The organism is Streptomyces sp. NPDC089919 (genome assembly GCF_040684615.1).
In the GTDB taxonomy this organism is placed as follows: domain Bacteria; phylum Actinomycetota; class Actinomycetes; order Streptomycetales; family Streptomycetaceae; genus Streptomyces.
Genome location: NZ_JBFBGK010000037.1, coordinates 1 through 57,671 on the forward strand (window position 1 = coordinate 1; position 57,671 = coordinate 57,671).

General features: G+C 73.0%; 42 protein-coding genes and 1 pseudogene (1 of these 43 running past the window's edge). 22 read left to right on the forward strand and 21 right to left on the reverse strand.

Going from position 1 to position 57,671, the window contains the following annotated elements; all coding sequences use genetic code 11:
• Positions 1 to 207: 207 nt before the first annotated feature.
• The 6 genes from AB0O40_RS17160 to AB0O40_RS17185 all read right to left on the reverse strand — a co-directional run bounded on the left by AB0O40_RS17160 (position 208) and on the right by AB0O40_RS17185 (position 9,823).
• Positions 208 to 2,736, reverse strand: coding sequence for an acyl-CoA reductase (locus AB0O40_RS17160; RefSeq protein ID WP_365041552.1), 2,529 nt, complete (start codon positions 2,734 to 2,736; stop codon positions 208 to 210).
• A complete protein-coding gene (locus AB0O40_RS17165) occupies positions 2,733 to 3,905 on the reverse strand; it encodes an acyl-protein synthase (RefSeq protein ID WP_365041555.1) in 1,173 nt (390 codons plus the stop codon). The genes AB0O40_RS17160 and AB0O40_RS17165 overlap by 4 nt, the downstream gene beginning before the upstream one ends.
• Positions 3,902 to 5,038 (reverse strand): GNAT family N-acetyltransferase, encoded by a 1,137-nt coding sequence (locus AB0O40_RS17170; RefSeq protein WP_365041558.1) that lies wholly within the window; start codon positions 5,036 to 5,038, stop codon positions 3,902 to 3,904. The genes AB0O40_RS17165 and AB0O40_RS17170 overlap by 4 nt, the downstream gene beginning before the upstream one ends.
• Positions 5,038 to 6,432: an MFS transporter gene (locus AB0O40_RS17175; RefSeq protein WP_365041560.1), complete on the reverse strand. Its 1,395-nt coding sequence runs from the start codon at positions 6,430 to 6,432 to the stop codon at positions 5,038 to 5,040. Before AB0O40_RS17175 ends, AB0O40_RS17170 begins: the two co-directional genes overlap by 1 nt.
• A complete protein-coding gene (locus AB0O40_RS17180; RefSeq protein ID WP_365041563.1) occupies positions 6,429 to 7,697 on the reverse strand; it encodes an AMP-binding protein in 1,269 nt (422 codons plus the stop codon). The genes AB0O40_RS17175 and AB0O40_RS17180 overlap by 4 nt, the downstream gene beginning before the upstream one ends.
• Positions 7,698 to 8,095: 398 nt before the next feature.
• A complete protein-coding gene (locus AB0O40_RS17185) occupies positions 8,096 to 9,823 on the reverse strand; it encodes a hypothetical protein (RefSeq protein WP_365041566.1) in 1,728 nt (575 codons plus the stop codon).
• A 565-nt stretch (positions 9,824 to 10,388) separates the two neighbouring features.
• On the opposite strand from AB0O40_RS17185, the gene AB0O40_RS17190 reads away from it, so the two are divergent.
• A complete protein-coding gene (locus tag AB0O40_RS17190) occupies positions 10,389 to 13,094 on the forward strand; it encodes a SpoIIE family protein phosphatase (protein WP_365041569.1) in 2,706 nt (901 codons plus the stop codon).
• Between the two features lie 82 nt (positions 13,095 to 13,176).
• Here AB0O40_RS17190 and AB0O40_RS17195 read toward each other — a convergent pair whose 3' ends face one another.
• Entirely contained in the window at positions 13,177 to 14,595 is a 1,419-nt protein-coding gene (locus AB0O40_RS17195) for a cation:dicarboxylase symporter family transporter (protein WP_365041571.1), read from the reverse strand.
• A 170-nt stretch (positions 14,596 to 14,765) separates the two neighbouring features.
• On the opposite strand from AB0O40_RS17195, the gene AB0O40_RS17200 reads away from it, so the two are divergent.
• The 3 genes from AB0O40_RS17200 (at position 14,766) to AB0O40_RS17210 (ending at position 18,647) form a co-directional block, all read left to right on the forward strand.
• The gene (locus tag AB0O40_RS17200) at positions 14,766 to 16,403 is read left to right on the forward strand and encodes a sensor histidine kinase (RefSeq protein WP_365041574.1); all 1,638 of its coding nucleotides are present in this window, start codon (positions 14,766 to 14,768) and stop codon (positions 16,401 to 16,403) included.
• Positions 16,400 to 17,086: a response regulator gene (locus AB0O40_RS17205; protein WP_365041576.1), complete on the forward strand. Its 687-nt coding sequence runs from the start codon at positions 16,400 to 16,402 to the stop codon at positions 17,084 to 17,086. Before AB0O40_RS17200 ends, AB0O40_RS17205 begins: the two co-directional genes overlap by 4 nt.
• A 256-nt stretch (positions 17,087 to 17,342) precedes the next feature.
• Positions 17,343 to 18,647: a globin domain-containing protein gene (locus AB0O40_RS17210; RefSeq protein ID WP_365041579.1), complete on the forward strand. Its 1,305-nt coding sequence runs from the start codon at positions 17,343 to 17,345 to the stop codon at positions 18,645 to 18,647.
• A gap of 16 nt (positions 18,648 to 18,663) precedes the next feature.
• Here AB0O40_RS17210 and AB0O40_RS17215 read toward each other — a convergent pair whose 3' ends face one another.
• Both AB0O40_RS17215 and AB0O40_RS17220 read right to left on the reverse strand, forming a co-directional pair.
• Positions 18,664 to 19,362 (reverse strand): response regulator, encoded by a 699-nt coding sequence (locus tag AB0O40_RS17215; protein ID WP_365041582.1) that lies wholly within the window; start codon positions 19,360 to 19,362, stop codon positions 18,664 to 18,666.
• On the reverse strand, positions 19,359 to 20,990 hold the full coding sequence (locus AB0O40_RS17220) for a sensor histidine kinase (protein ID WP_365041585.1): 1,632 nt from the start codon (positions 20,988 to 20,990) through the stop codon (positions 19,359 to 19,361). The genes AB0O40_RS17215 and AB0O40_RS17220 overlap by 4 nt, the downstream gene beginning before the upstream one ends.
• A gap of 339 nt (positions 20,991 to 21,329) precedes the next feature.
• Here AB0O40_RS17220 and AB0O40_RS17225 point away from each other — a divergent pair, with 339 nt between their 5' ends.
• Positions 21,330 to 21,587: a hypothetical protein gene (locus AB0O40_RS17225; protein ID WP_365041588.1), complete on the forward strand. Its 258-nt coding sequence runs from the start codon at positions 21,330 to 21,332 to the stop codon at positions 21,585 to 21,587.
• Positions 21,588 to 21,799: 212 nt separating this feature from the next.
• Here the strand turns inward: AB0O40_RS17225 and AB0O40_RS17230 are convergent.
• The 3 genes and pseudogenes from AB0O40_RS17230 to AB0O40_RS17240 all read right to left on the reverse strand — a co-directional run.
• Positions 21,800 to 22,009, reverse strand: a pseudogene (locus tag AB0O40_RS17230) (helix-turn-helix transcriptional regulator); the annotation flags it as partial.
• Positions 22,010 to 22,258: 249 nt separating this feature from the next.
• Positions 22,259 to 22,516: a hypothetical protein gene (locus AB0O40_RS17235; RefSeq protein ID WP_365041591.1), complete on the reverse strand. Its 258-nt coding sequence runs from the start codon at positions 22,514 to 22,516 to the stop codon at positions 22,259 to 22,261.
• Between the two features lie 196 nt (positions 22,517 to 22,712).
• The gene (locus tag AB0O40_RS17240) at positions 22,713 to 24,038 is read right to left on the reverse strand and encodes a DNA-binding protein (RefSeq protein ID WP_365041594.1); all 1,326 of its coding nucleotides are present in this window, start codon (positions 24,036 to 24,038) and stop codon (positions 22,713 to 22,715) included.
• Between the two features lie 278 nt (positions 24,039 to 24,316).
• On the opposite strand from AB0O40_RS17240, the gene AB0O40_RS17245 reads away from it, so the two are divergent.
• The gene (locus tag AB0O40_RS17245; protein ID WP_365041597.1) at positions 24,317 to 25,288 is read left to right on the forward strand and encodes a hypothetical protein; all 972 of its coding nucleotides are present in this window, start codon (positions 24,317 to 24,319) and stop codon (positions 25,286 to 25,288) included.
• A 106-nt stretch (positions 25,289 to 25,394) separates the two neighbouring features.
• Positions 25,395 to 26,804 carry an amino acid permease gene (locus tag AB0O40_RS17250; protein WP_365041599.1) on the forward strand — a complete coding sequence of 470 codons (1,410 nt, stop codon included), beginning with the start codon at positions 25,395 to 25,397 and terminating at the stop codon, positions 26,802 to 26,804.
• A 47-nt stretch (positions 26,805 to 26,851) separates the two neighbouring features.
• On the opposite strand, the gene AB0O40_RS17255 is transcribed toward AB0O40_RS17250, so the two are convergent.
• A complete protein-coding gene (locus AB0O40_RS17255; protein WP_365041602.1) occupies positions 26,852 to 27,451 on the reverse strand; it encodes a WhiB family transcriptional regulator in 600 nt (199 codons plus the stop codon).
• 492 nt (positions 27,452 to 27,943) lie between these two features.
• On the opposite strand from AB0O40_RS17255, the gene AB0O40_RS17260 reads away from it, so the two are divergent.
• The 10 genes from AB0O40_RS17260 (at position 27,944) to AB0O40_RS17305 (ending at position 42,220) form a co-directional block, all read left to right on the forward strand.
• Entirely contained in the window at positions 27,944 to 29,446 is a 1,503-nt protein-coding gene (locus tag AB0O40_RS17260; protein ID WP_365041605.1) for a hypothetical protein, read from the forward strand.
• A 44-nt stretch (positions 29,447 to 29,490) separates the two neighbouring features.
• Positions 29,491 to 30,630, forward strand: coding sequence for a hypothetical protein (locus AB0O40_RS17265; protein WP_365041608.1), 1,140 nt, complete (start codon positions 29,491 to 29,493; stop codon positions 30,628 to 30,630).
• Positions 30,631 to 30,662: 32 nt separating this feature from the next.
• Complete coding sequence (locus AB0O40_RS17270) at positions 30,663 to 32,216, forward strand: hypothetical protein (RefSeq protein ID WP_365041610.1); 1,554 nt, start codon at positions 30,663 to 30,665, stop codon at positions 32,214 to 32,216.
• A gap of 169 nt (positions 32,217 to 32,385) precedes the next feature.
• On the forward strand, positions 32,386 to 34,005 hold the full coding sequence (locus tag AB0O40_RS17275; protein WP_365041613.1) for a carboxylesterase family protein: 1,620 nt from the start codon (positions 32,386 to 32,388) through the stop codon (positions 34,003 to 34,005).
• Positions 34,006 to 34,260: 255 nt separating this feature from the next.
• Positions 34,261 to 36,645: an MMPL family transporter gene (locus AB0O40_RS17280; RefSeq protein WP_365041616.1), complete on the forward strand. Its 2,385-nt coding sequence runs from the start codon at positions 34,261 to 34,263 to the stop codon at positions 36,643 to 36,645.
• Between the two features lie 102 nt (positions 36,646 to 36,747).
• The gene (locus tag AB0O40_RS17285) at positions 36,748 to 38,094 is read left to right on the forward strand and encodes a GDSL-type esterase/lipase family protein (RefSeq protein ID WP_365041619.1); all 1,347 of its coding nucleotides are present in this window, start codon (positions 36,748 to 36,750) and stop codon (positions 38,092 to 38,094) included.
• 241 nt (positions 38,095 to 38,335) lie between these two features.
• Complete coding sequence (locus AB0O40_RS17290; RefSeq protein WP_365041622.1) at positions 38,336 to 38,641, forward strand: hypothetical protein; 306 nt, start codon at positions 38,336 to 38,338, stop codon at positions 38,639 to 38,641.
• Positions 38,641 to 39,579, forward strand: a complete 939-nt coding sequence (locus tag AB0O40_RS17295; RefSeq protein ID WP_365041625.1) for a hypothetical protein — start codon at positions 38,641 to 38,643, stop codon at positions 39,577 to 39,579. Before AB0O40_RS17290 ends, AB0O40_RS17295 begins: the two co-directional genes overlap by 1 nt.
• 75 nt (positions 39,580 to 39,654) lie before the next feature.
• Entirely contained in the window at positions 39,655 to 40,353 is a 699-nt protein-coding gene (locus AB0O40_RS17300) for a response regulator transcription factor (protein ID WP_365041628.1), read from the forward strand.
• Positions 40,354 to 40,435: 82 nt separating this feature from the next.
• Positions 40,436 to 42,220, forward strand: coding sequence for a histidine kinase (locus AB0O40_RS17305; protein ID WP_365041631.1), 1,785 nt, complete (start codon positions 40,436 to 40,438; stop codon positions 42,218 to 42,220).
• On the opposite strand, the gene AB0O40_RS17310 is transcribed toward AB0O40_RS17305, so the two are convergent.
• Positions 42,189 to 42,845, reverse strand: a complete 657-nt coding sequence (locus tag AB0O40_RS17310; RefSeq protein WP_365041634.1) for a hypothetical protein — start codon at positions 42,843 to 42,845, stop codon at positions 42,189 to 42,191. The genes AB0O40_RS17305 and AB0O40_RS17310 overlap by 32 nt on opposite strands.
• A 166-nt stretch (positions 42,846 to 43,011) precedes the next feature.
• Positions 43,012 to 45,021, reverse strand: coding sequence for an RICIN domain-containing protein (locus AB0O40_RS17315; RefSeq protein ID WP_365041637.1), 2,010 nt, complete (start codon positions 45,019 to 45,021; stop codon positions 43,012 to 43,014).
• Positions 45,022 to 45,566: 545 nt separating this feature from the next.
• Between AB0O40_RS17315 and AB0O40_RS17320 the strand changes: the two genes are divergently transcribed.
• The 3 genes from AB0O40_RS17320 (at position 45,567) to AB0O40_RS17330 (ending at position 49,740) form a co-directional block, all read left to right on the forward strand.
• The gene (locus AB0O40_RS17320; RefSeq protein ID WP_365041640.1) at positions 45,567 to 47,201 is read left to right on the forward strand and encodes a M4 family metallopeptidase; all 1,635 of its coding nucleotides are present in this window, start codon (positions 45,567 to 45,569) and stop codon (positions 47,199 to 47,201) included.
• Positions 47,202 to 47,461: 260 nt separating this feature from the next.
• Complete coding sequence (locus AB0O40_RS17325; RefSeq protein WP_365041643.1) at positions 47,462 to 47,926, forward strand: hypothetical protein; 465 nt, start codon at positions 47,462 to 47,464, stop codon at positions 47,924 to 47,926.
• 71 nt (positions 47,927 to 47,997) lie between these two features.
• Entirely contained in the window at positions 47,998 to 49,740 is a 1,743-nt protein-coding gene (locus AB0O40_RS17330) for a fibronectin type III domain-containing protein (protein WP_365041646.1), read from the forward strand.
• A 27-nt stretch (positions 49,741 to 49,767) separates the two neighbouring features.
• On the opposite strand, the gene AB0O40_RS17335 is transcribed toward AB0O40_RS17330, so the two are convergent.
• Entirely contained in the window at positions 49,768 to 50,100 is a 333-nt protein-coding gene (locus AB0O40_RS17335; protein WP_365041697.1) for a WhiB family transcriptional regulator, read from the reverse strand.
• Positions 50,101 to 50,310: 210 nt separating this feature from the next.
• Here AB0O40_RS17335 and AB0O40_RS17340 point away from each other — a divergent pair, with 210 nt between their 5' ends.
• Entirely contained in the window at positions 50,311 to 50,745 is a 435-nt protein-coding gene (locus AB0O40_RS17340; protein ID WP_365041649.1) for an ASCH domain-containing protein, read from the forward strand.
• On the opposite strand, the gene AB0O40_RS17345 is transcribed toward AB0O40_RS17340, so the two are convergent.
• The 5 genes from AB0O40_RS17345 to AB0O40_RS17365 form a co-directional block, all read right to left on the reverse strand.
• On the reverse strand, positions 50,738 to 51,640 hold the full coding sequence (locus AB0O40_RS17345; RefSeq protein WP_365041652.1) for a carbohydrate ABC transporter permease: 903 nt from the start codon (positions 51,638 to 51,640) through the stop codon (positions 50,738 to 50,740). The genes AB0O40_RS17340 and AB0O40_RS17345 overlap by 8 nt on opposite strands.
• On the reverse strand, positions 51,637 to 52,974 hold the full coding sequence (locus AB0O40_RS17350) for an ABC transporter permease subunit (RefSeq protein WP_365041655.1): 1,338 nt from the start codon (positions 52,972 to 52,974) through the stop codon (positions 51,637 to 51,639). The genes AB0O40_RS17345 and AB0O40_RS17350 overlap by 4 nt, the downstream gene beginning before the upstream one ends.
• 8 nt (positions 52,975 to 52,982) lie before the next feature.
• Positions 52,983 to 54,320: an ABC transporter substrate-binding protein gene (locus AB0O40_RS17355; protein WP_365041658.1), complete on the reverse strand. Its 1,338-nt coding sequence runs from the start codon at positions 54,318 to 54,320 to the stop codon at positions 52,983 to 52,985.
• A 57-nt stretch (positions 54,321 to 54,377) separates the two neighbouring features.
• Positions 54,378 to 56,057 (reverse strand): alpha-amylase family glycosyl hydrolase, encoded by a 1,680-nt coding sequence (locus AB0O40_RS17360; RefSeq protein ID WP_365041660.1) that lies wholly within the window; start codon positions 56,055 to 56,057, stop codon positions 54,378 to 54,380.
• Between the two features lie 258 nt (positions 56,058 to 56,315).
• Positions 56,316 to 57,293, reverse strand: a complete 978-nt coding sequence (locus AB0O40_RS17365; protein WP_365041663.1) for a thiopeptide-type bacteriocin biosynthesis protein — start codon at positions 57,291 to 57,293, stop codon at positions 56,316 to 56,318.
• 217 nt (positions 57,294 to 57,510) lie between these two features.
• Here AB0O40_RS17365 and AB0O40_RS17370 point away from each other — a divergent pair, with 217 nt between their 5' ends.
• Positions 57,511 to 57,671: the beginning of a nitric oxide synthase oxygenase gene (locus AB0O40_RS17370; protein WP_365041665.1), read on the forward strand. The gene runs 1,117 nt beyond the window's last position; the window shows 161 of its 1,278 coding nt (coding positions 1-161); it begins with the start codon at positions 57,511 to 57,513; its stop codon lies off the right edge, out of view.

The following is a 57,671-nucleotide window of genomic DNA, read 5'->3' on the forward strand; positions in this document are numbered from 1 at the left end:
GGAGCAGCAAGCCCATCCCCACGCCCCGGGACCCTAGCCTCGTGGGCGCGGAGGACCAGCCGTGGGTTTCGGCTGCGCTGGACCAGCCACTGCCGCCTGCCCTGCGCGGGCTCCCTGACGGTCGCCCCCGCACCGCTCCGGGCCCCGGGGGCCCTCCACTGGGCAGTTGCCCCTGGATGCGGGCTCCTCGCGGTGCGGCGGCAGGGCTCAGGCGGTCAGGTCGGGGGCACGCCGGCCGCGCCGGCGGTCCACGACCGCGGGCAGTTTGCCGCTGGTGGCCGTGCGGAGCATCGCGGAGCCGTCGACCGCCTCGACGGTGAAGTCCAGCAGCTTCTCCTCGACCGCCGAGCGCACTTCCGGGTAGGCGGCGAGGAAGGCCCCGCGGGCCGCGGCCGGGTCGGGTGCGTGGGACCGCTCCAACAGGACGGTGAGCGCTTCGCGTTCGGGTCCGCTGGTCAGGACGGCCTGCATCTCGCCGCGGTAGTCGAGGTGTTCCTGTGCGATGGCGACCAGGCGACGCTGGTTGACGAAGTACGTCGCCACCCGCATCACCTCGCCGAGCCGGCCCAGGAGTTCGAAGCGCGGGGCGTGACTGCCGCAGGGGCAGCGGCCCGGCAGGGTGCGGCCCAGGTCGCCGATGACGTACCGGTCGAGGCGCTGGCCGCGGCGGGCCCGGGTGGTGAAGACGAGCCGCCCGGTGGCGCCCGGCTCGACCGGACGGTCCGCCCCGGTCTCGACGATCTCCAGGGTGTGCAGGTCGGCGTGCAGGTGGTGGACGCCGCCGGTGCTGTGGGCGCACTGGTAGCCGAGCGGGCCCAGGTCGGTGCTGCCGTAGGTGACGGAGTGCACCACCTCGATGCCGAACGTCTCGGTGAGGGTGCGCCGTTGCCGCTCGGTGAAGTGCTCGCCGCCGTAGTAGACCTTGCGGAGTCCGCCGTAGGAGCGCAGCAGGTCGGCCTCGGCGTGCAGCAACTGCCAGAGGTAGGAGGGCATTCCGAAGAGGGTGTCCACCTCGTGGGCGACGATGATCTCGGCCACGGCCCGGTGGTCGGGGCCGGCTGCGATCGGCAACTGCACGCCGCCCAGCCGTTCCAGCACGGAGAAGAAGCTGATGAAGCCGCCGTACATGCCGCCGCTGTAGAAGAGGTTGGCGGTGCGGTCCTGCGCGGGGTCGTAGCCGGCCGCGAGCAGGCCCCGGGCGGCGGCCCGCATCTGCGTGTCGTAGTCCTCGTACGTGAAGAGCGACAGGGCGGGGGTGCCGGTGCTGCCGCCGCTGCGGAAGTACAGCTCGGCGTCGCGCCGGTCGACGCCCGCGTTGAGCTCCTGGACGGCGGCCTTGTCGAGGAGCGGACCGGTGGGGCGGGGGACGGCCGGCGGCTGGCCGAGGTCGTCGAGGCAGGCGGTGGTGGCGAAGCGGTCGTCGGCCCGGACGGCCACCCGGCGGCTGTAGCGCTGGAGGGCGTAGACCCCGTCGTGGGGCTCCCCGGCGTAGCCCTCGGTCATGCCCCCGAGGGGCGTGACGCGGGTCGCGCCGGCGGCCAGCACCAGCGCGGCCAGCTCGGCGGTGTCGGTGCGGCCGGCGGCCAGGCCGGCCGTCTGGAGGTAGCGGCGCATCGGGCGCAGCGTCGCCATCAGGCGGTGGCGGGGGAGCGGCTTGACCCAGACGGTGCGGTGCAGCGGGGAGGCGGTGAGGGCGGGACGGATGTCGGCGATGACCCGCCAGCTGCGGTCCGGGGCGGCGAGGACCCGGGTGAGGCCGAGGTGTTCCTCGAGTCGGGCGAGGTGTTCGGTGGTGGTGAGTTCGGCGTACTCAGCCGGGTCGAGATCCTGCGCCGCGGGTGCCGGGCGGGCGGCCAGGGCGGCGGCCAACCGGTCGCAGAAGGCGTGGAGTTCGCCGGTTTCCTCGGTGTCCAGGTAGACCACCTGCGGGTTCGAGCAGGCCTGTTGCTCCAGCACGCAGATGTCGTGGGCCAGGGCTTCGAGGACCGCCGCGTCGGACCAGGCGTCCCGGGTCAGGTACCCGAAGGAGATCTTGTGCCCCCAGGCGACGAGCCGGCAGCCGTCCGGGACGTGTGCGGCGACCCCGGCCACGGCCGACTCGCCGCCCCAGACGGCAACCGCGTCGGCGGGGGCGCACATCAGGCGCAGCCACTCCTGCCGGGCGGAGGGGAAGCGGAGCACGATGATGCGCCGGGCCAGGGCGCCGGTCGGGTCCTGCGCGGCGAGTTCGGCGAGCAGGTGGGCGCCGAACGCGGTGTCGTCGCTGCTGGTCTTGAGGATGTTGACGTTGCCGGTGAGCAGCCCTTCGAGGAGGCTGAGCGGGGCGACGGCGGGTGCGTTGCCGGGGGCGATGTGGGCGACCAGTCCCACCGGCGCCCAGGCCTCGAAGACCGTTTCCCGGGCGTCGGGGCGCTCCAGCCGCTGCGGGGTGGCGCCGCCCAGCTCGCGGCGGAGCTTGCGGGTGAGGGCGCCCCGGTCGAGGAAGTCGGCCAGTTCGGCGTAGAGTTCCGGCCCGCCGTCGGCGGGCAGGTGCGGGTCCAGCCGGTCCCGGACGGGGCCGGCCGGGTCTCGCAGGGCGCGGGCCAGGGAGTCGCAGGCGGCCAGCACGGTCTCGGTGTCCAAGGATTCGGCCAGCACGGCCTCGACCGTGGCGGGCAGCTCGGCGAGTCGCCGGGCCGCCTCCTCGTCGGCGATGAACGCGCCCTGCCAGTAGTGGTGTTCGGCGGTGGCGGTCATGACAGGCCCTTCATCAGTTCGGCGGCGGCCACGGCGCAGCTGCGGTTGCGGCTGACTCCGGCGCGGCCGTGGACGGTGAACCACGGGGTGGCCAGGCCGCAGCCGCACTCCTCCCCGGGGTGGAGGGAGGCGAGGTCGCCCATGAGGACGCTCTGCGCCGGTACGGAGGTGATGTACGGCGACACCAGGTGCAGGTAGCCGGGCTCGCCGTACGGGAGGGGTGCCAGGGTGCGGGTGGAGCGGACGAACACCCGTGACCAGACCGGTGCGTGGAGGCGGTGGCGGGCGCACTCGACGTACGGCACGCAGTGCTCCACGGACCCGAAGGTGTCGCGGATCCGGTCGTCGGGCAGGCCCAGTTGCTCGGTGACGCGGCCGTACAGCTCGTGCTTGCCGATCCGGCGGTCCGCGTACCCCTTCCAGCCGCCGCCCAGGATGATCAGTGAGCCCTCGGGCAGGGTCAGGGGCGGCAGGCCCATGGCCCGTATGCGTTCCAGGGTGAACCAGAGGAAGGCGGGGAAGCCGAGGATGCGGACCGGCAGGCCCTCCTCGGCGTACCGCTGGAGGGCGGCGACCGCGCCGAAGACGTCGAACTCGTGCCCGTTGCCGGTGTTGCGCAGGGCGTACGCGACCTGCCGGGCCGGGGCGAAGTCGCACAGGTAGTTGTCGGTGAACGAGGTGCCCAGCTTGAGGTCCGGCGCGGGCTCGTAGCTGTACAGCAGGTAGTTGACCGGCTGGTCGGGGGTGATCCAGCCGTGGTGGTCGAAGATCCGGGCGACCATGCGCTGGGCGGCCCGGATGGTCCAGGCGTCGAAGAACATCTGGGACTTCTGGCCGGTGGTGCCGGAAGAGGTCAGGTGCAGGTGGACCTGGTCCTCGGGGATGGACAGGGCCGTGTGGCGTTTGAAGAAGTTCGCGTGCACGGGCGGTGCTTGGTACGGGGTGTCGGCGAGGGTGCCGTCCCGGCGGGCGGCGTCCTGGAGGTCGCGGAAGAACGGCGACCGCCGGCGGTGCCAGGCGTTCGTCTCGGCCATGGCCGCGACGAACAGCTCCTCCTGGGCGGGACCCGACGCATAGGGGTCGGTGAGGTCGCACAGCTGCTGGAGCCGGGCGAGGGCGGCGGCGTCGGGGACGTCGACCGGGGCGAGGTGGGGGTTGCTGCTGGTCATGGGGCGGGCTCCGGTGCGGGCAGGTGTGCCGACGCCCAGGCCGACACGTAGGAATCGAGGAAGGGTTGCAGCGGCGGCTCCACGACCAGGCTGCGGAAGTCGACGTGCTCGGCGGCGCGGGACATGACCACGTAGTCGTGGAAGCCGTCCGCCTCCCGGCGCATGGCCGGGTAGACGGCGCCGGCGACGAAGCCCTGGGCGGCGAAGGCAGCCAGCGCGGCGTGGTGGCCGAGGGGCACCAGGGCTTCGACGTAGCCGGCGCCGGCCCGGCCGAGGGCCTTGGTGACCTGCTCCAGGCATCCCTTGGCCGCCGCCGGTTCGGGGTGGGCGGTGACCAACGCGCAGTAGCCGCCGGTGTGGTTGAGGTAGGCGTAGACCTCGAAGGCGCCGTCGGTGGGGGAGAGGAGCACGTTCGGCGCGTGCAGCGGGTAGAACCAGCCGCCGCCGTCGGGGAACCGGGCCTGGAAGCGGCGGCGTACGAAGGCGGGTGCCTCGATCAGTTCGAGGGGCGGCCCCTCGGGCGTCTCCGGGGGCGGTGGCGGAGCCGTCGCCCGGGCGGCCTCGTAGCCGATGCCCAGGCTCGCACCGGTCGTGCGCAGCAGCGGGACGAGGAAGCCGGGTACCTCGGTGACGGGGACCCGGCGCTCCAGCACCCCCGGCGCGTGGCGGGCGTACAGCGCGAGGCTTTCCCGGCTGCCGAGGTCGACGGCGTTGGGCAGGATGCCCAGCGGCCGGAATCCGTGCCGGGCGACGACCCGCTGCGGTCCGGCGCTGACGGTCCGCACGGTGGCGTACACGGAGTCGGTGGTACCGGCGTCCAGCGTGGCGGCGCACAGCGCCTCGGTCAGCCGGCCGGCCAGGCCGGAGCCGCGCTGCTCCGGGTGGACGGCGAGCCCTTCCAGGCGGCCGATGCGGGTGCCGGCCTCGCCGTGCACCGCGGCGGAGCCGACCAGCACGCCGGTGCGCGGGCAGCGGGCGACGAGCCAGCGAGTGTGCGGGTCGCGGATGAGCCGGGCCATCTCGGCGGGGTCGGTGCCCAGCGCGCTGGGGTAACGCGTCCCGTAGACGGCGTAGTAGAGCTGGCGCAGCTCGGCGATGTCACCGAGCCGCGCCTCTTCGATCGGAGTGGTCATCAGGGCCTTCCGGCGGTGGGGAAGTACCCGGGCTCGGCGCCGGGCAGGTGAGCGGGCTCCGCGGCGGGGTGGGACGAGGGCTGGGCCGCGGGGGCGGGGACCTCCGGCGGCTCGGTGACGGGCGCGGGGCCGGTGGGCGCGGGTGCGGTCCCGCCGCGGGCTCGGCGGGAGCCGACGGGCAGCAGGAAGAGGGCGAGGGCGGCGGGTGCCAGGCCCGCCGCCTGGATCAGGCACAGGGTCCGGGCGCTGAGGTGGTCGCCGAGCAGGCCGAAGAGCAGGGAGGCGACCGGGAAGGTCGCGCCGAGGACGGCCTGCATCACGGCGAAGAAGGCGGGTTTGTCGGCGGCCGGGACCAGGCGTTGGAAGAGGGCGACGAAACGCACGCCGATCGCACCGACGCACCAGCCGGTCACCAGCAGCGCGCCCGCGATGGCGGGCAGCGCGGCGACGAAGCCGGGCAGGGCGAGCGCCGCGCCCATGACGCCCAGACAGGCGGCGCCCGCCACCGTGGGCCGGCCGAGCACCCGGGCACCGGTGAAGGAGCCGACGAGGGTGCCCGCCCCGAGGGAGGCCTCCAGGAGGGAGACGGTGGCGCCGTCGCCGTGCAGGACCGTGGCGGTGTACAGCGGCATCACGACGAAGACGGCGGTGGTGAAGAGGTTCGCCGCGGCGAAGCAGAGCAGGATGGCGCGTACCCGGGGCAGCGCGGCCAGGGTCTGGCGCAGGGTCCGCCGGGCTCCGGCGTCGAGCCCGTCCGCCGCCGGGCCGTCCGCCGCGGTGGTGCGGAAGCGGACGGTCGTCAGGAGCGTGGCGGCCGTGCCGTAGGCGGTCATGCAGACGGCGGCGAGGCCGGCCAGGCCCGCGAGGTCCACGACGAGGGCGCCGAGCAGGGCGCCGCCCAGACCGGCGAGGGACTGGGTGGAGAGTTCGAAGCCGGTGGCGGCCTCGACGTCCGCGTCGTCGACGAGCACGGGCACCGAGGTCGTCAGGCAGGGGTCGAAGAAGGCCTGGCAGGTCGTCAGCGCCAGGGCGGCCGCGTAGAGGGCGCCGAGCGGCAGGTCGCCGGTGGCGGCCCAGACGGTGAGGAGCGCCGCCGTGGCCGTGGCGCCGGCGGCCGCCGCGCGCAGCAGCGAGCGCGGCGAACTGCGGGCCACGGCCCGGGCGATGAGCGGGGCCAGGGCCACGGCGGGCACGGTGCTGACGGCCATGAGCAGCCCGGCGGACAGGCTCCCGTCGCCCCCGGCCGCGTGCCCGACGAGCTGCCAGGAGGCGCCCACCTGGAACATCCGGGCGCCGGCCTGGGTGAGCACCTGGCTCGCCCAGGCCTTCCCGAAGTCGTGGTTGCGCAGGACCAGCGGGCGCCGGCGGTCGGGAACCGCCGCCGCGGCGCTCACGCCGTCGGCCGCTCGTCGAGCACGCGGACGAGCTTGCCGGAGCGGTCGTTGACGACGAGGTCGCGGTGCCGGGTCCACTCGACGACCAGCGGGTGGATGTGCCCGGCGTCGGCGTTCTCGGGGTAGAAGGGCCGGGCGGCGTTCAGCGCGGCGACCACGGACCGGGTGAGGGCGTCGAGCACGTCCGGACCGTGCCCGGGGCCCGTCGCCAGGCGCAGCACCAGGCCGTCCCGGCCCGCCCAGCGGCGGACGACCAGCTGGGTGCCCGTGACGAGCCCGTCGGCGTCCGCCGCCGCGACCGCGTTCGTGGCGTCGTCCCAGTACACCGTGACGGGCCCGATGCGGGCGCCCTCCTCGGTGCGGCCCAGGATGCGGAACGGCCCGCCTTCGGTCTCCGTCCACTCGGCCCGGTCGCCCGCGGGGTAGCGGATGACGGGCATCAGGGTGCGGAAGAGCTGGGTGACGACGACCCGGCCGGGGCGGCCCGGCTCGCGGAGAGGTTCGCCGGTGGTCTCGTCCAGGATCTCGACGACGGTGTGCGGGGTGAACGGCCGGTGGGTGCGGGTGTCCGGGCCCGCGACGGGCCGGCCGAGCAGGCCGCCGTCCACGCTGGCGTACCCGAGCGACCGCGGGACGGCGTTCGGGAAGGCCCGCGCCAGCAGGCGGCGCTGGTCGGCGTACAGGGCCTCGCCCCCGAAGAACAGCAGCTTGATCCGGGGGAGCGCGCGGTCCTGGGTCGCCAGGTGCTCGGCGAGCCGGCACAGCGTGGTCGGCGTACCGGCGAGGACGTCGGCCGTGAAGTCCTGGACGGCGGACACCGTCGACTCCAACGGCGCCCCGCCGCCCATCGGCAGGCGTACGTTGGCCACCGGAGCGTGCGCGAGGGCGTCCAGGACGAAGAGGAAGCTCGCGTACAGCTCGCCGGCGTAGAAGAGGTCGACCACCCGGTGTCCGGGCTCCAGGCCCGCGTCCACGAGACCGGCGCCGAAGGCCGTGACGAACTCGCGCCACTCCTCCCGGGTGTAGCAGGAGAAGCGAGGGGTGCCGGTGGTCCCGCCGGTCTTGAACACCACGCCTTCGGCCAGCGGTGCCGTCAGGACCCGGTTGTCGTGCAGGGTGTTGGCGGCCCAGAAGGCCTGGTGGTCCACCACGGGCAGGTCGGCGAGGTCGTTCACCTCGGCTGGCAGGTCCGCGTAGAGCTCGGCGTAGTAGGGGGAGTGCGTGCGGGCGAACTGCACCAGATCGGAGAGCCGTTGAACGGGCATGCGTCTTCACCTCGGGCTTGACGGGTACGGGCGGACGGCCGGAAGGCCGGGCGACGCCCACGGGGGTGGCACCCGGCCTTCCGTCCGGCGTCGCGCTTCCTGCGCGCCGGCCCGGTGGCCCGTCAAGGATTCGACTACACCCATAGGTGAATCGATGGGGAAGTGGCTGAATCGCTTGATGGATTCATCTCTTGATTGGCGCATACGCCTTCGAAAGGCAGGTCGCGTGCGCCATTCTTGCGGAGGTGGAGGGAGTTCTCAAGGCCGTCGGAAACCACCTCTGTGGGCTTTCCGCAGGGGAATTGAAAAGCCGTCATCGTCCTTGTGGGCACGGCCGTGAGGGCTGAAGTTCCGACGGATTTCCGGTGTGCTGGAGATCTCGGATTCCGGGCATCCGGTCACGCGGACGCCTCGTCGCCCGCGAAGTCGGCGCCGGAGTCGTCGACGTACCCGTCGGCGGGAGCGTCATCGGCCACCGCGACCTCGTCCTGGACCGGCTCCTGGTACTCCTGAGCCGGCTCCGACTCCTGGTACTCCGGCGTCGGCTCCGGCTCCTGGTACTCCTGAGCCGGCTCGGACTCCTGGTACTCGGGCTCTGCGGGTGCGGAGTCCTGGTACTCGGCCGTCGCTTCGGCCGAGGGCTCCTCGGCGGGCCTCTCCTCGACGGGCGTTGCCTCGGCCGGGGCCTGCTCGAGCTCGGCGTCGGCCGCGGGCTCCTCGGCCGGAGCCGGCTCGTTGTCTGCCTCGGCACCTTCGGCGGACGGCTGCCCGGTCTCGGCGGCGGTCTGATCGGCCTCGGTTCGGGCCTGCTCGTCGTCGGCCGGGTCGGACCCGGTCTCGCGCTTGGCCCGCCCGCCGTCCGACTCGGTGACGCCGGTCCAGCTGCCGTCCGCACTCTGGTGCAGGGTCTCCCCGGTGTCCCGGTTCCGGAAGGTGGTGTCGTCGAGCCGGTCGTAGTTGCCCAGCCAGCTGTTGAGCCGCCGGTTCCCGTCGGACAGGGAGTAGGAGCGCTGCTCGCTCCCGGAGCTCGCGGCACCCCCGGACTCCGCTGCCCCCGCGGAGTTCCAGGAACTCCCGGACGCACCGGTACTCCCCGATCCGCCGGAACTCCCCGCACTGCCGGAATCCGCGGGTTCCGTGGAACCCGGCGGCTTGACCTGCTCGTACCCGGTCTCACTCATGCGCAGGACCTGACCGGTCCTCGGGTTGGTGAAGTCGTTGCCGCGCCGCTCCCAGCCGGCGGTCAGCCGGGTCCCGTCGGTGAACGACCAGTGCTGCGCCGACCCCTGAGTTCCCTGCGCGCCCAGGGTGCTCTGTGACGACTGGGTCGACTGCGGTCCCTGGGGCCACTGCGATCCCTCAGCCCTCGGAGGTGTCTGGGGCGACGCGGCGGTGGCCCCCTGGGACGACTGCGCGCTGGACCCCTGCCCGCTGCTACCGGCCCCGCCCTGTGGCTGGGGGTAGGTCCGACGCATCAACTCCAGTTCGGCCTCCGAGGGCCCGGTCACCTCCGCAAGGCCGTGGGGGAGGTGCTCGGTGTGCGACTCCGGGGCGCCCGCCATGACGTCGTTGGCTGCCGGCCACTTCGGATGTTCCTGTCCGCCGGCATGCCCCTGCTCGTGTGCCGCCTCGTGCACGGCCTTGGTGCCCCAGTGCCAGTCGGCGTACTCCTCCGCGGTCTTGAGGACCCGCATGGGAACGATCTCGCCGGTGGTCTTCTCGACGTACGTGTTGGGTACCCCGCCGCTGACGATCTGCCCGTAGACCTGCTGTCCGGTCTGCATGTCCGTGCCGACCGCATAGGACTGCCAGGGCCCGGGCCCGCGGAAGGTCGCGCCGAGGTTGATCAGGCCGCTCGTACCGCCGTTGGAGTTCCCGGTTCCGACGTAGTGGACCCGCTCCGTGGAGTCCTCCTGGGTGCCCTCGACGAATATGGGCGTCCCATCGGCCCACGTCCACTGGCTGACCCCCTTGTTGAACGCCTCCCGCGCCTGGGCGCTGATCGCGTTGTCGAAGTAGTAGTGCACCCGCCCGTCCGCTCCGGCCGGCACATGCGCCCCGCCCGGATAGGGCGTGGGCGTGGCCCAACTCGACGCCGCCCCGGCCAGTTGGATGCCACCGGTCACGGCGGCCACGGTGGCCACCGCCGACAGGGCACGCTTCCTGCCCGGGTTCTCCGCGGCACTCTTCACCCGACGGTGCCGCCCGCTCGATTTCACCATCACTCTCCCCTTCACGATCGATGCGCTGGGGACGGGTTGCGCGTGCCGGGGCCCGCCGTACCCGAGCCGGACACGGCGCCCGGGGCGACCCGCCCGGACCAATGGAAGGAGCCTGGCAGCCGGCCGCCGGGGAAGAATCAGCCGAACGGCGGGAGCGGCCCGCTCCGTCCGGTCCTCGGACCGGGCGCGCGCTACGCCTTCGAGATGACGGCGGCCGCCCCGAGTTCACCGCCGCCCCCTCGAACGCCGGCCGGGGTGCGGCCCGGGCGCCGGCCCGGGGACCCGCCCCACCAGGCCGGACGCAGCACCCGTCCGCCAGGCGGAGGACCAGCCGCTCCAAAGGTCGTCGGCCCGGCGCGCCCCACCCGGTCCCGGAGGGGCGGTGGGCGGGCACCGCCGAGCCGCCGGAGCCGTGCGGTGTTAGAACTGGTTCGTGATCCTTAACGGCCGACCCGGGCCGGGCTCGTCGGTGCGGTCCCCCCTGGGCGGCCGCAGCGTCGCCCGGCAGGTCTTCGTGCTCCAGCTGGCGATCGTGGTGCTGCTCGTGGGCGGCGCGCTGCTGGCGCTGGTCCTCCAGTCCCGGCACGACGTCGAGCGGGAGGCGCGCAACCGGTCGGTGGCCGTGGCGCAGACCTTCGCCCACTCCCTGGGCCTCCAGGCGGCGCTGAGGGCACCCGACCCGACCGCGATCCTCCAGCCACTCGCGGAGAAGACCCGCAAGGACGCCGGGGTCGACTTCATCGTGGTCATGGACACAGAGGGCATCCGCTACACCCATCCGTGGCCGGACCGCATCGGGCAGCGGTTCGTCGGCACGATCGGGCCGTCCCTCGCCGGGCGGACGTACACCGAGAGCGCCCACGGGCCCCTCGGGGAGGAGATCCAGGCCGTCGTCCCCGTCACCGCGGTGGACGGCAAGGTCGTGGCCCTGGTCTCGGCCGGGCTGACGGTGGGGAGCATGGCGAGTCTGGTGAACCGGCAGTTCCCGGTCTTCCTGCTGGCGACGGTGTCCGGGCTGGCCGTGGCCACCGCCGGCGCGGCCCTCATCAGCCGCCGGCTGCGCCGCCAGACCCACGGCCTCGGGCCGCAGGAGATGACCCGGATGTACGAGCACCATGACGCGGTGCTGCACTCCGTGCGCGAAGGGGTGCTCATCACCGACGGCGAGCACCGGCTGGTGCTCGCCAACGACGAGGCCAAACGCCTGCTCGGCCTCCCCGAGGACGCCGACGGCCACCACATCGCCGACGTGCCCGGTCTGGACCGGCGGATGGCCGACCTGATGCTGTCCGGCCGGACCGCCACCGACGAGGTGCTGGAGACCGGCGACCGGCTGCTCGTCGTCAACCAGCGGCCCACCAGCCCCGGCGGCCGGGCCGACGGCAGCGTCGCCGTCACCATCCGCGACTCGACGGAGATGCAGGTCCTCAACGGCCGGGCGGAGTCGGCCCGCAAGCGCCTGAAGCTGCTCTACGACGCGGGCGGCGAGATCGGCACCACCCTGGACGTGGTGCGCACCGCCGAGGAGCTGGCCGCCGTGGTGGTCCCCCGCTTCGCCGACTTCGTCACCGTCGACCTGGCCGATCCGGTGCTCGACGGCGGTGAGCCCGGGCCGGAGGACGACATGCGGCGCACCGCGGTCGGCGGCATCCGCCCCTCGCCGCCGTTCTACCCCCGCGGCCGCCTGATCGACTTCCTGCCCTCCACTCCCCAGGCCCGCGGGTACGGCTCCGGAGAGGCGGAGCTGGTGCCCGATCTGACCGCGGCGCCCGGTTGGCACGCCCAGGACCCGCCGCGGGCCGCCGCCATCGTCGAGTACGGCATCCACTCCCTGATCGCGGCCCCGCTGACCGCCCGGGGCGCCGTCCTGGGCGTCGTGAACTTCTGGCGCTCGGAGGAGCCGGCGCCCTTCGACGAGGACGACCGGTCACTGGCCGTCGAACTGGTCGCCCGGGCCGCCGTCAGCATGGACAACGCCCGCCGCTACACCCGCGAGCACACCCTGGCCGTCACGCTCCAGCACAGCCTGCTGCCGCGGGCGCTGCCCGAGCAGAGCGCGGTGGACGTGGCGCACTTCTACCTCCCGGCCCAGTCCGGGGTCGGCGGGGACTGGTTCGACGTCATCCCGCTCTCCGGCAGCCGGGTCGCCCTCGTGGTGGGCGACGTGGTCGGACACGGGCTGCACGCCGCCGCCACGATGGGCCGGCTGCGCACCGCCGTCCACAACTTCGCCTCCCTCGACCTGCCCCCGGACGAGATCCTGGCCCGCCTGGACGACCTGGTGGAGCGGATCGACCACGAGCGCGACGGCAGCGGCGCGGACGGGGACGGCGACCGCAGCCAGGCGGCGATGCTGGGCGCCACCTGCCTGTACGCCGTCTACGACCCGGTCTCGCGGCGCTGCACCATGGCGCGCGCCGGACACCTGCCGCCCCTGGTGGTGGCGCCCGACGGCACTGCGGAGATCGTGGAACTGCCCGCCGGGCCCCCGCTCGGTCTGGGCGGCATGCCCTTCGACAGCGCTGAACTGACCCTCGCCGAGGGCAGCCAGCTCGTCCTCTACACGGACGGGCTGATCGAGCGGCGCAGCCGGGACATCGGCGACGGCCTGGAACTGCTGCGCACGGCGCTGGGCCACCCCGGCCGCGAGCCGGAGGAGAGCTGCCGCGCCGTCCTCGACACCGTCCTGCCCGACAAGCCCGACGACGACGTGGCCCTGCTCGTCGCCCGCACCCGGACCCTGGGTCCGGACCGGGTCGCCGAATGGGAGGTGCCCGACGAGCTGAGCGCCGTCGGGGAGATCCGCAACGACGCGGTGCGCCGGCTGGAGGCCTGGGGGCTGCCGGAGCTGGTCTTCCCGGCGGAGCTGATCCTCAGCGAGCTGATCACCAACGCGCTGCGCTACGGCAGCGCCCCGGTACGGGTCCGGCTGCTGAACGACCAGGGCCTGACCTGCGAGGTGTGGGACGGCAGCAGCACGGCACCGCACCTGCGCTACGCCGCCACCACCGACGAGGGAGGCCGCGGCCTGTTCCTGGTCGCGCGGATGAGCAGCCGCTGGGGCACCCGCTACACCCGCGAGGGCAAGGTGATCTGGGCCCTGCTGGCCCCGCCCGACGCGGAGGGCGCCGCGGACGACGCCGAACCGGACCTCTCGGCCTTCCCCGACCTGTAGGTACCTGCCCCGAGTTGTAGACCGTGCGGCGCGGCGCCCCGGCCCGCGGGGGAGCGGGGCCGGGGCGCCGGACGGCCGCGGGTCAGGAAGGCACCCGGACCGGTTCGGGGGCGGGTCCGGCCCCGGTGGGCGGGAGTTCGGGGCCGGCTGTCGTCCGCTGAGGCTCGCCGTGCCCGTCGTCCTGGAGCGTGGTCTCGTCGAAGGGCAGCCGGCCGCCGAGGACTTCGGCCGCCTTGACCCGGTCGAACTCCTTGGTCCAGGTACCGATCAGTACGGTCGCCACGGCGTTGCCCGCGAAGTTCGTCAGGGCCCGGGCCTCGCTCATGAAGCGGTCGATGCCGACGATCAGGCCGACACCGTCGACCAACTCCGGCCGGTGCGACTGGAGTCCGCCCGCCAGGGTGGCCATGCCCGCGCCGGTGACGCCGGCCGCGCCCTTGGAGGCGATGACCATGAAGGCGAGCAGCGAGATCTGTTCGCCCAGCTTCAGCGGGGTGCCCATGGCCTCGGCCACGAACAGGGAGGCCATGGTCAGGTAGATGGCCGTGCCGTCCAGGTTGAAGGAGTAGCCGGTCGGGACGGTGATGCCGGCCACCGGCTTGGAGACGCCGAGGTGTTCCATCTTCGCGATCAGCCGCGGCAGGGCCGATTCGGAGGAGGAGGTGGACAGGATCAGCAGCAGCTCGCGCCCCAGGTACCTCAGCAGGCTGAAGATGCTGATGCCCGCGACCGTCCGCAGCAGGGTGCCCAGCACCAGGAACACGAAGAGCGCACAGGTCGTGTAGAAGCCGATCATGAGGATGGCGAGGGACTTGAGGGCGTCCAGGCCGGTCGCGCCGACCACGGCCGCCATGGCGCCGAAGGCGCCCACCGGAGCCAGCCACATGATCATCGAGAGCACCCGGAAGACCAGCTTCTGCACGTGTCCGATCCCGCGCAGCAGGGGTTCGCCGGTACGTCCCATGGCCTGGATCGCGAATCCGCACAGCAGCGCCACCAGCAGTGTCTGCAGCACCTCGCCGCTGGTGAAGGCGGACACCAGGGTGGTCGGGATGATGCCCAGCAGGAAGTCCTGGGTCGTCTCCGCCCCGCCGGTCTTCGCCTGTGCCTCGCCGGCGCTGCGGACCGCCTCCGTCAGGTGCAGTCCGCTGCCCGGCTCCAGGAGGTTGCCCACCAGCAGGCCGATGGCCAGCGCCACCGTCGACATGACCAGGAAGTAGCCCAGCGCCAGCCCGCCCACGGCCCCGACCTTGGCGGCCTTGCGGACCGAGCCGACCCCCAGCACGATCGTGCAGAAGATGATCGGCGAGATCATCATCTTGATCAGGCTCACGAAGCCCGTCCCGATCGGCTTCAGCTCGACCGCCACGCCGGGGGCGGCGAGCCCGACCGTGATGCCCAGCACCACCGCGACGATCACGGCCAGGTACAGGTAGTGGGTCCGGTCCTTCCGGGCCTTGGCCGGCCCGGTGGTTTCAGTGGTCTCCCGCTCGACGGCCACGGTGACTCCTTCGGTCGCGTCGCCCACCCGGACGGTCCCGGGGGCTGGAAGTTCCGGCCGACGGGAGGTGTGGAGCCCGTGCTGCCGGGGTAGGGCGACTATCCGCCAGTCGTGTGAGCGCAGTCACGCTTGAGTTCATATCGTTCATTCGCCGGGGCACACTCATCAACGTGGTCCGCATCCCCCGTCTGCGTCCCCGCAGCCTTGCCGGGCAGCTCTTCGCGGTCCAGGCCGTGTTGATCGCCCTGGTCGTGGTGGGGTGCGCGGCGTTCGCGTATGCCACCGCGCGGACCCAGACGGAGGAGGCCGCCCGGCTGCAGGCCTGGGCCGTGGCCCGCTCGGTGGCCGATTCCCCCTCGGTGGTCGCCGCCGCCCGCGGCTCCGACCCCTCGCCCGTGCTCCAGCCCTACGCGGAGCGGGTACGGGTCGACTCCGGGGTCGACTTCGTCACGATCATGAATCCGGCGGGGGTGCGCTGGACCCACCGCGACCCGCAGCAGATCGGCAAGCAGTTCCTCGGCAACACCGGACGGGCCCTGCAGGGCCACACCTTCAGCGAGACCTACACCGGCACCCTCGGCCCCTCGATCCGGGTGGTCACGCCCATCCGGGACGGCAGCCGGATCACCGGACTGGTCGCCGCCGGCGTCACCGTCTCCTCGATCGGCGGCCGGCTCGGCCGCCAACTCGCCGTCCTGGGCTGGGTCGCGGCGGGCGCCCTGCTGCTGGGCGCCGTCGGCACCTACGTGGTCAACACCCGGCTGCGGCGCCACACCCACGGCATGAACTCCGCCGAACTCAGCGGGATGTACGACTACCACGAGGCCACCCTGCACGCCGTCCGCGAGGGCCTGCTCATGCTCGACGGCCGGCGCCGGGTGTCCCTGGTCAACGACGGGGCCCGGGAACTGCTCGGCCTCGGCGACACCGACGTCCAGGGGCTGGAGGTCGCCGAGCTCGGCCTGCCCGACCGATTGACGGAGGTGCTGGAATCGGCCGAACTCCGGGTCGACGAGGTCCACCTCACCGGCGACCGGGTCCTGGTCGTCAACGTCTCGCCGGTGACCAGCGGCGGTCGCCGCGGCTCCGTCGTGACCCTGCGGGACCACACCGAGCTCCAGGCCCTGGCCGGCGAACTCGACCACGAGCGCGGCTTCACGCAGGCGCTGCGCTCCCAGGCCCACGAGGCGGCCAACCGGCTGCACACCGTCGTCTCCCTGGTCGAACTGGGGAGGACCCGGGAGGCGGTGGAGTTCGCCACCGCCGAGCTGCAACTCGCCCAGTCCCTCACCGACCAGGTGGTCACGGCGATGGGCGAGCCGGTGCTGGCCGCACTGCTGCTGGGCAAGACCTCCCAGGCGCACGAACGCGGCGTGGAACTGGTGGTCGCGCCCGGGCCCACCGCCCCGGAGTCCCCCGGCCCGGCCGGGGGCGGCAGCCTGACCGCGGGCCTGCCACCGGCCGCCCTGCCCGTCCGCGACCTGGTCACGGTGCTCGGCAACCTGGTGGACAACGCCGTCGAGGCCGTCGTCGGCATCCCCGGCGCCCGCGTCACCGTCAGCGCCGGCACCGGCGGCGAACCCGCCGAGATGGTGCTCGTGGTGGCCGACAACGGCCCCGGCGTGCCCGAGGGCGCCGACGTCTTCCGGGCCGGCTGGTCGGGCAAGGGGCCCGGGCGCGGGCTGGGCCTGGCCCTGGTCCGGCAGACCGTGCACCGGCACGGCGGGACCGTGACGGTACGCCGCTCCGCCGCGGGCGGCGCCGAGTTCACCGTACGGCTGCCGCTGCGGGAAGGGGCGCCCGCATGAACGAGCCGGACATCCGCGTGCTGGTGGTGGAGGACGACCCGGTCGCGGCCGACGCGCACGCCCTCTACGTCGGCCGGGTACCGGGCTTCACCGTGGCGGGGATCTGCCACACGGTCGCCGAGGCCCGCCAGGAGCTGGAGAACGCCCCGGTCGACCTGCTGCTGCTCGACCTCCACCTGCCCGACGGCCACGGTCTGCGGCTGGCGCGCGGACTGCGGGCGGCCGGGCGCCCCGTGGACGTCATCGTGGTCACCTCAGCCCGCGACCTGACCGTCGTCCGCGAGGGCGTCTCGCTGGGCGTGGTGCAGTACATCCTCAAGCCCTTCGCCTTCCCCGTGCTGCGCGAGCGGCTGCTGAAGTACGCGGAGTACCGCACGGCCGTCGTCGGCGAGGCCGACGGCCAGGAGCAGGTCGACCGCCTCCTGTCCGCCCTGCGGGCACCCCAGCCGCCGGCGCCCCCCAAAGGCCTCAGCGCGCCGACCCTCGAGCGGGTCACCACCCTGCTGCGCGACGCCCCCGACGGGCTCACCGCCACCGTCCTGGCCGAATGCGCCGGTATCTCCCGCATCACGGCCCGGCGGTACCTCGAACACCTCGTCGACAGCGGGCGGGCCGGCCGCCGGCCGCAGTACGGCCACGTCGGCCGCCCCGAGCTGAACTACCAGTGGCTGCCGCAGCGCTGAGCGGGCCAGGCGGCGCCCGGCGCCGTCCGATCGTTATCTGACCGTGCGGGCCGAGCGGACACCAGGATTCCCGAAAAGGCGTCGGGAGAACCCGATAAACCGTCCGGAGAATTGAGGCGTGCACGGAATCGTGAAACTCCGGCTTTCCTTTCCAGGTGGCTGGGATGGCATTAGGGTGAGGCGAAATTCTGCGCCGTCTCGTCGGTTTCCGGCCGCGAATTCATGAGTATCGGGTGACCGATCGGCAGGGGATGCCGTGAACAGTGAAGACATGCGGCTGGTGCGCGCGAACTTCGAGTTGGTCCGCCGCCGCGCGGACCATACGGTGAAGTTCTTCTACGCCACGCTCTTCCGGGACAACCCCGGCGTCCGCACCATGTTCCCCGCGGACCTGGAGGAGCAGCGGGACCGGCTGTTCGCCGCCCTGGGATACGTCGTGACCCACCTCGACGACCCGGCGCTGCCCGCCGTCCTCACCCAGCTCGGGCGCGACCACCGCAAGTTCGAGGTCAGCCGCGGGCAGTACGACGCCGTGGGCGCGAGCCTGATAGCCGCCCTGAAGTTCGCCAGCGGCCACAGCTGGGACGAGCGCACCGAAGCCGCCTGGGCGGCCGCCTACGCCGTGGTCGCCGAGGCCATGCAGCAGGGCGGCGCCCAGTCCGAGACCGCCGGCGAACCGGCCTACTGGGACGCCCTCGTCCTCGACCGCCGCCTGCACGAGGGCCACACGGCCGTCCTCACCGTCCGCCCCGACCGGCCCTACCCCTACGCGGCCGGCCAGTACGCGACGCTGAGCACGCTGCGCCGGCCCCGGGTGTGGCGCCCCTACTCGCTCGGGTGCGCCCCGCGCCGGGACGGCATCGTCGAGTTCCACGTCGCCCGTGCCCCGGGCGGCCTGCTCAGCCCCGTGCTGTGCGACGAGATCAGACCCGGCGACCGGCTGCGGCTGGGGGCGGCCTCCGGGACCACGACACTGGCCGGCCCCGCCGCGCCCGCCGTCACCCTGGTCGCGGCCGGCACCGGCTGGTCCTCGGTCAAGGCACTGCTGGGCGACCTCGTCCGCGCGCAGCCACGCCCCCGGGTCCGCCTGGAGCTGCTGGCCCGGGCCCGGAACCAGTACTACGACCTGGCCTGGATCACCGCGCTGAGCAACCGGCACCCGTGGATCGAGGTCGGCTGGTGGTACCCGCAGCCGTACGAGAGCCAGACCCAGGCCCTGTGGCGGTTCCGCACCGCGATGGCCGCCCGCGGCGACTGGGGCGACCAGCAGGCCTACCTGAGCGGCCCGCCGGCCTTCATCGCGGAGCTGGCCGACCTGCTGCCCCGCTGCGGGCTGCACCCCGATCGCCTGCGGTACGACCCGGTACCCCCGCCGGTGGCGGCCGAACGCACCCCGGTGACCCATGCCGAGCGCCTGCTCGCGCCCCGGCCGGTGGCCTGGATCGACCCGGCGGCCCGGACCGGCCGCAGCCTGCCGGGCCCCGAGCCGGCCCGGCAGGACGCGGCGCCGGCCGGCCGGCCGACGCGTCCAGCGGGCCGGCACCGCTTCTTCGGCCGCTGACCGGGGGAGCCGTGGTTCAGGACGGCCCGCCCCAGGAGTACCGGTGCTCGGGCCGCCCCGCCTCGCCGTACTTCAGGGTGAGCCGCAGCCGCCCGGACTCCTCGAGGAGCTTGAGGTAGCGCTGGGCGGTGGACCGGCTCAGCCCGGCCCGGGTCGCGACCTCCTGGGCCGACAGCGGCTCGGCGGACTCCCGCAGCACCGTGTCGATCAGGTCGGCGGTGGGCGACGAGTGCCCCTTGGGCAGCCTCGCCGGCGTGGCCGACCGGGAGGTCCGCAGCTCGCCGAAGATCCGGTCCACCTGCTCCTGACCGGCCTCGTCGATCCCCTGCAGGCTGCGCCGCAGCGAGGTGTAGGCGTCGAGCTTGGCCTTGAGGCCGGCGAAGGTGAAGGGCTTGATCAGGTACTGGAGCGCGCCGGAGCGCAGCGCGGCCTGCACGGTCGCCGCGTCCCGGGCCGCGGTCACCATGATCACGTCGGCGTGGTGGCCGTGCTGGCGCATCTGGTTGAGGAAGGCCAGGCCGTTCTCGTCGGGCAGGTAGAAGTCCAGCAGCACGAGGTGGACCTCGTGGTCCTCGAGGAAGGCGAGCGCCTGGGCGCAGGTGTGCGCCCGGCCGGCCACCCGGAAGCCGGGCATCTTGCCCACGTACGTGGCGTTGATCTCGGCGACCCGGAAGTCGTCGTCGACCACCAGCACCTCGACGGGGGACGGGCTCATGGTGCCTCCGTGGGACGGTCGGGCCCGAAGGCCCCTGCGCTGAGCGCTTCGGGCAGTACGACGGTGAACTGCGCCCCGCCCCCGGGCCCGGGGGTGACCTCGGCGGTGCCGCCGTGGCGCTCGGCGAGCTGGCGCACGAACGTGAGCCCCAGCCCCTGCCGGTGCGGCCGTCCGGGTGCCTCCCCGGTGGTCCAGCCGGGTGCGAAGACGCGTTCGGAGAGTTCGGGCGGCACGCCGGGGCCGTTGTCCGACACCCGCAGGACCACGGTCGAGGGCTGCTCCACCGCGAGGTCGACCTCGACGAACGGCTGCTCCGGCAGCCGGCGGGCCAGCGCCTCGAAGGCGTTGTCGACGAGGTTGCCGAGGATCGTGACGAGGTCGCTCGGGTCCACCACGCGGTCCGGCAGCCGGCTGTCGGGGGAGAGCCGCAGCTCGATCCGGCGCTCGGCCGCGATGGAGGCCATGCCGACCAGCTGGGCGGCCACCAGCGGGTCCTGGATCTGCCCGGTCACCTGCTCGATGGTCGCGCGCCGGGCGCCGGTGAGCTCGGTGAGGAAGGCCGCCGCCTGGTCGGGGCGGTCGATCTCCAGCAGCCCGAGCAGGGTGTGCATCCGGTTGGCGTGCTCGTGCTCCTGGGCGCGCAGCGCGTCGGTCAGGCCGTGGATGGCGTCGAGCTCGCGCCCCAACTGCTCCACCTCCGTACGGTCCCGCAGGGTGACCACCGCGCCGCCGTCGCGGGTGGGCATCCGGTTGGCGACCAGGATCCGGGCGCCGGTGGGGGCGAGGAGGTCCGCACCGCCGGCCGCCCCGGTGAGGACGCTCCGCAGCCGCCCCGGACCGACGACCTCCTCGAGCGGCCGTCCGGCCGCCTCCGGGCCCAGCCCCAGCAGCCGCTGGGCCTCGTCGTTGACCAGGCGGACGCGGCCGGCGGCGTCGACGGCGAGCACGCCCTCCCGCAGGCCGCCCAGCATCGCCTCCCGCTCGTTCAGCAGGCGGGAGATGTCTTTGAAGGCCAGGTCGTGGGCCCGGCGCAGGATGCGGCGGGAGATCGGCAGCGCGGCCAGGGCGCCGGCGCCGAGGGCGGCGCCCGCGCAGGCCAGCAGGCCGGGGACGGCGGACAGCAGCCGGCTGCGGACGGTGTCGTAGGCGAAGCCCACGCTGACGGCCCCCACGATCCGGCCGTAGGCGTCGAAGACCGGCGCCTTGGCCATGACGGAGGGGCCGAGCGAACTGGTGCCGATCTGCGTCACCTCCTGGCCCGCCAGGACCCGGCTCGCGTCCGTGGCCACCCCCAGGCCGACGTACGAGGGGCTGGGGTGCGACCAGCGGATGCCACTGGTGTCCATGACCACCACGTACAGCGCTCCGGTGGCCTGCCGGATCTGCTCCGCCTCCCGCTGGACCGGGCCGGTACCGCTCGGCACGGAGGTGCGCAGCGTCCGCTCGACCGCCGGGTCCACCGCCACGGCCTTCGCGATGGCCAGTGCCTTGCCCATGGCCTGCTCGTCCAGCTCGCGGCTGAAGGCGGCGATGAACAGCGCGGTGGCGACGCCGACGACGCACGCCGCCAGCGCCAGCTGGATGGCCAGGACCTGGGCGAAGACGCGTCGCGGCCACGGCATGCGCATGAGGCCTCCTTGCCGGGCGGGCGACGTCGTCTCCATTTCGCCACGCCCCGGGCCGGGCCGCCTGCGTGAAGACCCGATCGCGTGAGGCGGCCGGGCCGTGAGCAGAATGAGCAGAATGGCGTTTTGCGGGCACAATCCGGGGCTGTGCGCACAAGGGTTCCGCCGGCCGTGGAATCTTCTAATCTGATGTTCGTGACAGTCAGGTGAATTGCAGCCGCTCCCGTGGCTGCCGGCCCTGTCACCGGCGGCACCTCCGCCGCCATTCCCGCCCTTCGCGAAGCCGAGGGCCGAGGGAATCCCAGTCCCGTGCGCCGTGAGCGCAGGTGAAGGGAGTGCGTCATGCTTTCGTATTACGAGGTCGACGTCCCCATTCGGAGCGCGAGCGGTGCCATCGGCTGGCACGTCTTCGCCGGACGGGCCTCCTGCCGGAGGGACGCGATGCTGCTCGCGAGCCACGCCTACCACCAGGCCGTGGCGGCCAGCCAGGCGGGGCTGAACCTCCCGCAACGCGGCCCGGACGGCTGGGGCGCCCGCGGCTACCGCGCCGGCTGGACGCCGGACTGGTTCGCCGCCCGGACCAGACGGGTGCACCTCTGAACACACGGAAAGTCCCGACAGGCCCGGATCCCGCAGTCGGCGGGCCGGGCCTTTCGGCATTCTCCGTACGGTAGTTGTGGGAAAACGAAGCGGTGGGACATGCCGGAGCCCCGGACCTCCGCCGGTCGGAGGTCGCAGGGCTTCGAGGGTCCGTTCGCAGGTACCGGGGATCAGGGCGCCTGTTCCAGGGACGAGGACGCGAATCCGTCCAGCTCCGCGATGAGCAGGTCACCCACCTCGCACTGCAGCGTGGTGCAGATGATCTCCAGATCGACCAGCTTGATCGAGATGGGCTGACCCGACCACAGACCGGACATCTTGCCCGTCGACATGATCAGGCCGTTCTCCGCGAGACTCTGGTGCAGCTCGGACGCCTTCCAGATTCCGCGCTTCGCGGCGGTCATCCTCAGATTCCACTTCATCGCACCATCCCCAGTGTGTAGAAAATCCACTGTCTTCCATAATTAACGTCGCGATGGCTCATTCATGCAAGCGGTTCCTTTTTCCGAAACGAAAACGCGACGTACTGACGGGTCAACGAATGCCGGACGTGATGCATGTGGCAGGCCGGTGGGATTGACTTTCGGCCGTCCGGTATTCCCGTCGGGCGCCATGAAATCGCCCCGGAGGTCCTGAGACCTCCGGGGCGGCGGCAGGGGCGGCCGCGGCGGTCAGCCGCGCAGGCACCTCGACCTCGCGGCGGGCCAGTCCGGCAGCCAGCCGGCCCGGTAACCGCGAGCACCCCAGCCGTCAGGCCGCCGCGCCGGCACGGGAGTTCCGGCCGCGTGGGCCGCGGCGGCCTGCTCGTAGACCGTGCACACGATCAGCAGGGCCTCGAGGTGGCTGGCGGCCCGGCCGGCGAAGACGTGCCACCCGCCGGCGCCGTCCAGGCTCCGGATGGGCACGTCGATCTCGTAGTACGACAGCATGGCGCACACTCCCTGCACAGGCGCTGGCACAGGAGAAAGAAAGAGAGACGGTCAATCTCTGCGAATGAGGATAGTGCGCGATGTGGGGGAAGACCCTCAAAGGGGGCTCAAATCTTCCTTCGCGGAAATCCTGAAGGTTCTCGCATTTTCGGGAAAGGGCGTAAGGCGCGGCAGGTAGCAATGCGGGAAAAGGAGCTCAGGTCCCGACGGCCACGGCCAGGGAGGCGCGGCCCGGTCCACCGGGGACCGCCTCGCTGACGAAGGCCTCCAGCGCCCGGTCCAGGCCGACGGCCAGGGCCGCCCGGCGCGGCGGGCCGGCCGCCAGCAGGGCGCGCACCGCCGAGACCCGGCTCACCAGACCGGCCACCCGCCGGTCCGGTGCGCACGTCAGCACCGGCTCCAGGACCTCGGCCGCCTCCTCCAGCCGGGCCCCGAGCAGCAGGGCGGCGGCGAGATCGGCCCGGGCCTCCGCCTCGAACCGCGGCACCCGCTGCTCCGGCGGCAGGGCCGCCTGGAGGTCGAGGACGAGCCGGGCGTACGCCATCGACCGGGCGCCGGCGCCGAGGAGGAGGAACGTGGTCCCGTGCGAGCGCGCCAGACGCATCTCGTCGTGCCGGAACTCGCCCGCCGCCCCGTCGTGGAGGTCGTCGCGCAGCACCGGCCCGGCCGCGAGCTCGTCGCAACGGGCCACCGCAGCCAGGGCCCCCGCCTCGTCCCCGAGGCGGGCGCAGGCCCGGGCCTCGACCGAGGCGAGCCGCCGCAGCCCGGCCGTACCGACGCCGGCCAGCCCCGCCCCCGTACGGGCCAGGCGCACCGCCTCCGCGGCGCGGCCCTCCCAGGAGGCCGCCGTCGCCATCGTGCCCAGGGCGAAGGCCTGCAACGGCGTGCAGCGGGCGGCCTCCCCGTACATCGCGGTCGAGCGGGCCAGCCGCGCCGCGGTCTCGACGTGCCCGAGGTCGAAGGCGCTCATGGACAGCAGTGCGGTCGCCTCGCCCACCGCGGTCAGCAGCCGCTCCTTCTGCTGCGCCACGTGGGTGCGGTCCAGCAGGCCCACGGCCCTGGCCCGCAGCTCCCCGGCGCGGGCGCAGGCATCGGCCGGGGCCAGGCCGTTGTAGGTGGCGGCGAGCCGGGCGATGTCGAGGCGGACCTGGTCCAGCGGCTGCTCGGACAGGAGGAGCGAGGCCACCGCGGTCGCGTGGTCCGCCGCCTCGTCCGCGGCCGTGGCGAGCCCGCGCGCCAGGCCCGCCGCCGCCCGCTCCCGTACGTCCGATCCCCCCGCGCCGGTCAGGAGTTCGGCCGTGGGACGCCCGAACATGTGCTCCACGACCTGGGCGAACTTGGCGTTCCCCGGCTTCCCCGAGAGCAGCCTGCGGTACGAGGACTCCGAGATGCTCAGCCCCCGGAACCGCGCGTCCTGGACGTCCTCGGCCAGCCGGTCCGCCGCCCGCGTGAACTCGCGCGCGAAGTCCGGGAAGGTCCATCTCTTCTCGTTGACCAACACCCACAGCAGTGTCCTGGACACGATGCGGTCCCTTCGACGCCCTGCCGACACCGGCCGTCCCGCCCCCACCGCCGCCCCGGCCACCGGGCTCTGCCGTCCCCGGAACCGGGGCGCACCGGCCGCGGGCCGACGGGATGACAGGGGGCTGACACGTGAGTGCCGTGGATGCCGTGAAATGACATGCCGATGATATGGCAGTGACGCGTTGCGGGCTGTGACAGTGAACACCTGGTCATCGCCGTGGAACCGGGTGCGCGAACCGCCCGGTCCGGCCCGCTCGGGGGCCCGAGGAGGTACATGTGACGCGCATCGGTGACACGACCCGCCAGGTGGTCCACCCCGCCGGACACGACGAACCGCTCCGGGCCGCCGCCGAGGACCTGCAACTCGGCAGATGGGCCGCGACCCGCGCCCTGTTGGCCGACACCTGGCGCCGCTGGCCGCTGTGGACCGTGCGCACCCAGGTGCTCGCGTCGGTCGCCGCGCACAACGACGCCCTCGCGCACTGGGCATCCGAGGACCCCGCCAACGCCGGACTCGTCACCCTGCGCGCCCGGGCCGCGGTCGAACGGGCCCTGGCCGGCGGCTCGCACGCCGCCGGTGCTCCGGCGGCCGGGAAACTCGAACTCGAGGCCCGCAGGCTGTGCCTGCGGTCGGCGGACGCCTTCACCACCGACCCCGTGCCCTGGATCGGCCTGCTCGCGCTCGCCCAACTCGACCTGACCGGCATCCGGGAGGAACACCGGGTACCCGCCCCGGACCGGATGCTCGGGTCCGGCCCGTGGGGCCTCTTCGCGCAGGCCCGGCGCCGGGACCGGTGGAACCGGGAGGCCTTCCACCGGATGATCCGCTTCTGGCTGGCCCGGGGCGACGGCGCGGCGGCCACCCTCTTCCTCGAGCGCTACCTGCCGCGCGCCCCGCAGGGCTCCCCCCTCCACGCCATTCCGCTGTACCTCCAGGTCGAGCGGTACGGCAGGGCCGACCACAAGGAAGCGATCTTCCTGCAGTGGACGGACGACTCGCGGGTGCGCACCGCGGTCCTCAACGCCTACGAGCACTGGCTCAAGGCGCCCGGCACGAAGGGCCGTTGGCCACTGGTGGACGAGAGTCACCTCGCCTACGGGCTCTGGGTCACCCGGCGTCCCCGGCAGGCGGCGGAGGTGTTCGAGGCCATGCGCCCCTTCGTCTCCTCGCAGCCCTGGGCCAGCGTCTCCGACCAGCCGGGCGAACTTCTCAGACGGGCCGTCAGGCAGTCCTACGCCCTGGGCTGAGCACTGCTGACGGCTGGTCGCGGCCCCGGTGCCCGGTCCGCCGCCCGCACTCCGTCCGCCCGGGTGCGGCCGGCTTCCCCCTCCCTCCGTCCCCGTGGAGGTGCCGATGTCCCGGCCCCAGCCCTTCACCCGCAGCTTCTCGGCCGTCGCGGTGCTCGGCGGATGCCTGACCATGTTCGGATGCGGACTGACCGGCGGCGGTCCGGCCGTCATGATGTGGGGCTGGGCCCTCACCGGGGCGGCCGTGCTGCTCATCGGGATGTCCCTGGCCGAGGTCACCAGCGCCGGTCCGACCTCCGGCGGCCTGTACTTCACGGCCCAGCGGCTGGGCGGGCCGCGCTGGGGCTGGGCGACCGGCTGGCTCAACCTCCTGGGCGTGATCGGGGGCCTCGCCGCCATCGACTACGGCGCCGCCTCCTTCATCACGGCACTCCTCGAACTCGAACGGGGCGTCCGGACCTCGCCGGGCACCACGCTCGCCGTCTTCGCCGCGGTGCTCGGCTTCCACCTCCTGGCCCATGAGTTCACCGGCAGGGGAAGGGGCAGGTTCAGCCGGATCGCGTTCTGGTGGCAGGTCCTCGGCATCGGGGCCGTCGTCGCGACCCTGGCCGTCATCCCGGTGCACCACCAGTCCGCCGCCTTCGTGTTCGGATACCTCTCGAACGGCACCGGCTGGTCGAACCCGGTCCACGTCAGCGCGGTCGGCCTGCTCCTGGCCGGCAGCACCTACTGCGGCTTCGACACGGGCGCGCACGTCGCGGAGGAGACCAGGAACGCACGGCTGCAGGCGCCGCGGGGCATCGTCCGGGCCGTCTGGGCCTCGCTGCTCGCCGGCCTCGCGGTGACGGGCAGTCTGCTGTTCGCCGTCCAGGACTACGACGCCACGACGGCGGCGGCGGTCCCCGCGGTGCAGGTCTTCCTGGACGCCCTCGGCCCCACCGGCGCGAAGCTGCTGCTGCTCGCCGTGGTCCTCGCCCAGCTGTGCTGCGGGTCGGTCCAGATGTCCGCCGCCGGCCGCATGATCCACACGTTCTCGCGCGACGGTTCACTGCCGGGTTCCACCCGCTGGCGCCGCCTGTCACCGGCCGGGGTGCCCCGGGCCGCCGGGCGGCTCGCCGCCGCGGGAGCCTTCCTGCTGGCCGTGCCCCTGCTCTGGTCGCGGGCCGGACTCGGCGCGATCGTCGCGGTCAACGTCATCGGGATGATCCCCAGCTGCGTCATCCCGGTGTACCTGCGCCTGCGGATGGGGGACCGGTTCGTGCCGGGGCCCTGGAGCCTGGGCCGCGCCGGCCGGCCGGTCGCCCTCGCCGCCGTCGTGTCCGGGACGGCCCTGGCGGCGCTGTCCTGCCTGCCCCAGCGGCATCCGGTCACCCTCGGGACGTTCAACTACGCGCCGGTCGCCCTGACGGGCGTCCTGGTGCTCGCGGCCGTGTGGTGGTGGGTCGCGGGCTCGAAGTTCTCCGTGCCGGTGGTCGAGGACCCGCAGCTGATCCGGATCGAGTCGCAGATCGTGTGAGCGGACCCGGCCCGTGAGGGCCGCGCCGGTGAGCACGGCAGCCGGCGTCAGGAATGCACGCCCCGGGGCCACGGCCCCGGGGCTTCCTCGAAGAGGCCCGCGCTGACGGCGGCCGCCACGATGCCGTTCTCGTCGGTGTGCAGTTTGGTGGCGAGGCTGTTGATCGCCCGGGTGATGGACCGGTTGCTCTTGCCCAGCTCCACTCCGGCGGAGAGGCGGTTGTGGCCCATCCGCAGGACCTCCAGCACCAGCTCCTCGTGGGCGGTCAGGAAGACCTCCGAGCCGTCCGGCCGGCGCGGGGCCCGGTACCCGGACTGCCGACCGGCCTGACTGCGCCGCGGCTGCGACCCGCGGACCCGGACGGGGAAGCCCGCGGCCTCCCGCTCGTCGTCGGTCTCCCCGCCCCAGATCCCGAACTCGCCGTTCTCGCGCGCCCATTGCCGGCACTCGAAGCGGACCGGGCAGTCACCGCAGGCCGCTATCGCCTGCTCGTGCGAGGTGTCCGGCCGGCGCGGGGCGTCCGGGTCCCGCAGGCCCCGCCGATGCGTCCCCGCCGGGTGGAACAGCTTCGGCAGCCTGGCGCACGGAGTCGCCTCGGCGAGGTTCGAAAGGAAAGCCGGAGCGTACTTCTCGGTGGAAAAAGCCACGATGTAACCCCTCGAGCCGATTCGCGTGCGGGTGCATTCCCTGGCCCCTCCACCCGTGACCGGGGTCGGCCGGAATCCATCCCATGATGGTAGTGGCGCGGTCTCCACGGAAGGCTCAGGAGAACCTCAGTTTTACTTCGTCAGAAACCGCATCGAGAACTGGAGATGCCTCGGGGAAATTCCGAGAGTATTCGAAGGAGGCGCAGGAATTCAGAATTCCTGGACGGGCCGTCGGGGGAGGTGAAGCGGAGGCCGGCCGATCCGGGGCTGCGCACCGGGGAGACGGCCCGGTCCCCAAACGTCCGGACGGACAGGTCATCCGGATGTCAGAACGTGCGCTGCTGCACGAGTGACTTTCCCGGCGCGCCCCTGGCGGGACGGTTTCAAGAAGCCGGGCTCCGGGACAGACATGCGATTCACGAACGGCGTTTCGAGTGCATTCGGCGTGTCGCGTCGCAGCACCGGAACCCACCTGGCGACCTGGAGGATGTTGTGGCGTTTCGTTCGGCCCGTGTCCCGCTCCCGTACCTCCTCGGCAGCGCCATGGCGCTGTCGCTCGGGATCACGACCTGCGGCTCGTACGCACCCGCTCACGCGGCAGGAGAGGACTGGGTCCCGATCACGATCCGGAACGGGAACTTCTCCAAGGAAGCCGCCGGCACGGCAGTGAGCAAGATCGCCCCGGAGTTCTGGGTCAACGAGTTCGACGACGGAACCGTCTCCGCCAATCCCACCTGGCTGGTGCCCGCCACGAAGGCGAAGCATCCCAAATGGCTCCAAGCCGTGGGACTGAACGGCGACACCGGGGCGCAGACCGTCCAGACGAGGCTCTGGGGCGTGCGCGACAAGACCACGGTCGAGCTGAAGTTCGACGCCGCCCCGTCCACCTCCGACGTGGATCCCAGTTGTACGGGCGCTGCCGCCCCGTACAAGGTCGGTCCCACCGGGACCGCCTTCACCACCCCCGCCTCGGGCTGGCGGACGGAGACGGTCACCTTCACCGCGGTCGGTGACCACCCGAAGATCTCCTTCACCTCCACCGGAGGCGCCAACAAGTGCGGCGCGCTCATCACCAACGTGACGGCCCGGGTCGACCGGAACACCTTCACCAAGCCCAACCAGTTCATCAAGCGCAACGACCTGCCCTGGACCGCGTACAAGGCACTCGTCCTGACGCCGGTCGACTGGAACACGGCGAATTCCCCCAACCAGTTCTGTTCAGGCAGTGCGGTGGGCGACTGCTATTTCGTGGTGGACCCGTCCCGCACGTACAAGTACTTCGCGGAGAACCGGATCCTGGGCAACGCGTATCTGAACTGCACGCGCAACGCCATCACGGACAAGCGGACCGTGTCCTGGACCGAGGAGGGGTTCGACCCCTTCAACCAGGAGGCCAACCGGGTCAAGACCTCCATCGCCCAGAGCAAGGAGAACAAGGGCGGCGACGACTACGACCTCGGCAGGGAGACCACCAGCTCCACGACGGTCGACTACCTGGTGCGGTTCAAGGCGGTCGAAGCCGGCTACCAGCGGAACGACCTGAACCCCAATCAGGCGAACACCGAGACCCCGCTCACCTCGCCGCGCACCACGAGCCAGGACATCACGGTCACGGTGCAGCCGGGTGAGGCGAGCTGGATCGAGGTGCAGCCGGCGCGCGAGCGCATCGCCGGTGTCTACTCGGGCAACCTGGGCGCCAAGGCCGGCGCCGGTCAGGTGCGCTCCTGGATCTCCATCGACACCATGCTCGACTTCCCCTCCTCGAAGGCGCCCGACCGCGCCTACCAGCGGACCGGCCCGCTCACCGAGACCGAGCGCAAGCACTGCATGACGGAACGGCCGCTGCTGGTCACTCCGGACAACGACGGCACCCCCGCGACGCCCGGCGTCAGGAACGCCCCGGCCCCGGCCGGCAACGCCAACCTGGTCACCGCCCAGGTCACCCCCGCCGGGCGGGAGACCCGGAGCGTCCCCGTCGCCCCGCAGGCCAAGTGAGATCCGCTCCCCGCTGCGCACGAACACTGAACAGGAGAGTGTCCATGTCGATTCGAAAGCTGCGTTCGGCCCAGGTGGCGGCCGGTGTGGTGGCACTGGTTGCGGCGGTGCCCGCGGCTTCCGCGTCCGCCGCCGCGTCGCCCGCGGACAAGCCGGTGGCCACGGCGTTCATCAACGGCAAGAGCGCCGCCGTCCGGGACGCGCTCAAGAAGTGCACCGGTGACAACTGCACCTTCAGCGTCACGGCGGGCCCGCAGGAGTTCATGACGGCCGTGACCACCGTGGGCAGCGCGGTGATCAACTGCGGCAACACGGACATGACGGTGACCCGGACCGTCACCCTCACCTCGCAGACCTCGGACAACGTGGGCGGTGAGATCTCGGGCAGTTCGGCCAAGGAAGGCACGGTCACCAACACCATCGGCACCAGCGGCACCGCGACCCTCCAGCAGGCCACTTCCCAGGCGACGACCGTGAGCACCACGGACACCACGAGCGGCACGGTGACGGGCTCGGGTACCACCAGCGGTACCAAGGAGAGCACGGACAACACCAAGTTCAACTCGTTCCCGAAGGACAAGGGCCCCAACACCGAGACCCTGAGCGAGTCGAAGACCTCGAACACGACCTCCGGGACCCTGACCAACTCCGACACGCACTCGGTGTCCAACACGGCGACCAACCAGCTGACCAACACCACCACGGCCACCGGATCGGTCACCGGCTCGGAGTCGCTGTCGACCGCGGCGAAGGCGGCCTTCCAGTCGGCCTTCAAGAGCAGCGCCGGCACCACCCTGACCCAGAGCGCCCTCGAGACGATGACCTACACCACGGTCCTCAAGCCCAAGGACGTCCTCGCGCTCTCCGCGCAGAACGCCATGGTCCGCACCACGGGCACCCTGAACGTCAACGAGCCCGGCGGGAAGGCCAGCGTCGAGAACATCACCGTCGACAGCCCGTCCACGGTGAACTCCAGCAACCTCGTCGCGCAGACCTTCACCGACGCCAAGCGCTGCGACGCCCTGCGTCCCACGGCCAGCGCGGTCGACCCCGAGCCCTCGCGTGGCATGTCCGCGGGCCTGCGGCACATCGAGCCCGCCTCCGGTCTCCACGAGATCGCCCGTCCCGACGGCAAGCCGAACAAGACCACCCGCTTGTTCCCGCACCGCACGACGACCAAGTGATCAGGCGTAGTTCCCCCACAGCGAAGGACGACATGAAGACTCACGCCTCCAGGCCGGCCCTCGGGACGGTCGCGGTGCTCTCGATCGCCGTACTGATCGCCGCGGCGACCCCCGGCTACGCCGCGGACGCCCCGGGCATCCAGAACGGGACCTTCTCCAACCCGGCGATCATCGGTAACAAGACGGTCCCCAACCAGACGTCGCTGGCGTCCTGGGCCGCCCTCGGGACCCTGCGCACCAGCGGTGACGGCATCAACGGGAACCCGATCTTCGAGATCCACACGGACACGAAGAGCGGCTACCTCCGGCAGACCATCACCTCGGTGAACGTCGGCGACACGATCCTGGTGAAGTGGCGCGACCGCCCGGCGAACCAGGGTGACGACAGCCACAGCAACGACTACACGGTCTCGGCCTCGGGCAGCTCCACCAATTACTACTCGACGGCGAAGCGCAGTACAGGCCTGTGGACGGACCGGTCGTACACCTTCACCGCGACGCAGGCCAACCCGACGCTCTCGATCACGTCGACCGATCCGGACACCGTGAAGAACGGCGCCTTCATCGACGACGTGACCGTCAGCCTGGTGTCCGCCGGCCAGCCCACCCCGCCGCCCACCAACAACCCGCCGGCATCGGGCACCCAGTGGCCGCTGCTGGCCTCCGAGCCCTTCCGGCTGGCGGGCAAGAGCAGCGGGCTGTGCGTGGACACCGCGGGCGCCAAGGTCGTACAGGCGACCTGCACCCCCGAAGACGACCCCTGGGCGCAGGAGTTCAGCTTCCGGCCCACCGACGGCCTGTACGGCAAGCTGGTCAACCGGGCCACCGGCATGGCGGTGTCGTTCGTCGACGGGGCCAACGGCACCGCGGCGACGCAGGCCCCGGTGGACCCCAAGGACGAGAACCACCAGAACGCCACCACCAACTTCACCATCGAGTGGCAGCCCACCCAGTACGTCGACGGCTGGCAGCTCAAGAACCGGGCCACGTTGAAGTGCCTGACGATCGCTGACACCGCCAGCGGCAGCCAGCTGACGCAGACGGCCTGCTCGACACCGGCCACCGCCTCCCAGCTGTTCCAGATCCTGCCCTCGTCGGCGATCTCGACCTCCGCCGGCGACCCGGTCGTGCCGAGCCGTCCCCCGGCCAGCGCCCCCACCATGCCGCCCACCCCCGGCAAGCCGGCCAAGGACCCGGTCGGCAACTCCAGCCCGTGCGTGCCCTTCTCGGACGGCAAGCTGCCCAGCGGCTGCTCCGACAAGGACAACCGCCAGCAGCGCATCGACAACTGCCTGCCGAGCCAGGCCGCCTGTGTGAACAAGTACGGGACGGACGGCACGGAGACCAAGGGCGACACCGACAAGGTGAAGGGGTACGTCGAGTCGGTCGCGAACAAGGACCACTTCGCCAGCCCCGCCGTGGCCGCGAGCCGACTGTGCTCGATCTACGGCAAGTTCACCGAGGGGTACAACGAGCACCAGTACGAGCACGACCCGAAGACGACCAACTGCACCTCCCAGCTGTCCACCGCGGACGGCGAGGGCACCATCGCGGTCCCGAACGGGAAGCTCAGCGTCCTCCCGTAACGGTCTGACGGGGTGACGGGGCCCCCACCCGTCACCCGCGGCGCGACCCCTGCCCGCTCCCGGCGTCCCACGCCGACCGGGCAGGGGCCGCGCCGCGTTGTGCCGCCCACACGGCACCCGGCGGCCCGGACCCGGTTCCGCCGCTCCGACGACAGGGAAGCCTCGCTCCATGACCATCAGCCCGAAGTCCCTCCGGGGAGCGCGCGGGGTCGCACCCCTGCTGCTGTCCACGCTGTTGATCTCCGCCGCCCTGACCGGTGTCGCCGCCGCCGACCACCGGCCGGGAGGCCCGACCGACCTCGTCGCCACCGAGAACGGCACCGTCCGCGGCAGGTCCACCACGAACGGCCGCGAGTTCCTGGGCATCCCCTACGCGAAAGCGCCCCGGGGGGACCTGCGCTGGGAGCCGCCGAAGCCGGCCGACGACTGGCGCGGGGTGCGCGACGCCCGGCACCACGGCGACGCGTGCCCGCAGGTCAAGAACCCCTTCTCGTCGCCGAACTACGACCGCGAGACCAGGTCCGAGGCCTGTCTGGTGCTGAACGTCCACACCCCGCCGGTGGGCCGTGGGGCAGGTGCGCCCCTGCCGGTGATGGTGTTCATGCACGGGGGAGGGAACACCGGCGGCTCGGCTCCCGACGTCGTGCCCGACGAGTTCGCCCGCCGGACCCGCTCCGTGGTGGTGACCATCAACTACCGGCTGGGCGCCCTGGGCTTCCTGCACCTGCCCGGCACCCGGGGCAACTCCGCCCTGCTCGACCAGCGCAAGGCCCTGACCTGGGTCCGGGACAACATCACGGGCTTCGGCGGCGACCGGAACCGGGTCACCCTCGCCGGGCAGTCCGCGGGCGGCATCGCCGTGTGCGCGCACCTGGCCTCACCCGGCAGCCGGGGCCTCTTCCACGCCGCCATCATGGAGAGCGGGTCGATCTGGGACTGCCAGGGCGCCACGCGGGCGGAGGCCGACAGCCAGTCGCGCACCTTCACGACCGCCCTGGGCTGCACGGGACCGGACAGCGCCGTCACCGCGTGCATGCGCGCCATGCCGCTGGACCGGATCCTCGCCGCGCAGTCGGGGCCGAGCGCGCCCGTCTGGTGGCGGTACGCCGCCGGCACGGCGGACCTCCCGGAGCAGCCCGCCGAGGCCTTCGCGTCCGGACACGCCTCCCGGGTGCCCGTCATGAACGGCTCCACCAGCCGTGAAGGCCTCCTCGGCGCCTACATCTCGTACGACGCGCAGGGCCGCGAACTGACCGCTGCGGAGTACCCGGGGGCCCTGGTGGCCGCCTTCGGTGCGGAGCGGGGTGCGCAGGCCCTGGCCCGGTACCCGCTCACCGCCTACGAGCGGCCCGTGTACGCGTACGCGGCCGCCACCGGGGACGAGTTCTTCAGCTGCCCGACCTTCCGCATCGACCGGGCACTCGGGCGGCGGGGCACGGTCTACGCCTACGAGTTCGCCGACGAGACCTCGCCCTTCATCCTCCCGCCCGCGCAGCCGGTCGACTTCCGCTTCGGGGCGGCACACAGCGCCGAGCTGCTCTACCTCTACAAGGCCTTCGGCCGCCCGGCCGACCTCGACGCCCGGCAGCGGCAGCTCGCCGCGCAGATGACCGAGTACTGGGGCGCCTTCCTCCACGGGCAGGTCCCGCAGGCGGCCGGCCAGCCGGACATGCCGGAGTACCGGAACGGCCGGGTCCTGCAGCTCCGGACCCGGCCCGCGGGCGGGAACGCCGTGTCCACCACGCTCTCCGACGACCACCGCTGCGACCTGTGGAACGCCCCGGGCTGAACCGGACCCGAGGAAATTGCACCGAATTTATCGCAGTGAAACGGAGTGATGCGCGGAATCTTTTCCCCTGCCTCAGGAAGCCTGAAATACCAGGCTGTTCGCGGCGATGTTCCGCATTGATTCAAGGAGCGACAACATCCTTGACCGTGCGATATGTTGACGCCCGGCATTCCCGGTCGGGAGCTATTCCCCGTAGTCGCCCGCCCGGGATTGCCGCATGAAATGAATTCCTGAGGCACAGCAGGACGGCATGCAGTGAGAACGCGAGGGCGGCACGTCAGGACGGGCGGCCGGCACGTCAGGGCGGCCCTGCCTGCCGGCCGTTCCCTGCTGAACCGCTGGGGCGTGGCCGTCGCCCGGCACCGGTCCGTGGTCCTGTGCACCTGGCTGCTCGTCCTGCTCGGTTCCGCGGCGGTCTACCCGTCGCTCGAGTCCAGACTGGGCGCCCCCGACAACGCGGTGCACGGCTCCGGCTCCGCGGCGGCCGAGAAGCTGGTGGCGGCGCACTTCCCCGCGCTCGGTACGGAACAGGACGCCGTGGTGTTCCGGTCCCGGCAACTGCGGGCGGACTCGGAGCCCTACCGGCGACAGGTCACCGCCGTGCTCGAACGCCTCGGCCGGGAGCCGGGCGTGACCGGCATCGCCAGCCCGTACGACAGCCGGCAGGGCGGGCGGACCTCCCGCGACGGCCGGGCGGCCGTCGCCGTCCTCGGCGTGACGGGGAACCCCGCGGCCCGCGCCCGGCTCGCCGACCGGCTCCGCGAGGTCGCCGCCGACGCCTCCCGGGAGGTGTGGCTGGAGACCCACATCGTCGGCCCGTCCCCGCTCAACAACGACCTCGCCCGCGTCCAACTGCGCGACCAGCGCGTCTCGGAGGCCATCGGGATCCCGATCGCCCTGCTGATCCTGCTGCTCGCGCTGCGCTCGGTGCTCGCCGCGGTCCTGCCGGTGGCGATCGCCCTGGGGTCGATCCTGTTCTGCCTGGGGCTCCTGACCGCCCTGGCCGAGCCGCTGCGGCTGGACACCTTCGCCATGGTGATCACCACCATGATCGGCGCGGGGGTGGGCATCGACTACTCCCTGTTCGTCGTCAGCCGCTTCCGGGAGGAGGCGGCGCACCGGATCCGCCGGGACGGCGGCCGGCTCCGGCCCGAGGCGGTCCAGGAGGCGGTCGGCGTGGCCGTGCAGACCTCCGGGGGCACCGTCGTCGCCTCCGGACTGATCGTGATCGTCTCGCTGGGGTCGATGGCCGTCGTCGACAGCCACGTCTTCGTCGAAGTCGCGGCCGCCGCCGGCCTCGTCGTGACCTGCTGCATCGTGACCGGCCTGACCCTGCTGCCCGCGGCCCTGGCCGCGCTCGCACCCCGGCTGGTCGTGGTACGCGCGCGCCGGCGCAGGTCCGCCGACGGCCCGGCGGCGCCGCACGGCAGCGGACGGTGGGCGGCCTGGGCCGGGTTCGTGATCCGCCGGCCCCTGCGGGTGGGCCTGCCGGTCTTCCTGCTCCTGGGCCTGCTCGCGATTCCGGTGACCGCGATCCGGCTCGGCTCCGACATGGGCCTGGACGCGCTGGACGAGGGGTCCTCGCGCCGCGGACAGCAGATCGTGGCCCAGTCCTTCGCGCCGGGCCTGGTGGCCCCCGTGACCATCGTGGGCTGCGCCCCGCGCGGCCGCCTGAACGGCGCCGACCTGGGGGCCTTCGAAGGCCTCACGGCTTCGCTGCGCGGCGCCGACGGGGTCGCGGACGTGCTCGCGCCGGAGCGGCGCCCCGGGGAGCCGACCGCCACCGTGAACACCAGCGCCGACGGGCGCTGCGCCCAGATCCGCGTGGTCACGGCCCGCCCGGTCGACTCGCCGGCCGCCCGGACCCTCGTCACCACCATCCGCGAGGAATCGGTTCCGCGGTTCTTCGCGGACTCGCCCGTCCCCGTGAAGGTGGGCGGCTTCACCGCCGAGCACATCGACCTGTCGGCCGAGACCGGCTCCAAGCTCCCGGTGGTCGTCCTCATCATCTGCGGCCTGTCGCTGTGCTACCTCGCGGTCATCTTCCGCAGCCTCTTCCTGCCGCTCAAGGCCGTCCTGCTCAACCTGCTGGCCACCACGGCCGCACTCGGACTGACCGTGGTCGTCTTCCAGCTCGGTCACGGCGCCCGCCTCGTGGGCTTCACCCCGGTCGGAACCCTGCAATCCCTGCTGCCCGTCGTGCTGTTCACCCTCCTGTTCGGGCTGTCCATGGACTACGAGGTCTTCCTGATCCGCCGGGTCCGCGAGGAGTGGCTGAGCACCGGCGACAACGACCGGGCCATCGTGGTCGGGCTGAGCCGCACCGCCCGGGAGATCACCGCCGGCGCGATGATCATGGCGGCGGTCTTCGGCAGCTTCCTGTCGGCGCAGTCCCCGCCGCTCAAGCAGTTCGGCTTCTCGCTCGCGGTGGCGGTGCTCCTCGACTCGACCATCGTCCGGATGGTGCTGGTACCGGCCCTGCTGAGCGTGGGCGCCGCCGTCAACTGGTGGCTGCCCTTCACCGGCCGCCGCCGCACCGTGCGCCCCCGGCCGGTCCCGGCCCGAGCCCGTGCGACCGGGCTCCCGCGGCCCAGGCCGGCGCCGGCCATGGAGCCGTCCGGCGCCGCAGGACGGTACTGAATGCCCCGCCACCCCGCGCCGACCGCCACCACCCCCGCCCGCGACACCGAGGCCGCGGCACCGACCCGCACAGGCCGTCGGGGAGTACGAAGGAGAGCCGTCATGTCCCATCGAAAGCGCAGAGGCCTCTACTGCGGTGCGGGCTTCCTGCTCGTGGCGGCCGTGGTCGGCGCCCTCACGTTCAGGTTCCAGCCCTCCTCGGCCGCGACGCCGTCCCCCGGCCGCCCGTACCCGCCCGCGAACGGCGTGGCCGTCTCGCTCGGGGACTCCTACATAGCCGGCGAGGGGGCCCGCTGGATCGGCAACGCCGACAACGGCCCGCTGCGCGGCGACGTCGAGGGCGACGAGGTCACCGTGCGCGAGTCCCCGCTGACCCTCCCCGGCTGGCTCCCCGGCCGGTCCTTCGCCGGCAAGAAGACCGCGAGCCTCTTCCCGGGCGGCAGCTTCACCTCCAAGGCCTCGGGCGAGCAGGAGGACCCCGGCTGCCACCGGTCGGACGCGGCCGAGATCCTGGTCGCCTCCCGGACCGAGGAGAGCGCCGGCCGGATAGCGAGCCGGGGGGTCAACCTCGCGTGCTCCGGGGCCGAGACCCGGCACCTGCTGACCGAGGGCTACAAGGGCGAGCGCCCGCAGATCGACCAGCTCGCGGCCCTGGTCGCCCGGGGCACCCCGGTCACGCTGGTCGTCGTGTCCATCGGGGGGAACGACCTCGACGTCTCGGGCCTGGCCCGCGACTGCGCGGCCGGCTACTTCCTCACCGCCCTCCGGGACACCTGCGTCGCCGACTCGCCGCTCGCCCGGGCCGACGCCCCGGCGTACGTGCAGGTCGGCGAACGCATCCGGACCGTACTCGGCGCGGTCAAGGGCGTCTTCACGCAGCGGCGGCTGCCGCTCCCGCAGATCATCCTCCAGTCCTACCCCCGCCCGCTCGCGTCGTTGACGGACCTGCGCCCCACCACCAGCCTGCTCAACGCCCGCTACGCCGACCTCGGGTATCCCTTCGACGACGAGGGCGCCACCCTCATCCAGCAGGTGGTCACCCACCTCAACGCCGCCGTGCGCGCGGCGGCCCTGGACTCGGGAGTGAGCTTCCTGGACGCGGCCGGTGCCACGCGGGGCCACGAGCTGGGCCACAAGGACGCCCGGCTCCAGGAGCGCAACCCCGAGGGCGGCGCGTCCCAGGGCCGGTACGGGCCCGGCGAGCTGGAGTGGGTCCGCTGGGTCGACAACCTCGACCTCGCCGGACGCACCGAGGACGCCCAGCGCCAGCAGGAGTCCCTGCACCCCAACTACCTGGGGACGCAGTCGCAGGCCGCCTGCCTCAAGTCGTTCGTCAGCCGCATGACGGAGCCGGCCCGGGTCTACGACGGCACCTGCGTGGTCGCGCCGGGCGGAGCGCCGAGCCTCACCACCGCCACCACCCGGGTCCGGGCCGCCGCGGCGAGGTGACGGGTCGTGAAAGACGGCCGGGGATCGGGAAGTCGGCGCACGCGGCCGGTATCCGGCGGTGCGCTGCCGAATTCCGGGAAATCCGTCAATTCCGAGGCTCCCGGATCTCCCGAGCGTCAAATGTGTTTCTGAGAAACGGGCGTTGCGGCCTTCGCGCCCGGTGAGGCAGGGTGTCGTAGCACCGGAAACGGAATGCGGTGTCGTGGAGAAAGCGGGACAGATGAGAACAGGAGAATCCCCGGTGCCGAAGGTGCCGTTCGACTGGCGGGGCACGCCCATCACCCTCGGGGCGAGAGTGCTGTTCCCGCGCAAGTGGGGCCTCAACACCCACTCGACCGAGATGGTGGAGGGCACGGTCAAAGGCTTCACCCCGGCAGGACGGGTGAAGGTGCAGATCCTGCGCTCCTCCCGGCCGCGACCGGGCGGTGCGGCCGCCAGGCCGTGTTACGCCGTACCGGCCCACAGCCTGACGGTCTTCCCGGGTGCGGGGATCCGCCCCCCGGGCATCCCGCGGCAGTCCACGCCGATGAGCGCCCGGCCGACCTGATGCGAAGGACGCCCACGACGCCCGATCCGTCCGCCACCCCGGCCCGGTGGCGTGCCGCCGCCGCGGCCTTCGGCGCCGCGGCCCTGACGCTGCTCCTGGTCGGCTGCAGTTCCGCCGGCACCCCGACCGGCCGCGCCGACGCCGCCGCACCGACGGCCTCGGCCGGCATGGCGGGCATGGACCACGGCACGATGCCGGGGACGGCCACCGGCGCCCCGGCAGGGAACGCCGGGCTGGCCGGGGCCGAGGACGGCTACCGCTTCGTCCCGGCCGTCCGCGAGCTGCCCGCGGGCCGGCCCACCCGCTTCGCCTTCACCGTCATCGGGCCGGACGGCAAGCCCGTCACCGGCTTCGCCCTCCACCAGACCAAGCGGCTGCACCTCTTCGCCGTCCGCTCCGATCTGACCGGGTTCCAGCACGTCCACCCGACGATGGCGCCCGACGGCACCTGGACCGCCGCCCTGGGCGCGCTGAGCCCCGGGACCTGGCGGACGTACGTCACGTTCATGCCCGACGGCGGGCCCGAGCGGCACAAGGAGTTCGTCCTCAGCCGGACCCTGAGCGTCCCCGGTGCCGCCCGGGCGCTGCCGCTCCCGGCCGCTGCCGATCACGCCGAGGTGGACGGCTACACCGTCCGCGTCCGGGGCGACGCGAAGGCCGACCGGGCCACCCTGCTCACGGTCGCCATCAGCAAGGGCGGGAAGCCCGTCACCGAGCTCGAGCCCTACCTGGACAGCTACGCCCACCTGACCGCCTTCCACGAGGGCGACCAGGCCGCCGCGCACTTCCACCCCGCCAACCCGGTCACCGCCGCCGGTGCCGGCCCGGACCTGCCCGTCCACGCCCTGCTGCCCAGGACGGGCCGCTGGCGGCTGTTCCTCCAGTTCCAGACCGGCGGCCGGCTGCACACCGCCGCCCTGACCCTGCACGTCACCTGACCGCCCGTCCACGACGACCGTTCTGGATCCGTGTGCACCCGCAACCCGACCAACGCATCGATGGTGTCCGCCACAATGGAGCAAACCGAGCGAAGAGCGTCCCCGGCATCCGGCGGGCCGACGATCCGGGTGCTCGTCGTCGACGACGAGGGCCTGGTCCGCGCCGGCCTGCGCATGGTCCTGACCAGCAGCACCGACATCACCGTGGTCGCGGAGGCGGCGGACGGTGCGGCGGCGGTCGAGACGGTGCGCACCCACCGGCCCGACGTGGTCGTCATGGACGTCCAGATGCCCCTCCTGGACGGCCTGGCCGCCACCCGGCGGATCCGGGCGCTGCCGGACCCGCCGGCCGTCCTGCTGCTGACCACCTTCGACCTGGACAGCCACGTACAGGCGGCGGTGGACGCCGGGGCCTCGGGGTACCTGCTCAAGAACACGCACCACGAAGACCTCCTGGCGGCGGTGCGGGCCGTGCACCGCGGCGACGCGGCCTTCTCCCCGCCGGTCGCCCGGCGCGTCCTGCGGCTGGCCGGCGCGGCCCTGCCCGAGGAGTCCGCCGTCGCCCGGCTCCAGGGCGTGGGCGAGGCGGACCTGACCGTGCTCGCCCTGGTCGGCAAGGGCCTGTCCAACGCGGCGATCGCGGCCCGGCTCGGGACGACCGAGCCGGCCGTGAAGCGCCGGGTCCGGCGGTTGCTCGCCGAACTCGGCTGCGCGAACCGGGTCCAGCTGGCCATCGCCGCCGTGAAGGCGCGCCTGTCGACCCAGGGCGACTGACCGTGCGCCGTCTCCGGGCGCCGGGCGCCGGCCCCGCCGTCGCCGGTCTTCCCCGAGCACCCGGGGCGGGATCGTGGCGGCGGTGAAGGGGAGCCCCGCCGCGGCGGCGGCCCGTCACGCCCGGGCGGTCGATGGCACGCGCGCCCTCCGGCGGCGGGACGGGCGAACGGGCCGCACCCGCCGCCGCTCCGGGCCGGACGCCCCACGAAGCTCCGGGCCCGGCACCTGGTGGCGGATCGCGGGCGAGGCGCTGCTGGTCGGGTCGGCCGGGCTGCTGACGGCGTTCGGCGAAGTCCTCTTCCTCCCCCCGGCCGGCACCGGCGCGCTCCGCGCCGTGGCCGTGGGACTGGCCGCCGCCCTGCTGGTGCTGTCGCGGCGGCGGTTCCCCGCGACCGTCCTGCTGCTCACCACGGCGCTGGGCACCGAGGCGGTCCTCGTCTACCCGCTGCTCTGCCTGACCGCCTGGTCGGCCGGGCGGTACATCGCCAAGCCGGTGAAGGCCACCGCGGTCTTCACCGCGGCCTGCGCCCTGGCCTTCGGACTCACCTACCTGCCGGGCGGATCGCCCTCCGTGCTGGAGGACCTGGTGATCCCCGCCCAGACCCTGGTCGTGATCGTCATCCCCGGCCTCACCAGCCGGTACTGGGCGCAGCGCAGCGTCCTCGGCGAAGTCGTGGCGGCGTACCACGCCCAGCAGGTGCGCGAACGTACGATGGCGGCCGGCCAGGCCCGGCTGAGGGAACGCCAGCGCATCGCACAGGACATGCACGACAGCCTCGGCCACCAGCTGACCCTGATCTCCGTGCACCTCAACGCCATGGACGTGGACCGCACCCTCAGCCACCGGCAGCGGCAGTCCGTCGGGACGCTGCGCGAGGTGTCGGTGAGCGCGATGCGGGAACTGCGGGACGTCGTGGGGCTGCTGCGGGTGGACGGCCCCCCGGGCGCGGACGGCGACCAGGACCGGTCCCAGGCTCCGGCCGGGGTCTCGGAGCCCTTGCCGCCGGCGCCGATCCTGCCCGGAGCGGCCCGGATAGCGGGCCTGGTGGCGGCCTCCCGGGAGGCCGGGGTGCCCGTCGAGCTCCGGTACGGCGGCCCCCCGCGCCCCCTGCCGGCCGCGGTGGACCACGCGGTCTTCCGAATCGCCCAGGAAGGGCTGACCAACGCCCACAAGTACGCGCCCGCGTCCCCGGTCACCCTCGAACTGACCTACACGAAGGAGGAGTTGCAGGTACGGGTCACCAACGGGCCGGCCGCCGCGGCCGGGCACGGCAGGGCCACCGTGGTGAGCGGCGGACAGGGACTGACCGGGCTGCGCGAGCGCACCCGGCTGCTCGGCGGCACCCTGCACGCGGGCCCGACCCCGGACGGCGGCTTCCGGCTGGTGGGCCGGCTGCCCTACGACACGTCAGGACGCGCGGGCTCGCCGCCACCGCAACCGCAGGACGACGAGGACGCGTTCGCCGGCGAGCGCGGCCTGCCGCAGCCGCTGGCCTGGGAGCTGAGCCGCAGCACCACGCTCGGCAGCGTGGCCGCCGCCTGCGGGTTCGCGGGCGTGCTCCTGCTCTTCGCGCTGCCCACGCTGGTGGGGCTGCCCGCCGTCCTGGCGGAACGGGACAGCCTGACCACCTCACAGCAGTACGACGCCGTCCGGCCGGGGATGTCCGAGGGGGAGGTCCGGGCGCTGCTTCCGCCCGGCGCCCGCGGGCTGGCCTACGTACCCGACGAGAACGTGCCGCCGGAGCCTGGCGGAGCGGACTGCCTCACGCTGCCGTCCGGTGAGAGCGGCGCCCGCGGCAGCAGGGTGTTCCGGCTCTGCTTCCGGGACGGCCGCCTCATCGAGAAGCGGGCCTTCGAACTGCGCTGAGGCGCCGGCCGGCCGCCGGCCGGGTCCGGCGGCGCCGGTGGAGGGCACCGGCGACGGCGGCCGCCAGCGAGGAGAGCAGGAAGCCCCCCGCGACCCAACGCACCGCGTTCCAGCCGGAGTCGGGACGGTCGCCGACGCCGCCGGAAGCCGCCGCAGCGGCCCCGTCCGAGGCGGTGGTGGTGGCGGACGGCCGTGTCATACCGATCGGGTCCACGACCGGGACGCTCACCCGGCCGGTGGCGCGGCCGAGGGAGGGAAAGCCCGCCTCGACGGTGACCTGCCAGCTGCCGGGCGGCAGCACCTCGGCCGTGGTCCAGCTCGCCGGGGTGGTGCCGGGTACCAGGAGCCAGGGCCCGGCGGTCCGGCTGCCGTCGGCGCTGGTCGCGGACACGGTGGCGGACAGCGGCTCGTCCAGGGGGTCGCCGTCGTTCTCCCACGTCACGTCCGCGGTCACATGGCCCATCCGGTGACCGGTGATGACGATGTGCAAGGTGTCCCCGTGGGCGTACGCGGGACCGGCGCAGAGCATCGGTGTGAGGAGCAGGGCACATCCCAGGACACCGGCCGGCGAGAGAACGCGCGCCGGCCGGGTGCCGGGCGCGGCGGGGGAACGTCGGGTGTGCATGCTGGCGCTCGTCTTCCTGAGGGTGGGAACGGGTGACCCGTCAGCCCGGGCCGGGCGGGGGGAGGGGGAGAGGTGCTGCGGGCGGCCGGCCCCCTGTCACGGCCGCCCGCAGCTGCCCCGGCGGGATCGCGGCGGATCCGGGCGCGGAGCGGGGAGGTGGTACCGGTCAGGCGGCCTTGCGGGTCCAGACCTGGGAGGGGCGCCCGTCGGCGGGCTGCAGATCGATCAGCGAGGAGCCGTAGTACGGGCGGTCGCTCACGGTCAGGGCGTACGCGCCGCCCGGCTCGAGGATCGTGACCGTGCCGTTCGACGTGCGCAGGCGCCAGTGCTGGGCGGCGGCCGATCCGCAGGTCTGCTGGCCGACCCAGACATCGCTGGCCGGCTTCGCGCCCGGCTGGAGGCACTTGCCCGAGGAGGCGGAACGGATCCGGACGAGGCCGTCGCCCGCCCTCTCGAAGGTCCACTGCTGCTGGGCGTAGCCGGTGCTGTGCGAGCCGACCAGCACCGTGCCGTCCTGGCTGCGACCGCCCCAGACCTCGGCGGCGAAGCCGGTGCTGCCGTTGGTCAGCAGGTAGCGGGCGCCGGGCTTGGTCGTGGTGTCACCGCCGCCCCCGCCGCCCCCGGTCGTGCGGAAGGACGCCGCGGGGCCGGCCCCGCTGTCGCGGGCCGCCGCGTCGCGGACCGAGACCGCGACCCGGTGCGCGGTGCCCGGGCTCAGGTTGTACACGCGCATGGAGGGCGAGTTCGTCCAGTCGAGGTGGCGGCCGTCCAGCAGCACCTGGTACCAGACGGCGCCGGACACGGCGGGCCAGCTCGCCAGCGCCGAGTCGGCCGTGATCTGGCTGATGGCGACCCTGGGGCCGGTGTGCGGACCCGGGGTGGAGGTCGGGTCGGGGTCCGGCGTCGGATCGGGGTCGGGGCCCGTGGTGGGGGTGGGGCTGGGGTGCGGGTCCGGGTTCGGGTCGGTGCCGCCGCCTCCGCCGCCGCCCCCGCCGGTCATCAGGAACTGGTTGTTCGCGATGTTCCAGTGGGTGGCCAGATAGCTGCCCGCCCGCGGGTTGGTGTGGAAGTAGTCGTCGTTGTTGCAGTCGAGGATGTCCTCGGCCGCCGGGTTGGTGCAGATGTTGCGCATCGGCGGGTAGTACGGGGTGTCCGTGTAGCACATGAGGTCGTTCTCGTCGGTGCAGTGCGCACCCTTGCTGGAGTTGGGCGCGCTGTTGTTGACGGCGCCCAGGTTGTGGCCCAGCTCGTGTGCGGCGGTGTGGCCGCCCCAGCAGCCGCTGTCGGTCCGGCCGTACGACGGACCGAAGTTGCTCTGGTTGTCCTGGCCGGGCCGCTCGTCGCCGTTGAACGTGCCGATGCCGCAGTAGACCTTGGTGTCGGCGAAGATCATGTACTTGCGGTCGCGGCGGTTCAGGCCCTTGGCGGCGAGCGCGCTGTTGGTGGCGCTGAACTCCGCCAGGGCCGAGTCGGAGAGCTCGATGTTCAGCACCGTGGGGGTGCAGTCCGCGGCCGTGACGTACCGGATGTGGCGGACGCCGCCGGTGACCTTCGCGCTGTTGCTGTAGATGAGGTCGGCGTCGGCCGCCCACTTGCGGAAGGAGTCGGCGTACTGGGCGTACTGGTCCCGGCCGGGGCCGTGGGCGTACACGACCTGGACGCGGTTGCCCGAGCTGCCGTCGCCCTCGCACTGCACGGTCTGGCCGGCCGGTCCGGCCGCGACCGACCTCCCGCCCGCCACCGGAAGGGGCGCGTCGGCCGGGGACCGCACGGCGGTCCGGGCGTCCGCGGCGGGCCCGGCCACGGCGGCTTCGTCGGCCGCCGGGTCCGTGCCCCCGGTACCGGGCAGGACGGCCGGCGGGGTGGTCCTCTTGATGTCCACGCCCTTGGGCGGGGCGTCCGGCCCGTGGGTGCAGGAGTCGGTGCTGGTGCGGAACACGCCCACACAGGGGTCGCCCGCCGGTGCGGCGGCCAGGCCGTCGTAGACCATGCCGCGGTCCGTCTGGTTCGCCGGCACGGCGAGCAGCGCCGTCGGCTGGCTCGCGTGCTCGGGCGCCAGGGCGGGGGCGAGTGCGGCGGAGGCGGCGGGCGTCGAGGCCTGTGCCCCGTCGAGGAAGCCCCCGGTGTAGAGCGAGCCGGCGGCTATCGCGCCCGCGAGGAACGCGCCGGCGCCCAACAGGAGCCGCGGCCTGGGCTGCCGTTTGTGACGTTTCTTCAGTCGCCGATGCTGGGACATCTGCCACCTCAAATCGGGGTCAGGAGTCTGGGACCGGAGAAGGCTGTCAGACGGCGGCGCGGGCGGATTTCAGGAATGCTGCAATTCCCGCAGGAATCCGATCTGTTACCACGCACCAGTTTGTGACGTGTCGTCAACTCACCTGTATCTGCGTCTTGTTGTGCAGGATGCGCGCGCTGAGGTCTAGCCCATTTCGGGGAGGTCGTTACCTGATCGAGATCTTTGCTTCGGCGGCCGGTAATTCACTTACGGTTCAGTAGGGTCTCGATCGGATAACGAGATCCAGGATTCCGACCCGATGAGCGCGATGCGCTTCTCTGAACTGGGCTGCTATTGCCGCAGATTGATAGGTCATCACATGACACTGAGCCGTCTCATTTTGGAATCCTGACGCAATCCGCCGATTCCCGAAATCCCGAACAGCCGCCGTCTGACAGCCTTCTCCGGTCCCAGACTCCTGACCCCGACCAGAGGAGAGGTGGCGGATGTCCAGGCATCGGCAGCCGGCAAAGCGTCAGAATCGGCACCGCAGGCCCCGGCTCGTCTACGCCGGTGCCGGAACGGCCCTCGCGGCGGCGATAGCCGGCGGGCTCCTGTACACCGGGGGCGTCGAAGGCGCGCAGGCCACGCCCCTCGCCGCAGAGGGGACGGGCCTGGCGCGGGCCCTCGCGGCCGCCGACCGGGCGGTGCGCGGCGGACGCGAAGGGGTACGCGAGGGCGGCGGCGAGGACTTCGTCCGCACCTCGGTCACCGCCTGGGCCGGCAACCTCTACTACACCGCGTACCGGCGCACCTACCACGGCCTGCCGGTGGCGGGCGGCGACGCGGTGGTACTGGCGGACGGCAAGGGCGCGGTCCGCGACCTGGCAGCCGCCCCGGCCCCCGTCATCGACGTGGGGACGACGGCGAAGGTCCCCGCGACCGCCGCCCTGGCCACCGCCCGGCGCCAACTCCCCGCGGTCGACACCGCGACCGCGCCCGACCTGACGGTGTTCCTCAAGAAGGACAAGGCCCGGCTGGCCTGGCACACCCGCGTCGCCGGCCGCTCGTCGAAGAACGCCCCCAGCGTCCTGGACACCTACGTGGACGCCCTGACCGGAAAGGTGCTCCGGGCCGCCCAGAAGGTCGCGCAGGAGGAGGACACCGGCTACCACAACGGCCCGGTCACCATCGACACCGACGCCACCTCGATGACCGACCCCGCCCACCCCGGCTTCCAGTGCGGCAACCAGAGCGGCCGCGACTTCACCGGCACCGCCCCCTGGGGCAACGGCCGGCCCAACAACCTGCGCACCGCCTGCGTGGACATCATGTACGCCGCCCAGCAGGAGCACGCCATGCTCAAGGAGTGGTTCGGCTACAACGGCCAGAACGGCGAAGGCTCGATGGTCCCCGCCCAGGCCGGCCTCGACGAGGTCAACGCCTTCTACGACGGCTCCCGGACCATCTTCGGCCACAACCAGAACTCCACGATGCAGCTCACCACCATCGACGTGGTGGCGCACGAGTACGGCCACGAGATCTTCGACAAGACCCCCGGAAGCACCGGCGACAGCCCGGAGAACGGCGGTATGAACGAGTCCACCGGAGACATCTTCGGAGCGCTCACCGAGGCGTACGCCAACAACTCCGTGGACACCCCCGACTACACGGTCGGCGAGATGGCGGACATGACCGGCGACGGCAAGCCCATCCGGTACATGTACGACCCGTCGCAGGCGGGCGACCCCAACTGCTACCCCGAACTGCGCCCCGACACCGAGGTCCACTCCGGGGCCGGACCGCAGAACCACTGGTTCTACCTGCTGGCCGAAGGCTCCGAGCCGGGCGGCGGCAAGCCGGGCAGCCCGATCTGCGCCGGCGGCCCCGCGTCCGTGACCGGCGTCGGCATCAAGAAGGCGGGCAAGATCTTCCTGGGCGCCCTGCTGTCGAAAACCTCCTCCTGGGACCACCTCGCCGCCCGCAAGGCGACGCTGACCAGTGCGCAGAACACCTACGGCGGCGCCGAATGCGCCGCGGTGAAGGCCGCCTGGGACGCCGTCGGCGTCCCGGCTCAGCCCGGTGAGACCGAATGCAAGGACATCCCGAGCCCCGCTCCGAGCGCAGCCCGGATTAATTGATGAACGTCAAGAAAAATGCAGAGCAATCCCCTTAGGGCCTTTCCTGATTGCGCGCCACAAGTGACCTCATCGGTCGATCGGTTGCGCCATTCAGTCTACATGGGGCACGCTTTCCGGAAGTGGATCCCTGCTGCGGGCGGCCATGCCCCGGGTATGGCGAGAATTCGAGTAAAGGCCCCGATTTTCGGGGCCTTTACTCAGTAATCCCGACCTTTCCAGAGGGACCGTGGAAACCGGACGACCCCCAGGGAGCGCGCACGATGAGAAAGAGACCGACCGGGCCCGTCACCGGAGCCCTGACCGCGCTGTGCCTGGCGGCGGTGGTGCTCCTGGCGGGCGGCTGCGGCAGTGGAGCGGACGGGCAGGCCGGAGCGGCCGATGCGACCTCCTCGGCGTCGGCCGCCACCACCGGCCCGGAGGACCACACGGCCGCCGCCCGGACCCCGTCCGCCGATGCGGCACCGGCGCCCGAACCCACCCTGGCCACCGGCTCCCTCACGGAGAAGGAGAAGGAGTACCTGACCGAGCGGCTGCCCAAGGGCGTGGACCCGGCGGCCATCCTCGAGGCAGGCCAGGAGGCCTGCGACCGCATCGGGCTCACTGCCGCCCGGGACTTCGCGGCGGCCGTGGCCGCCGTCCGGGAAGGCGACGCCGACGGGGTCCGGGACGCCATCACCGACCTCTGCCCGAAGTACGCGCCCCTCCTGGAAGCGGCCGGGCTGTGAAACCACCGGCACACGGAATGCGCACGACCCGTCGCGCCCGCGACGCGGCACACCAGAAAGGCCTGGAGCACATGGCAATACGGTCGGTCGGGGCCTGCACGGTCGCCGTGTCGTTGGCGGCGGCGACGCTGGCCGGATCGGCGGCGGCGCAGCCGGCCGCCGCCACGGCGCCGGCCCGTACGACGATGACGGCGGACGCGCTGCCCACCTGGCAGACGAACGGCGTCGTGTGGGCGGTGGCGCAGTCCGGCGGAGTGGTCTTCGCCGGCGGCACCTTCTCCGCGGTACGCCCACCCGGCGCCGCGGCCGGCAGTGCCGAGCGGCCGGCGGTCAACTTCGTGGCGCTCGACGCGGCCACCGGAGCCCCCACCGCCTGCAAGCTGTCCTTCACCGTGGGCACCGGACTGGCGACCGTACGGGCGCTGGCGGTCTCCCCGGACCACAAGACCCTCTACGCCGGTGGCCGGTTCAGCGCCGTCAGCGGTGTGCCGGCGAGCAGCCTGGCCGCCGTCGACATCGCCACCTGCAAGCCCCGGGCGGCGTTCGCGGCGCCGGTGAACGCCACCGTCCGGGCCCTGGCGGCCACCGCGGACGCCCTCTACCTCGGCGGCGACTTCACCACCGTCGCGGGCCAGGCCCGCCACTCCTTCGCCTCCGTCGCCACCGCCTCCGGGGCACTGCGCCCCTGGCGGGCCGACGCCGACGAATCCGGCCGGGCCGTCGAGGTCACCCCCGACGGGCGGGACGTCATCCTCGGCGGCGACTTCGCCTCCGTCGCCGGCGCCGACTCCAGGGCCCTCGCCGTGGTGGACGGCACGACCGGTGCCCTGGTCAGGAAGTACCCCAAGGGCTTCCTCGCCGGCAACGTGCGGGTGAAGGACATCACCGCCGACGCCACCGGCTTCTACACGGCCATGGAGAACTACGCCCTGCCGCCGGGCCGGCACACCGAACCGGGCGAACCGACCGCCTACGACGGCCGGATGGCCTTCGACCTCACGACCTTCAAGGAGCGCTGGCGGGACACCTGCTTCGGCGCGACCCAGGGCGTGACGGTGTATCAGGGCGCGCTCTACTCCGCCTCCCACGCGCACGACTGCCAGGGCCTGGACGGCTTCTCCGAGCGGAACGACCGCCAGCACCTGCTGGCCCAGCCGCTGCGCGCACCCGCACCCTTCGCCGCCTGGTTCCCCGACACCAATGACGGGATCGGCGAGGGCATCGGCCCCCGGGTACTGGCCGTCGCCCCGGCGAAGGGCACCGACTACCTGTGGGTGGGCGGCGAGTTCACCAGCGTCAACGGCACGCCGCAGCAGGGCCTGACCCGGTTCGCGAACACCCCGGACACGGGTGCGCCGTCCGTCCCCAAGGTGACCGCCACCAGCACCGTGCCCGGCAAGGTCGAGGTGCAGTGGCAGGCCGCCCTGGACCTCGACGACAGCGAGCTGACCTACCGCGTCTACCGCGACGGCGCCACCACCCCGGTCCGCACCCTCACCGGGTCCTCCGTGCTCTGGCGGCGGCCCCAGCTGACCTTCACCGACACCGACGTGAAGCCGGGCACCAGCTACACCTACCGGGTCACGGCCGGCGACGGCACCTACACCAGTGCCCTGTCCGCGCCGGTCACCATCACGGCGACCACGACCCGACAGCCGCCGACCGGCGGGGGCGTCCCGCCGACCACCACGACCCCGGACGGCAAGCACCCCAAGGGCAAGCCGGGGAAGAAGGACAAGCCCGGGAAGAAGGACAAGCCCCGCAAGAAGGGCGGAGGCCCGGGCTGGGACGCCATCGGCACGAAGCGGGGCTGACCGGGAAGGCCTGGCCGGCAGCCGGTGTCAGCCGGCCGCCGGCCAGGCCACGGCATCGGCGTCGGCCTGCTCCTCCAGGGCCCGGCGCTCGTGCTCGGCGCGCGCCGTCGCCAGGAGTCTTCGCCAGGAGGTGACCAGCGGCCGGCGCCGCAGCAGGGCGCGGCGCTCCCGGTCGGTCATACCGCCCCAGATGCCGTGCTCTATCCGTTCGTCCAGGGCCCGGGCGAGGCATTCGGTCCGTACCGGGCAGCCTCGGCACACGGCCTTCGCCCGGTGCTGGGCGGCCCCGTCCACGAACAGTTCGTCCGGGTCGGTCGTGCGGCAGGTGGCGAGCGCTTCCCACTTCTCGGCGTCCAGCATCATCTGGCGAGGTCCTTTCCTAGATCCGGCCGGGCTCGGCTCCGCTCAGCCTGCACACACGGTGACCGTCCCGGTACAGGACCGCGCAGGGATTGGCGCGATCACGCTGTGACCAGCCGGAACGCGACCGAAACAGCCCGGCAGCCGGGCACTACGATCGGTCCGGGCGCACCGCGCGGGGGCGCACGCGACGAAGGGGGGGGTACCGGCATGTGGCCACGGGTGGACGGCATGCGGTCGATGGAACTGGGCACCGCCGGACCGGTACGGGAGCGGCTGAACGCGCTGGTCCTCGCCGGGCGGAAGCGGGCGACGACCGGCCTGCTCGACGAGTACCGGATCGAGTCGGAGGAGCTGGAGCACATCGGCGAACGGCTGGCCCTGCTCGACGACGCGGCCGAGCGGATCGCGACGGTCGAGATCACCGGTCTCGAGGTCACGACCTTCCGCGAGGTCACCTGGGCGCACGCCGCGGCCGAGGGCGAGGGAGACGCCTCGCTGGACGAGTGGCGGGCCGGGCACCGGCGGTACTGGGAACGGGTCGGCACCCCCGTCGAGGATGACACCCCCCTGGTCTGCCTCGCCTTCCGCCTGGTCGGTACGCCCGCGGCCGGTACGGACGGGGCCGGCGCGCCCCTCACTTGACCGAGCCGGCCATCACGCCCTGGACGAAGTGCCGCTGGAAGGCGAAGAAGACGACCAGCGGCACCACCAGGGACAGGAAGGCGCCCGGTGCGAGGACGCCGATGTTGCTGCCGAACTGCCGCATCTGCGACTGCAGCGCGACCGTGAGCGGCTGGGACCCGCTGTCGGCGAAGAGCAGCGCCACGAGCATGTCGTTCCACACCCACAGGAACTGGAAGATGGCCAGGCTGGCGAGGGCCGGCCGGCCGAGCGGCAGCACCAGCCGGAAGAAGATCCGCCACTCGCTGCCGCCGTCCATCCGCGCGGCCTCCAGCATCTCGCGCGGGATCTCGGCGAAGTAGTTGCGCAGCAGGAACACCGCGAACGGCAGCCCGTAGGCCACGTGGAAGAGGACCACGCCCCCGATGCTGCCGAACAGCCCGACCGCGCCGAACAGCTTGGCCACCGGCAGCAGCCCGATCTGCACCGGTACCACCAGCAGTCCGACGACCACCAGGAAGACACCGTCCCGGCCGGGGAACTCCAGCCAGGCGAAGGCGTAGCCGGCCAGCGCCGCGATGCCGACCACCAGCACGGTGGTGGGCACGGAGATCAGCACGGTGTTCCCGAAGGCCGCCGCCATACCGGAGTCCTTGAGCAGGGCGGTGTAGTTGTCCAGGGACAGCTGCGAGGGGTGGGCCAGCGCGGTCCACCAGCCGCCCGAGGCGTTGTCCCGGTCCGAGCGCAGCGAGGCGAACAACAGTCCGGCCAGCGGAGTGAGCCACGCCAGGGCGACCACGATCAGCAGGGCCTGCACGGCGGTACTGCTGAGCAGGCGCGCGAGCCGCCCCGCGGGGCGCGGTCCGGCGGCGGCCGAGGTGGTCCGGGCGGGGCCCAGGGGGGTGCGCCTGCTCATGAACTGCTCCTTCGGAACCGCCGGATGTTGAAGACCATCGCGGGGACGACCAGCAGGAGCAGCACCATGCTGAGGGCGCTGCCCAGGCCCTGGTCGTTGCCCCCGCCGAAGGAGACCAGCCACATGCGGGTGGCCAGCACGTTCGCCTCCTCCTGGACCGGTCCGGGCGCGATGATGTAGACGAGGTCGAACACCTTCATCACGTTGATCACCAGCGTGACGAAGACGACGGTCAGCACCGGGGCCAGCAGCGGCACGGTGATCCGGCGGAAGATCTGGCCCTCCGAGGCCCCGTCCATCCGCGCGGCCTCCAGCACGTCGCGCGGGATGGCGGCCAGCCCGGCGCCGATGAGCACCATCGAGAAGCCGGTCCACACCCACAGGTACGCGCCGATGACGGCCGGGGTGACGAGCGCCGGGCCGAGCCAGTTCACGCCCTGGTAGGGGGCGGCGAAGTCGGACGCGGGCAGCCGCAGGGTGTACCCGCCGTCGGGGAGCGAGCCGAACCGGAAGGACCCGTCCGGGCCGGTGGTGGCGGTGGCGGCCACCGCGCCGTCCCGGACGGCCTCCACGGTGAGACCGGGCAGACCGCGCTCGCCCGCGTCGACCTCGCCGGGCCTGCCGGTACCGCCGGGGGTGAAGTCGAGGTAGACCACGCCCGCCAGGGCGCCCGGGCCCGGCGGAGCGGGCGCCGTCGCCGGGCGGGCGGCGGCCGGCAGCGCGCCGGGGGCCACTCCCACGAAGCCGAGGACCACCGTCGCGCCCGGGCGCACCGTCCGCTCGGTCCGGTACGGACCGCCCTCGGCCCCGGTCACGCCGAGGCCCTGCCGCGGGCGGGCGGTCGGGTAGGAGGTCGCGTCCGCGAAGACGTCATGGACACCGACCGCCACCGCGTTGAGGACGCCCCGGTCGGGGTCCTGTTCGTAGGCGAGCCGGAAGATGATGCCCGCGGCCAGGAAGGAGACGGCCATCGGCAGGAAGAGCACCAGCTTGAAGGCGGTCGCCCAGCGGACCTTCTCGGTGAGCACGGCGAGCACCAGCCCGAGCCCGGTGAGCAGGGTCGGTGCGACGACCACCCACAGGGCGCTGTTGCGGATGGCCCGCAGGTTGGCCGGGTCCTCGACGATCGCCGTGTAGTTCGCCGCCCCGACGAACCGGTCGCCGCCCGCGTCGAAGAAGCTGCGGACGAAGGAGAAGACCACCGGGTACACGACCAGCGCGCCGAGCAGCAGCAGGGCCGGCAGGACGAAGAGGGCGGCCAGGCGGCGCTGCCGCCGGCGGGCCCGGCGCCGCGGATCACCCGCGGGCCGGGCGGCGAGGGTGTCGGTCAGCACGCCGGGCCTCAGTTCCGGTAGGCCTTGACGGCCTCGGCCTCGAGCCGGGCGGCGGTGGCCCGGGGGTCGGAGGGGTCCCGCAGGAAGTCCTGGAGGACCTTCCACTCGCCGGCGCCCTTGGTCCCGCCGAACGCGGCGGGCGCCTGGTCGGACATGTCGAAGCGGACCGAGTCGCCCGCCTCGATCAGGGACCGGGCGGTGTTGCGGGTGGTGTCGTCACCGTAGGAGGCGAGGTCCACCTTGTTGTTCGGCGACAGGAAGCCGCCGGCCGCCGCCCATACCTGCGCCGCCTCGGGGGAGGCGAGGAATTCCACCAGCCTCATGCCGGCCGCGGCGTTCTTCGCCTTCTTGAGGACGACGGCCGCGTCACCGCCGCTCACCACCGGCGGCTTGCCGCCGTCCACGGCGGGGAACGGGAAGAACTTGGCGTCGGTGCCCGGGGTCTTGCCGAACTCGTCCTTGGCGATGCCGCCGACGAAGTCGCCCTCGTAGACCATCCCCGCCTTGGGGGCCGGGCCGAAGACCCGCTCGACGGAGGAGGGGAAGTCGGTCTGGAGCGCCGTACGGGCACCGCCGGCGACGAGCTGCTTGTCCTTGAACAGACCGGCCAGGGTGGTGAGGGCCCGCACCACGCTCTCGTCGGTCCACTTGAGCGAGTGCTGGGCGAGCTCGTCGTACTTCAGCGCTCCGGCCTGGGAGAGGTAGACGTTCTCGAACCAGTCGGTCAGGGTCCAGCCGTCCTCGCCGGCTATCGCGAAGGCCGGCAGGCCGGAGTCGGCGAGCGCGTGCCCGGCCTTGAGGAGACCCGCCCAGCTGGTGGGTTCGGCCACGCCGGCCTGGGCGAAGGCCGAAGGGGCGTACCAGACCGTGGACTTGTGGGCGGCCTTGAAGTAGAGCCCGTAGTAGGTCCCGTCGACGGTGCCGTAGTCCTTCCACACCCCCGCCAGCGAGGCGTCGGCGGCCTTCACGGTCTCCGGGGAGAGCGGCCGCAGCCAGCCCTCCTGCGCGAACTGGTGGAGGACGCCGACCTGGGGGACCAGCACCACGTCCGGGGCGTTGCCGCCCTCGATCTTGCTGCCGACGAAGGTGGAGACGTTGTCGCCGGTGGGTGCGAAGACCGTCTTCGCGCCGGTCTTCGCCGTGAAGGCGGCCAGCACCTTCTTGAAGTTGTCCTGCTCGCTCCCGGTCCAGACACCGGCGACGGTGACGGTCTGGCCGTCGAGCCGGTCACCGGAGGTGGAACCGGAGGGGGCGGTGTCACCGCAGGCGGAGGCACCGAGGGTGAGAGCGAGGGCCACCGAGGCGGCGGCTGCGATCCGGCGGGGCGTCGTGCTGGGTCGTCGCATGATCGGATCCTTCTCGTGGGGGGTGGGGATGGGGAGCGGGGCGGGGACGGGGCGGGCTCAGAGGGCGGGGAAGTCGCCGGTCCACCAGGCGGCGGTGGCCGCGGGGAGGATCCCCTCGGGGCAGGGGCCGCTGGCGAGCAGCGGACGTCCGGCGACCGGAGCCGGGACCGGCTCGGCGCCGAAGTTCACCGCGCACAGGAGGCCGTCGCCGCGGACGAACACGAGCACCTGCGGCGGCGACTCCAGCCAGCGCAGACCGCCCCCGCCGAGCTGGGGCAGGCCCTGGCGCAGCTGGAGGCCGTCGCGGTAGAGGTGCCAGAAGGACCGGGTGTCCGCGAGCGCCCGGTCGGTGGCGTGCTCGGCGAACCACGCGGGCTGCGGCAGCCACGGCGAGACGTGCCCGGCGGCCGTGCTGAAACCGAACGGCGAGGCGTGGCCGGACCAGGGGAGCGGGACCCGGCAACCGTCCCGGACGTGCCGGCGGCTGCCCGTCCGGTGGAAGATCGGGTCGGTCAGCACCTCGTCCGGCAGGTCGAGGACTTCGGGCAGGCCCAGCTCCTCCCCCTGGTAGACGTACGCGGCACCCGGAAGCGCGAGCATCAGCAGGGCGGCGGCCCGGGCCCGGGCGGGACCGGGCCCGCTGCCGTCCGCGCCGGGCTCGCCCGCGTACCGGGTGACGGTCCGGACCTGGTCGTGGTTGTTGAGGACCCAGGTCACCGTGGAGCCGGTGCCGGCGATGTCGCGCATCGCGTCCGAGATCGTCCGGCGGAAGGCAGCGGCGTCCCAGGGAGCGCCGAGCAGGTCGAAGAAGAACGCCTGGTGCAGTTCGTCGGGCCGGACGTACGCGGCGTGCTCCCGGGCGGTCGGCACGGACACCTCGCCGACCAGTAGCCGTTCGTGCCCGTCCCGGGCGGTGTACTCCTCGCACACCGCCCGCCAGCGGCGCCACACCCCGTGCACCTCCGGCCGGTTCCAGGCGAGTTGGTTGACCGCGTCGCGGGCCCGCTCGTCCGCTCCGGGGTCCTCGGAGTCGGGCAGCTCCGGGTGCTTGAACAGGCCGGCGGCCACGTCGATGCGGAAACCGTCCGCACCGCGGTCCAGCCAGAACCGCAGGACGTCCTCGAAGGCGTCGCCCACCGCCGGGTCCCGCCAGTTGAGGTCGGGCTGCCGGGGCGTGAACAGGTGCAGGTACCACTCCCCGGGCCGGCCGTCCGGCTCGGGGACCCGGCTCCAGGCGGAACCGCCGAACATGGCGCGCCAGTTGTTCGGCGGCTCCGCACCGTCCGGACCACGGCCGGGCGCGAAGTGGAACCGGGAGCGCGGGGCGCCGCCGGGGCCGGCGGCGAGCGCGTCCCGGAACCACGGGTGCTCGCTGGAGCAGTGGTTCGGCACGATGTCGAGCAGCACCCGCAGTCCGAGCCGGTGGGCGTCGGCGACCAGCCGGTCGAACTCCCCGAGGTCGCCGTAGACCGGGTCGACCGCGCAGTAGTCCGCGACGTCGTAGCCGTGGTCGTGCTGCGGCGAGGGGTAGAACGGGCTGAGCCAGATGCCGTCCACGCCGAGCCGGCGCAGGTACGGCAGCCCCGACCGGACCCCGGCCAGGTCCCCGATGCCGTCCCCGGTGCTGTCGAGGAAACTGCGGACGTAGACCTGGTAGATCACCGCGGTGCGCCACCAGGCGTCCGCCGGAGTACTGCGGGGAGCGGGCCCGGAATCGGCCGGAAGGGTTCTGAGCATCGCGCGCCGACCTTCTCGTGAATGCGAGAGCGACCTGATGAGGTGCGCTGGATTGCATGCATGTTAGGTAGGCGAAACCGAGAGGTGTCAACGAATGTTCCGAGAAGCGACATTGATTACAGGAGGCGGCTGCTCGGATGTCTCTTGTGTGGCACGAATGAGGTCGCCGGAATGAAGAGTGCGGCCAGAATTCGACCGTGACATCAGGAATCCGCGCACGCCTTCAGGATTTCTGAAATCGAATGATCCGGGTCGCTCTCAGGCGCCGAGCAGGGCCTCGCGGGCCGCCCGGGCCCAGACGGCCTGCTGCCGCGGGCCGAACCCCATGCGGTTCCAGTGGCAGACGACGTGGCGCGCCAGCACGCTCCGCAGGCCGTCCGTGAGGAGCGCCTCGCGGTCCGCCGCGGCCAGCTGCCGGCCGGCCTGCGCCAGGCCGGCGGTCCAGGCGGCGAAGGGGGCCAGCGGCCCGTCACCGGCCAGGAGTTCGGCGGTGTCGACCACCAGGACCCGGTGCGCCGCCGCCACCACCTGCTCCGACGGGATGCCTCCGTCCAGCGGGCGCAGGCGCTCGACCCGGGCCCAGACGTCCCCCTGCTCCTCCCGGTCCTGCCCGGCCGCCCGCAGCAGCACGGTCATCAGCAGCAGCGAGACCGCCTTCGCGTCGACCACTCCCGTGCTGCCGCCGCCGGTCGCGTGCAGGTACGCGAGCACCCCCGCGCTGTCCGCCTCGAAGAGCGCGTGGGCCACCTGGAGCCCGGCCGGGCCGCCGCACGCCGTCGTCGCCGGCTCGTAGTGCGCCGGCAGCCACCGCGTGACCACCTGCCAGGAGACGGCGGAGTCGAGGTGCCCGGCCAGGAACGCCGCCACCTCGCGGTCCGGCACGCCCGGGGCGGGTAGGACGCACAGCCGCCAGCAGGGCGTCCGCCGGGCGAACCACCAGCCGCCGGTCAGGCCGCCGGCCCGGGCCTGCAGGAGCGGTGGCAGGACGTACGCGGTGAACGCCCGGCGGGCGCTCGCGGCGTCCGCGAACTCGATGTCCGCCGCCAGCCACCGCCCACCCGCCGGCCGCCCGGCCAGCGCCTCCCGGCCCGCGGCCCGGTAGGCGTCCACCGCCTCGGCCAGGAACTCCGCCGGCCAGGACCGCTGGGCCGCGATCCGGTCGAGCGACGCGCCGGCGAGAGCGAGGAGGACCGCGTGTTCGACGGTCGAGACGTCCGGTGTGTTCATGGTGTTCATGGACCCTCCCCTGACACCGACGACCGGGCGCGCCGAAAGTCCCGACCGGGTCGTCCGGTGCGCACGAGAGGCCACAGAATACGCGTCCGCCTTTCTTCCGGAACAGGTCCGAAAGTTACGCGGTACCCACCGGAAAGCGATGCGTGCAAGCATTCCCCAGCGCGCATGGGATTCCTCCGGCACCGGCCGGACGGACGAGGCCGGACCGGGGAGCCGAATGGACGCACTGCGACAGCTGTCGGCCACCGCCCGAATACGGGCGGCAGCCGAGGAATTCATCAGGCTCCACCACCGGGAGAACCCGGACGCCGGCGATGTCGAGGCCCGGCTCACCGAGGTCCGCGACGAGATATACGTCCGGGGCACCTACCGGCACAC

Coding starts and splice junctions, on each gene's coding strand:
- AB0O40_RS17160 (WP_365041552.1), bottom strand. CDS start 2,736: ATGACCGCCACCGCCGAACACCACTACTGGCAGGGCGCGTTCATCGCC.
- AB0O40_RS17165 (WP_365041555.1), bottom strand. CDS start 3,905: ATGACCAGCAGCAACCCCCACCTCGCCCCGGTCGACGTCCCCGACGCC.
- AB0O40_RS17170 (WP_365041558.1), bottom strand. CDS start 5,038: ATGACCACTCCGATCGAAGAGGCGCGGCTCGGTGACATCGCCGAGCTG.
- AB0O40_RS17180 (WP_365041563.1), bottom strand. CDS start 7,697: ATGCCCGTTCAACGGCTCTCCGATCTGGTGCAGTTCGCCCGCACGCAC.
- AB0O40_RS17205 (WP_365041576.1), top strand. CDS start 16,400: ATGAACGAGCCGGACATCCGCGTGCTGGTGGTGGAGGACGACCCGGTC.
- AB0O40_RS17215 (WP_365041582.1), bottom strand. CDS start 19,362: ATGAGCCCGTCCCCCGTCGAGGTGCTGGTGGTCGACGACGACTTCCGG.
- AB0O40_RS17220 (WP_365041585.1), bottom strand. CDS start 20,990: ATGCGCATGCCGTGGCCGCGACGCGTCTTCGCCCAGGTCCTGGCCATC.
- AB0O40_RS17225 (WP_365041588.1), top strand. CDS start 21,330: ATGCTTTCGTATTACGAGGTCGACGTCCCCATTCGGAGCGCGAGCGGT.
- AB0O40_RS17235 (WP_365041591.1), bottom strand. CDS start 22,516: ATGCTGTCGTACTACGAGATCGACGTGCCCATCCGGAGCCTGGACGGC.
- AB0O40_RS17250 (WP_365041599.1), top strand. CDS start 25,395: ATGTCCCGGCCCCAGCCCTTCACCCGCAGCTTCTCGGCCGTCGCGGTG.
- AB0O40_RS17265 (WP_365041608.1), top strand. CDS start 29,491: ATGTCGATTCGAAAGCTGCGTTCGGCCCAGGTGGCGGCCGGTGTGGTG.
- AB0O40_RS17270 (WP_365041610.1), top strand. CDS start 30,663: ATGAAGACTCACGCCTCCAGGCCGGCCCTCGGGACGGTCGCGGTGCTC.
- AB0O40_RS17275 (WP_365041613.1), top strand. CDS start 32,386: ATGACCATCAGCCCGAAGTCCCTCCGGGGAGCGCGCGGGGTCGCACCC.
- AB0O40_RS17285 (WP_365041619.1), top strand. CDS start 36,748: ATGTCCCATCGAAAGCGCAGAGGCCTCTACTGCGGTGCGGGCTTCCTG.
- AB0O40_RS17295 (WP_365041625.1), top strand. CDS start 38,641: ATGCGAAGGACGCCCACGACGCCCGATCCGTCCGCCACCCCGGCCCGG.
- AB0O40_RS17300 (WP_365041628.1), top strand. CDS start 39,655: ATGGAGCAAACCGAGCGAAGAGCGTCCCCGGCATCCGGCGGGCCGACG.
- AB0O40_RS17310 (WP_365041634.1), bottom strand. CDS start 42,845: ATGCACACCCGACGTTCCCCCGCCGCGCCCGGCACCCGGCCGGCGCGC.
- AB0O40_RS17320 (WP_365041640.1), top strand. CDS start 45,567: ATGTCCAGGCATCGGCAGCCGGCAAAGCGTCAGAATCGGCACCGCAGG.
- AB0O40_RS17325 (WP_365041643.1), top strand. CDS start 47,462: ATGAGAAAGAGACCGACCGGGCCCGTCACCGGAGCCCTGACCGCGCTG.
- AB0O40_RS17330 (WP_365041646.1), top strand. CDS start 47,998: ATGGCAATACGGTCGGTCGGGGCCTGCACGGTCGCCGTGTCGTTGGCG.
- AB0O40_RS17335 (WP_365041697.1), bottom strand. CDS start 50,100: ATGCTGGACGCCGAGAAGTGGGAAGCGCTCGCCACCTGCCGCACGACC.
- AB0O40_RS17340 (WP_365041649.1), top strand. CDS start 50,311: ATGTGGCCACGGGTGGACGGCATGCGGTCGATGGAACTGGGCACCGCC.
- AB0O40_RS17345 (WP_365041652.1), bottom strand. CDS start 51,640: ATGAGCAGGCGCACCCCCCTGGGCCCCGCCCGGACCACCTCGGCCGCC.
- AB0O40_RS17355 (WP_365041658.1), bottom strand. CDS start 54,320: ATGCGACGACCCAGCACGACGCCCCGCCGGATCGCAGCCGCCGCCTCG.
- AB0O40_RS17360 (WP_365041660.1), bottom strand. CDS start 56,057: ATGCTCAGAACCCTTCCGGCCGATTCCGGGCCCGCTCCCCGCAGTACT.
- AB0O40_RS17365 (WP_365041663.1), bottom strand. CDS start 57,293: ATGAACACCATGAACACACCGGACGTCTCGACCGTCGAACACGCGGTC.